Raw genomic sequence first — 57,671 nt, 5'->3', positions numbered from 1 at the left:
CGACATCAATCTTGTATTTCCCTCTGACCAGGGAAAACCTGAAATCTACGATCTCTTCAATCGTTTTTCCAACCCATAACTCAGGAGTATCCATAATCGATGTATCACCAGATAACGGAGGCACGAGGGGACCGATGTCTACCTTTGGATATCCATACCGACCAACAAATACCCCTGGTGGTGAATCGCCAAATAGATCGATGCCGTCGATGAGTCTCTTAGTCTTTGCGTGGGAGTAGAATTTGAGCATTAATGGACATCGGTCTTTCCCACAGAGCAATTTTGATCCCTTACACAAAACACAGAGAGATCCAGATGTTTTTTTCCCGATGAAAAAGGCTGGATCTTTAAACATATTTATCATGGCTTCTCTCTGCCCAATCATGAATACTCGCTATTTAACTCACGTCCCGCTTATTTTATTCTTGCGACGAGGTCTGCGAAAATCGCTCAATTATTAACTCAGCCAGCTAGGGAAAGTATGGTATAATCGCCTCTCTGATTGAAGGAGGAGCCCTTGAACATCCTGATATTCGCCCCTTTGATTACATAACCGTTCATTGCCATTTTCTTATAAATTAGGTCATTGATTACGGGAAATCTTGCAAAAATCCTCTTTTTCCCATTCATGAGTGATTCATTTTCACAAGTTCTAACAAGCGCGTCGAAGCCAATTTCGGATCCAATATAGTCAGGATCAACAAGAATAACTCTTATGGATGCGTAATCCCCCTCTTCATCTTTCAAGTAGGTGTGGAGCAAACCGAAGCCTATGATCTGTCGTTTCATACGCCATACAAAGACCGAGCCTAACTTCCTTTCCACGATCATTTCGATGTCTTTGAATGGGTCGAGACCATCAGAAATCTTCGATCCGATCCTTCTGACCGCTTCTCTAATACTTATTGGGTCATGTTTAATCTCTTCAATCTCATTGTATTCCTGCAGTCTCACCTGTTGCTTTTGAGTAAGCGGTTTTTCAGCGATTACGGTCAAGGCATCTGGACGGTATCCGTTGGACAAATAGAAATGTAGATTTTTCGGAAGATGCGACATCGTTTCAATGCCAATAGTCTCACAGCCAGATCTTCTCAAAAAGTCCTCACATTCCGAGAGCAATGCGCGACCTATCCCACGATTTTGAAATTCCGGCAAAACTTCAATCGGACCTATCCATCCTAATTTACCCCACACATGTGAATAAGCTGCACCAACGATTGATTCGCATTTCTCAGCAACAAAGCAACCTTTCGGTTCTTTCCAGATGTAAGCTTCGATAATCTTCTTGGATCTCATTGGATAGCTGATCCTTCGTCCCGCATCTCGAGTCGCCATGTCGGACCATGCTTTCTGTGCCATTTCTCGAGCTTTTTCGATGTCCTGCAATTTCATCTCCCGAATTATGAGTTCCTCCTTTCCCAAGGACCTGCTAAACATTCTGAACCATATCTCCTCTTTCGTGCGGTTGCATGTGACTTTATTCGATCAGTGGATCACAGATATTCCGTTTTTGGCTCATATTGCGCCTCACTTTTCGCTCTTCGAACGTCTTGAGCGGAGGCTAATCAGGGCGGCAGTCGCACCGGCTCCAACTCCGTTATCGATATTGACAACTACAAGCCCAGGAGAACACGTCTGAAGCATTGAAAGGAGTGCGGCCTCGCCTTTTCCTCCCATCCCATAACCCACTGATGTAGGAACGCCAATAACAGGTACATCGCTGAGACTTGAAACAACGGAAGCGAGCGCCCCTTCCATTCCCGCGACGACAACAATTGCATCACAGCCATTTTTTAGCATCGACTCCAATGGATCAACAAAACGATGAAAAGCGGCGATCCCTACATCGTATGCAGTCATGACATGGCATCCCATCGTCTCAGCCACGATCCGAGCTTCCTCAGCTACAGAAATGTCGGAAGTTCCTGCCGCAAGTATTCCTATTATCCCCTCTTTTGCGCAGAGCCCACCCCGATTTATAACGATCATTTTTGCTCTTTCTTCCCATTTGACTCCCTCAGATCCTATTGCATCGACGACCGCGTCAAAATGGGCCCTTGATGCCCTCGAGACGATGATGACTCTCTTGTTTTCCATCACCCTGCGGATAATCTCCGACACGACCTCTGGAGGTTTACTCTCTCCCAGTATGATCTCTGGAATGCCACGACGGGCTTCCCGGGCATGATCAAAGATCGTGTGGTCGCCAATCCGCTCAAGGAAGTCCAATTTGAGTAGTCTCTCTGCTTCTTCAATACTGATTTCCCCTCTTTTGAACTGCGCCAGTATTTCACGAATCTTCATCGGTTGTCATATCCACGATCGTCTTCTTTTTCTTTTCCATCGAAAATGTGCGCGTTAATCAATTCGAAGAAAATCACTTCAAATTCAATCTGATGGTTGAAAAATCAACAACGTTCATATCTGATAAATGTTTTTTAACTATCGTGACAACCAAAGAAACAAAACTGAGATTGTTAAGAGAAACGCTAGAGAAAACTGGGAGTGTCGTGATCGCTTTCTCAGGTGGAGTCGATAGCACACTCCTCTTGAGAGTGGCATCGGAGGTGCTAGGAGATCGTGTATTAGCAATCACGAATATCTCATCAATCACACCTTCTTGCGATAGAAACAATGTCGTCGAAATAGCTGAGAAATTTGGAGTGAGATTGAAACAAATTAATGTTGATCCACTCAATGACCCTCAATATGTTTCAAACCCCGTTGATCGCTGCTATATCTGCAAGCGCCATCTTTTCCAAGCAATTAAAACAATAGCCCAGGAAGAGGGGTTTTCAACAGTCATCGATGGGAACAATGCGGATGATATTATATCTCACAAATGGGGTTCAAAGGCAGCGAGAGAAATGGGGGTCAGGAGCCCACTAGCGGAGGTCGGATTGACTAAAGAGGAAATAAGGGCGATCTCACGAGAAATGGGATTGCCAACTGCTTACAAACCGTCAAATGCCTGCCTTGCGACAAGAATCCCATTCAATGAGAGAATCACTCTTGAGAAACTTGTTATGATCGATAAGGCGGAAACTGTTATCAGAGATATGGGGGTCAGACAAGTGCGCGTGAGACATCATGGTGTTACGGCACGTATAGAAGTTGAGCCAGATGATATGGAGATCATCGTCAAAAAAAGGCGCGAAATCGTAAGTAGCTTCAAAGAACTTGGATTCATTTATGTAACCATGGACTTAGAGGGGTTCAGGAGCGGCAGTCTGTCAATCATGCTTGACCATCAGAATGATTCTTAATGATTGACCCAAAGAATCTGAGAAGCAACTATCTTTGGCTTTAGGCGCATTAAGGAGATCCAAACATATGAATTTCATCTCGTGCGGTCACCACGAGCCATTATTTAATTATATTTCAATTTAATATTTATTCTACTTCATCTTGCTCACATAGAATCGGAAAGGTTGTATTTCCTCGATTCCCGCGAAGTTGTTCAATTTGAAATCGGAGCTCATGCTGTGAATTGCCTCGTCCTGTTTCTCAACATAGGTAGGATGCTCAATTTGTCGATTTTGTAAAATTAACCTGTTCGACGAGCACTGCCGGCGTAAGAGTTGGGACGTCGACCTCCCACCACTTGACCCATTTTCTTTCTCGCGACAGTTCTTTCACGTTTTTGAGAATCCGCAGAATATTGTCGCTGATTCTCAATTCTCTTACAGCCCTCTCGATCTCCCCTTTTCTTATTAGAAACATGGCGTCTCTGGGAATCGTCGAGAAATCTCCAGTTTTGTAGTTTTGATATCTCAGGTACCAATTATTCGTCAAGTAGAGGCCATCATCGATCGAGTTGATCATTTTCTCAACGCTTGAATTACATGGTTCAACAATCAGGTTGAAAGGATGAGGTACGATTAGACCTGCATTGGCCGTGCTCTCTGTATTGAATTTCTTCGCTGTTGTGCTATTATGTAAGTAGTTCTTGAGGACACCTTTTTCCAGGATTGGTGTTCGTTTCGTTGGCAACCCTTCTGCATCAAATGGAAATGCGCCATAGGTTCCAGCAGCTGACGGGTCATCAGAGATGCTGACAACTTCTGACGCGATCTTCTCACCAATCTTATCGCCGAGAAACGATATGCCCGCATCCACATAGAACGCCGATGCGAATCTCCCAATTTGGTTTGCGAGATCTGCAAAGACCATGGGACCGAGGATCGCGGTGAATTTGCCAGGGGTTCCTTGCACGGGGTTCGACGAGAGCTTGGCCAATGTCCCTGCTTCAGCACCTGCGGATTTCGGGTCGAAATCCTCTGGTTTTGAAGCGATTGAAAGTGAATGTCCAGAGGCATGCTCATTTACAAAGGCCCTAACGGAGAGTTCAAGTGTTGATTTTTTTGTTCTCGCGAACACGTCACCGCTGGTCATGATAGTGACTTGCACGTTCCTCCCGATTAGAGAGCCAGCAATTCTCTTGCCACCTTCTTTAAGTGCAGCATCTACCGCTTCTTGCACACTGCCCACGAGCTCTTCTGAATCTAGTAAAATCTCCCTCTGGTTCATTAATCGGTCGTCGTACTTGAACGGACCCTTGGGAAGCGGTGCATAAATATCACCAGGCTGGCTCTTTGCAGCGGTCTCAACAGCCCTTTTTACTGCCGCCTTTAGTTTCCTCCTCGAAAGATCATAGACATTTATTCCTACCTTTCTTTCTTTTATCTGGACAAAAATGCTTGCAGATGTCTCATCTAGATCCTTAATAACTGTAATCTGGTTATTCGAGAAGCGGATCATCTTTTCTTCATTTTCCATCACCATAACGGAAGCATCTGTAGCCCCTTCGTTTCTGCAAAGGTCAAGTACGAATTGGCAGATGTCTTCATCTCTCATGCTGATCCCCCCACGAAAATGCCTCGCAGTCTGAGATGAGGTCCACCTGTCCAGACGGGAATCCCTTGCATCGGATCACCTTTCCCGCAGGTCGCGGCAGAAAATTCAAGATCTTTCCCGACTGCATCAACTGCCGACCACAGACTGGGCGTCGTGATTTCGATCACTGGGTTTCTGATCCTCTTTGCCAGTGTACCGTTCTCGATCTTGTAAGCTTCCAGGCCAACATATTTCTGATTATAACGGCGGTCGTCTATATTCCATTCCATGAAATTCTTGATGTATATTCCATTGGAGATTCCTTCAATCAGTTCTTCGAATGAGTACTCGCCGGGTTCAACAAATGTGTTTGACATACGCACGATCGGTTCTCTGTCGTATGAGACGGAGCGTGAGGAAGCATTACTTTCCGTTCCAAATTCATGAGCGGTCTCCCTATTATGCAAGAATTCGTGAATCCTGCCATTTTTTATCAGATACCTTCTCCGTGCTCTGACACCTTCGTCATCATATAGGTAATATCCAAATGAGTGCGGTATTGTCGGATCGTCGACGACGTTGATGACCTCTGAGCCAACCTTAATACCAACCGACTCCTTCGTGAGGTAGGTCTCACCTGCCTGCGCCGATTCTCTTCCCAAAATTCTATCAGCTTCCGCTGGATGACCTGCAGACTCATGGCTGACGATTCCAACAACCTCTGGACCAAGAACGACATCATATCTTCCGCTTTCAAAAGACTCCGCGTTCAAAAGCGTCTGCCCGAGACTAGTCGATTCATTTCTGAGTCTAACTGGCAAATCCCAGCGTTCGACGGCTTCCCATCCAGATGATTCACCAAGAGAAATGGTTCTTTGTGCATAACCCTTTTGCGGGTCAAAAGCTGTCAGTATAGAATCGATTGAGACCCGGGGAATGCTGCTGCGAACATCCGCTCCGTCCGATGTGATTATGATCTTTGTAGTAATTGCCGTGTCTAATGAGATGTACCTGCCAGGTAAATTTATTCCGATACTTCGTGCGGCTTCAATTGCGGCAGTATCCGCCTCCCTTAGGAGCTCTATTCTCGATTCTGTCGAAACTGACTCAAATTTGATCCTCGGTTTGATCTCGAATCTTTCCTTTCCTGTAGCCCCCTCTTCAAATCGAATCTTTGATTCTCGCATCCTCGATGCTTCTTTGGCGGATGAGACCACTTTTGCGACGAGATTTCTGATATCGTTTTTGTTCATCCTGTTCGTCGCACCAAAGCCCAGGGCACCATCAACGATAACGCGGATAGAAATTCCTCTCTTCGTGTCGAAGGAGGTCACTTCTGGAATACCGTTTTTGAGAAGAGTTGATTCGAAAGCATCTTCTTGGAACCGTGCTTCTGCGTATGATGCGCCTTTCTCGGACGCAAGGTCAATGATCATTTTTAGATAATCTTCAAAGTCTATCATATCCTTCGCTGACTCCTCTGTACTGTATTAATCATCTAAATTAATAAATCGGTCGATGCACATAGCCTAATACCTGGACGGCGCGAATCTGCTGGCCGGATGCACTAGATCAAATGGGCGCATTATCAAAAATAGATCGTATAATGTTGGTGAAAGTGGGATCCGGTCATGTATTTGTGTAGACCACATGATTCTAATCGGTATGAGCCCCACATTGTGGATGTTGGACGCAAGAACTTTCTTTCCCAGTTCACCCTCTGTGGATAGGAGAGTACGTCAAGTATGAATCAACTTCTGGTGGCATACCAAAAATGTAGAAGCCTCATACATTTGAAATATTCCCCAGAGCACAACACTAGGGGGCTTTATTGAGGGTCAGATTATATTTCCGAAATTGACCATTCCTGCTCTGACCAAGATGGCGAGCTTGAAATCTGATGCGTCTTTTCCCTCAATAAAAAACGACCCATAATAGGCCAAAAATGCACCGGCCAATTGCTTGAGGAAAATAAGTATTGTTTCATACACATTCTCGAGTTAGGGGTAGACCGTTGAGTTTTTCCCCAGGATTTCCACCATGTGGGTCGTGAATTTGAGATTGATAGTATACGGTGCCAGCTCAAGTAAGGTGCTGCAGGTATTGAACTAATCCTTCTCTGGTACATTGGAGCCTTTTGGCTGTCGGAGATATTACTGGCTTTTTGCGAGCTGGAGACACAGTGGCCCGCTTGATCAGCTAGTGAGTACCTATTCCTTCTTTAACATGGTTATAAATGACTGGCTACTTGATCTCTTTAATAGCCTTCACAAACGGAAGGTCGAAGGCATTCATGGTCCATCAGATCATTAAACGAAAAAAGCATACTTTTCTTGTTTTCGGGCCTCTGAAACGTGGGATTTGATAAAATTGGCAATTCCGGAAATCTGAGAATGGAAGTCTCTTGGAATTTTGGTTGGGCAAAATTCATCAATTTGAAGCGCCGAGGAGGAGATTTGAACTCCCGAGGCGGTGACCGCCAGTAGCTTACCCGGCGATCCGAATACACTCGAGGCTACCGCCTTTCCGGACTAGGCTACCTCGGCGTTGTTAAGCGCCAATACGCTTCTCTTATTTTTACCTTTACTCAGTTTAACGGGGGATGACTCCAGCAGCGGCACGGACCCCCGTCAAAAACAAATAAGATTTATATGAATCCAATCAATTTTTGCTTCGGATTGAATGTATCAGAGGATATCAATTACGGTCGAGCTAGGAAGAAACGAGCAGAAGGACACACAAGTAGTTGAGATCGACGAATATTCGACTGTTGAGCAATTGCTTAGATTTCTTGGATTTGTTCCTGATGAATGCATCGTTCTCAAATCGCGGACTCCGATCCCAATCACGGAGACTCTGAAAGATGGAGATAGGGTCAAGATTATACGAGTTGCCTCGGGCGGTTGAGAGTTCAGTTGACTTCTTCTTCTCGAGAAACGCGATTGTTGTGGTCGATCAGAAATAATTCAACTTTTGAGATTTGCATCAAGGATGTTTGGTTTTCGAAATCAAGTTGTCGTTTAAGTATGAAAAAATTCGAAAAATATTTAAGCTATTATAGTCTGTAGAGGGCTGGAAAAACGGGCAGGGCCTGTTGAATGTAATGATCACTATCATCCATTCATCATATCCTCTAATAGGATACTTCAAAGAATGGTTAATGTGGGTTATTAAAACCCTATGGGTGTTAAAACCCGATCGAGGAAGCTCAACTACTCTTAGAGGGTAGTGGATGCTGAGAGTGGTTTGAGTAATTGTGCCCCCTGTTTTTCCAGATTGGTCAAGAGGTGAATGAAATGAACATCGATCCCAGCACCACCAAGTATCTCATAAAAGCTAAATTACAGGCTGATGGCATCGTCGAGAAACCTGATGTGGTGGGGGCTATTTTTGGTCAAACAGAGGGATTGCTTGGTGATGAACTAGATCTACGCGATCTCCAAAAAAGCGGCCGGATCGGTCGCATCGAAGTTGAAGTGAGTTCTAGGCAGGGGAAATCAGAAGGAGAGATTCTTATCCCATCGAGTTTAGATCAAGTCGAAACGGTTATTCTCGCTGCGGCTTTGGAGACGATTGACCGGGTAGGACCATGCAAAGCTAGAATTAATGTAGAGTCAATCGAGGATGTACGGATCACGAAAAGAGCAAAGATCATTGAGAGGGCGAAAGAGTTATTATCAGATCTTATTAGGCAGTCAAAGAGTACTGGAATCGATCTTACAGAAAGTGTTCGTCAGTCTGTGCAGACTGAGGAAGTCATATACTACGGCAAAGAACGATTGACTGCCGGTCCAAACGTACCAGATTCTGATGCAATTATAGTTGTAGAAGGCCGGTCAGACGTTCTCAATCTTTTGAGAGCTGGCATAAAAAACGCAATTGCTGTAGAGGGGACAAACATTCCCAAAACGATAAGCGATTTGTCAAAGGAACGTATTGTTACAGCATTCGTTGATGGCGACCGCGGCGGAGAACTGATATTGCGTGAACTTTTCCAGGTGGCTGAGGTCGACTTTGTCGCAAGAGCTCCACGAGGTCAGGAAGTAGAAGAATTGACTCAAAAACAGATCATGAAGTGTTTAAGAAACAAAATCCCGGCGGAGCAGTACATTGAGATGTATGGTCTCGGTGGTGAAGTTGCCCAGTCAAACAGCACTTATCACCCTCAGGGGAGGACCGAGCGGTTTGAGAAAATCGAGAGGGTCGAGAAACCAGAAATTCTTATTGAGCGCGATGATATCGATGATAGAAAGACACAAAATGCTAAGAAACTCTCTCCAATTCAGCAAAAGTATAAGGAAATGCTAGCAGAACTTTCATCGACTTTGAACGCTCGTCTTCTCGATGAAAAGGGGAACGTAATCAAAGAAGTCCCAAGCAAGGATCTCGTCAACGTTTTGAAGGAAGATATAAAAGACGTCGCTGCGATTGTTTTTGATGGAGTTGTCACACAAAGAATCCTCGATCTTGCTGCTGAAAAGAAGATTCAAACAGTAGTTGGCACAAAGATGGCCAACGTAACGAAACAGCCAGTATCGATAGAAGTATGGACGAAGGAAGATTTGAGCGGATGATAGAGGAAAAAATCGATCTGAGGCGCGAGCCTGATCTCAATTCGATACAGTCAACGAATGACATCGCGATTCCTAATGATCCATTAATGAGAGTGATAGGCCAAGAAGAAGCAGTTAAACTTTCGAGGATAGCGGCCAAGCAGCGGAGACATTTGCTACTTGTCGGTCCGCCAGGTACTGGAAAATCGATGATCGCTCAAGCAATTGCACTACATCTGCCGCGGCCGACTGAGGAAATTCGAATCGTTCACAATCCAGAAAATCCGGAGAGACCATTTGTCGAAATAAAAAAAGCAGAGGATGTCCGACGCGAATTGGCGTCGAGAGAGTTTGCAGAAGGCGAACTCATTGATCCCAAGGACGCACCGATCAATGTTGCTGAGAAACTCGGCTATCGCTGCAAGAATTGCGGTACCTATTCATCACCAAGAGATCGTTATTGTCCCAAGTGCCAGCGACTAAAGATCGGTGAAATCTCGACAACGAATCCGTTTGGGGATCTCATTGGCGGGCTTTTCGAGGTGACAATTGGCGCAGCAGGAATGTCTGGTCTTCCAGGAATGAATGACAGGGTCACAACGACGAGGAAACGCCTCGGGAAGGAGGAAGTGATTGTCTTCGAGAGATGCGGTGAAATGATCCGGGTTCTTGACCAAGAGGCGTTAGAAAAAAGGCGAGAATTCGAAAAAATAAGTCCGCGGAAGGTCCTCGTCCCGTTGGAAAGAAATCCGTTCGTCCTTGCGACAGGTGCAAGTGAAACCGAGCTCCTTGGTGATGTAAGGCACGATCCGTACGGCGGACATCCATCCCTGGGAACACCGCCCTATGAGAGGGTCGTCCCGGGCGCGATCCATGAAGCACATGAGGGTGTTCTCTTCTTGGATGAATTGCCGCATCTTGGACATCTGCAGAGATTCATCCTCACAGCCATGCAAGAGAAACGATTCCCGATTTCTGGTCGGAATCCTCAGAGCGCAGGGGCAAGTGTTAGGGTCGACAATGTACCATGCGACTTTATTTTCGTCGGTGCTTGCAATATTCAGGATCTGGAACAGATACTATCACCACTCCGATCGAGGATCAGCGGAAATGGATATGAGATTCTCATGGAAACGACCATGGAGGACAATGAGTGTAACAGGGCGCTCCTCGCGCAATTTGTTGCACAAGAAATCTCGATCGACGGTAGGATCCCCCATGCATCGCGTTCAGCTATCGATGCAATTATCAACGAGGCACGAAGACGTGCAAAGATCATTGATGGAAAGACCAACGCACTCACATTGAGGTTGAGAGAACTGGGAGGCCTGATTCGTTCCGCAGGTGATCTTGCAATTATCAACGGCGATGAATTCATTGAGGAAAAGCATATCGTAGCGGCATTGAAGCACTGTCGGCCCGTTGAAGAGCAAATCAAAGACCGATACGGTTCGTATCAGAGGGGTTTATCTGCTGATATCACGACTTCTCAAAAGGAACGTTCACCGTACTATTTCTGGAATGAACACCATGATCGAGATCAAATGTTCTACTAGAGGAATAAATGCATCCGATACGCACTTTCACCGTCTGAATAATAATGATCGATTTCGCCTGCGATTTCGAACCCCAGTTTTCTGTAAAAACTAATCGCTGGGTAATTACTTTTTCTCACTTCTAGTGTAATATATCGAATCCCTCTCAACGCGCATTTTGAACAAAATTCCCGAAAAAGGATAGTACCAAGTCCTCTTCTTTTCACATCGTGTCTAACAGCCAGCATCAAAATTCTTGCTTCTCTTTTTGAAATCGTTATTCCCAGAATGAATCCCTGAATTTGTTTGTTTTCCTCGATTACGATAAAACCATCAGCCCAGCAAGAAAAGACATTGAGAAAGAGCTCTGGTGTGTATCTTTCCTTTAGCTCGGCACACGCAAGGTCATAAACCTGGGGAAGATCGGTAATGTTGAAGCGTCTTAATATCAACTTTTTATTGATCTCATCTGGTTGACTTAATCTTTTTGTATACGAAATATAAGATAGTTCCACAACCTCCAGTTAGCATTGCACCTACTGCTACGTTTGAACTTCTCTCCTGATCGGCTGGCTTTACATTTAGGTATATTTTAGTGCTAGCGGTATTGTTATACGCATCAGCCAATGTGAGAATGACAACCTTTCTTCCTGGCTCCAGCGTCGTTAGCCACCTCGTTCCATTCCACTCAACGATTCCGTCACCCCCTAAATCCCATAGATACCTTAAGATTCTGGAATTGTCATACGAAGCCGACGCATCAAAAACAATGAGGGTTCCAGCTGTAACATTGATCAATTTCCACGGGACTACTATTACTGGGGGATATGGGTCAATACTCCAGTCTTTCCAGAACAAGGTGGCAAAGTATTCAGCAACCTCTCGTGATTTGATTTCCAAACCGACTTCTCTATTGTCCCAGAACGAAGTATTTACCCAGTTCATGCTCGAAACAACAACGGTATCGTCTATAATGATCCCTTTATTGTGAAGGAGTCTGAATGGTTGATACTGAGAGACAAGTCTCGTCTCAAAGTCGGCTGATAATGATTCTCCGATTTCATTCAACTTCTGGCAGACTGCAACATTATCTTTCCCATTCTGTGCGTTGAACCACGAAGAATCGAGCAAGAACCGCACGGTAATCCCTCGATTTGCAGCGATAAGAATTGAAGATAAGATCTCACTATCATTTAGCCAGCAAGGATCGCAGTAGAATTGTTCGATGAGGATTCTTGATTTGGCGTTATTGATGAGTTCAATCAAACGGCCATAAGAGAAATCGGGAGAAACGATCGGTCTTACGATCCCCCTGAACACCGAGATATCGCTCAATGTCCCCTGGGAACTCATATATAAAGCGCTTTCTGCTGTCATTTGAGCTCCAGTATTTCCGGAAAGTGAAAGATATTCTTGAGCGGTGCAAATATCTGCCATTGAGAGACGAAAATCTTCTTCAAACATCTGAGAAAAATATGATGCAAGTGTTTGATCCTCAACTGTGACCCCCCAGCCCCGATTATTGTCAAGCCCTTCTGTAACCCAGTTTTCTGACATGACGATTATCCGCCGCTCGTCTAAGATGGCATACTTGTTATGGAGATATTTGTATCTTTTAAACCCATTGTTTGAAACTAAGAAGTGGACTTGAGCCCCACAATCGATTAATTTCATGACGCTTTCTGCTGTATTCCTAGACAGGCCACCAACCGGTTGTCCCTCAAGTAAAACACGAACGTCCAAGCCTCTCATTGAACAGTTGCAAAGTTCTTCTACAATCAGTTTATCGTTTAATTCATAAAGGGACACCTTCACTGATCGGGCGGCGTGTTTCAATTCTCGGATGATCCTTGTCCTTGCCTCTTCAGGCGCCACAAATGGTTCGATTACTCCGGACCTCTCTATTCCAGAAAGATGTGATCGCCCTGGCGGCTCAATTCGCCAATCAGTAGATGTGTTCGTATCTGGCCAGGGCTGGCGCCTGATCGCGGCTTCTTTGTTTCCTATTTTTGAGACTGGATCGCCATCCCAGCCACTTCCCGTATACGCGGAATTTCCATAGGTGATAACGTCAACGACATGCCCTTCTCGATCGATGAGAAGGACCTCGTCGCCAATATCAGCTAGTTGAAATCTACCGGACTTCAAAAAATTAGCTTCATTGATTTCGATAACTCTTTTTTGAGGGTAGATGTTTTCAACTGAGGATCTATTCCAGGTCAGGATAATTTCTTCATTTCCTTTGATCATAAAATCGATTGCGAATTTCAATTGACCCTCTCGATCTGAGATCGACCAGTCCAGGAGAGAAATATCCATATCGAGTGGATTACCAATGACGACGTATTCAGAGAAAAAGGAAGGAGCAATTTCCGTAATAAGTAAACAAAAGGGGTTTCTTGAAACGACTGATGTATCATCTGTTTCTCCTTTGATTTCGCAAGTTTCTGCCATCAGTTGAGAAAATTCTGAGCAAGACTGATCATCGTCATCCATTTCGGAATTTTGAATATCGTATGAAATCAGTAATTGAGAAGACGAGAGGCCAAGAATTAGGAGGGGGAGGAGGACTGAGGTGAATGAGGTTTTTCGGCCTCTCATCATTGATTCAAATCGAGAATCCAGATTTTAATTAAGCCGTATACAGTTAATCTTAATCTTCTCTAGATCTGATTTAGATGTCACTCATTGGACCGTTTTTGAACAATAGGAGGAGGGCGCTGAAAATGATCTCCGTGTAAATGGAAATTGCATTCAAAGATACCTGATTAGATTTTCAAGAGAGCCCCTTACATCAGAGGATTTGACTACACCAGAGGCTAATAACACCCCGTCTGCTCCAAGTTCAATAGCCTTTTTGACGTCTTCTCCTGTCTTAACCCCTGCACCACAAAATACTGGTATTTTTTCGTTAACTCTTTTCACTGAGGCGATCGCGTTAGTGACGATATCGGGCTTAGCAGTCGTGACCGACACATCCCCGCCAATCAACTCCGGAGGTTCCACCGCAATAAAGTCTGGTCTGAAGAATGCAATTGCACCCGCCGCTTCAGCTGTGTCTGCGCAGGCGATGGTTTGGAGACCAGCTTCCCTGCACATAGAAATTGCCTTTGCGATGTCGGAGAAGATCATCTTCCTTTCTGAATGGTTCAGTAAGGAACCAGCCGCTCCGGCCGCTTTAACGCTCGATGGGGTAACCCATCCCGTTTGCGCTCCAGCATCAATCGGATCCACATGTTGGGATAGGACAGGGATGTTTACCGAAGAGGCGATCAATGAGAGCTCGACGATAGGGGGGCACACCGGGATACAAACACCCATACTCTTTGAAACTTCTTGACAGGTCCTTGCAATCGAAAGAGCCCGATAGCCTTCCACCTCTTTGTACGTTTTGAAGTTAACGACGATCGCTGGAGTCGAGATCTTAGTCGGCATCGACCATCCTTTCCTTGAGCTTCTTCAGAACAGACGGCTTCGTTGTGTATTCCATTTCCTCAGGAGATAAAATACCCGGCATGAATGGTCCATGTCCTCTCATGTAGACGCTTACTCTGATGGCTCTTCTTCTTGCCTCATCCCAAACGCTTCCAGCAAAATAATCAATAGGCGTGTGGACGCCAGCCGGCGAACCTGGTTCTTCAACACCTTGAAATCTTCCATTACTTATTTGGAAGCCGAGGCAAACGATGCGTGGCGGGCCATCGAAGAATGAGGGATCAGAGTCCTCGACTGAACATGGATACCAAGCACCGTAATGGGAACCGCGCATCCATCCAGCTACGAGCTGCGGGAACATGAAGGGTTGTAGTACCTCTCCAACCGCTGGCAATCCGCTTTGACAGCGAACGATCATGACGGGATCATCCTTTCCGACATATTTTCCAGCGGCAAAATTGAGTTTCTCCGTGCTAACGACAGCCGCTATACCAATTTCATCGATCCTGCTGTAAACTCTCTTAATCGCGTATCTGGTTGTATCGCCCAGGAGGCTTAAAATGTCATAGCTCTCCTCGGGTGCACTCATGATTATCTTCTTTGATTCATATAGATCGACAATTTCAAATTTGAACCCGAGGTGTACACGAGGGTCGATTACGAGGCCTGTTGTAGTGAACGGGTCCATGAAGATTCTCGCCAGTGGGAGCGAAAACGAGGAAGGTTCAGTCTTATCAGCCATAAAAAACAGCACCGGCTCTGACGGTCTTTCTGTAAACTCCATTTCCGCAGCCCCAGGCCCCGCTCCCCTAATGTTGCCACTAAACGCCTCCTTTAGAATGTCCTGGCCAGCCGCATATAACCTCATATCCTTTGCAATTCGGGCAGCTTCTTGAAAAGCTTCCCAGGCTAGATGATGAACTTCGCTGTTGTTTTCACCCCTTCGGTGAGATATGAAGAGATTGATATCATCGCCAACTCTCGTGACATAAAAGTCCTCGATTACACCGCTCTTGACGCCATTCATCAATGTTTCCCTGCATTTCTCCATCATCTTTGGGTGGGGACGAGAGTGTCCAGCAACCGATCCGACATCCGCTTTTATAACAGAAACTGTGACTTTGTTCGTCATTTCCAATCCCAATCCTCTGCAATCCGAAAATACAACCGTCTGTATAAAACATTTACATTGTGTTGCTGTTTTAGACAGTAAAGATAGCAGTGCATGCTCATTCTATACTTCTAAATTTGGGTTTAACTCGCTAGACTTTATCGTCGAAAAAGGATTAAAAAAAGGTGATACATTCGAACGATTTAATCTTCCAGCACCACGATTGCGTTAACAGGACAAGCCTCTGCTGCTCTCTTTGCGCAGTCTTTTAATTCCTCTGGAATCTGCCCCTGTCCCGGCTCACCTGCACGATATTTTTCTTGGACATCTGAAAGGCCATCGTCACCCTCAACAAAAACTTCTGGGCACTCGTCATTATAGCAGAGGCCACAGCCAGTACATTCTTCCCTATCGATATCTACTTTTGGAGACATGAGATGTGTTATGGAACGAAAGGATATTATTGTTTTCGGTTTTTGTTTAAATTGAAATTCAAATCTGGCGTTGTGAAGTTCTCTATCAACTTGTATCCTTCAATCCAAAGTTCCTCGGATTTCTCGCAGACTTTACCATTTATATATTCCGGGAACACATTTCCGGCACGGTATTGAGATGAACGGACAATCGATGTTGAGGAGTTCGAGGTCGATAAGCGCTAGTGATCTGGGGAAGGAAGTCGTTGTCAGGGGATGGGTGCAGGAAATCAGGAATCTCGGTGGCATTTCGTTTGTTATTTTGAGGGATAGATATGGTACCCTTCAGATTGCCATGCGGAAAAAAGACACTCCTCAGGATTTGTATGAAACACTCACTGGAATCACCAGGGAATCCGTAGTGTCCATTTACGGCACTGTTAAAGAAAGTAAGCAGGCGAGAATGGGGTTTGAAATCGTTCCGAAAAGCTGCGAGATCCTCAGCAAAGCGATGGCGCCCCTGCCCATGGGGGTTGTCGATAAAGTGAACGTTGAGATGGAAACAAGATTCAACAACAGGTTCCTTGATTTAAGAAAACCGGAAATAAGGGCCATTTTTCAGATCAAATCGATCGTGGCGCAGCTTATCGATAAATATCTTGTAGATAATGACTTTGTTGAAGTTTTCACGCCGAAGATTGTTGCATCCGGAGCAGAAGGGGGTGCAACTCTATTCCCCATCCAGTACTTCGATAAGATTGCCTATCTTGCGCAGAGTCCGCAACTCTATAAACAAATGCTCATGTCAACCGGCCTTGATCGTGTGTATGAAATTGCGCCAGCATTTCGTGCTGAGCCTTCCGACACGGTAAGGCATGTCTCTGAATTCATCAGCTTTGATGGAGAAATGGCATTTATCGACTCTCAACGAGACGTTTTAAATGTAATCGAGGGCTGTATGCAATACGTGATCAAAAATATCGCTGATTCTTGCAAGGATCTCATCGAGCTGATCGGGACAACCGTCACTATCCCCAGGTCCCCCTATCCTGTACTTACGTATACTGAAGTTCTAGATATTCTATCATCAGAGGGTAGAGATATTGAGGAAGGGGAGGATATCGGTACAGAAGAGGAGAAGCTACTTGGCGAGGTGATGATGTCCAAGGGTTATGAGATGTATTGGATAATCGAGTATCCAGAGAAACTGAAACCTTTCTATATTATGGAAAAGGACGGCACGCCCTTTTCCCATTCATTTGACCTTGATTATAAGGGCCAGGAAATTGCGTCGGGAGGTCAACGAGAGCATCGTTATGACCGACTTGTTGAGAGAATGACGAAAAAGGGACTTAATGTTGCGTCGTTTGAATTTTACTTGAATGCATTTGCATATGGGATGCCACCTCATGGAGGGTGGGGGATAGGGCTAGAGCGCCTCATCCAGAAGATGTTGAACCTCCCGAATATCAGGGAGACGATTCTCTTCCCGAGGGACAGAAATCGTCTTTCCCCATGACAAACAGGACTGGGATTGAAAGGCCGCGGTGATTGCCAAAGAGGATACAGCACATCAAACAAGCAGTCGTGTCCTAATAAATGGGAGAGGTGAGGAGTCGTGTCATATAATCAGGTATTGAACAAAAAACTAGACGCCCTTCAGGAAAAATTGCGCTCGGTTGAACCCGATAGAAGAGCATATGTGATTCTTTTAGTCGGTATCGTCTATCTCGGCGCCCTCATCACGGTCGATCAACTGATTGTAAGGGAGCCATTAACAGAGATTGTCGGACCCACGCCAGATGTTCCTTATTACAGGGAACGGACTCAGACCGTGCTCGACGGAGGATGGCTTTATCGCGACATCAGATGCGAGTCTCCACCCCTCATCGTTTATTTTATGCTACCCGCCCAGTTACTCGGCGGTGAAGACTGGATCTACGAAATCTATTTTTCTTCATATCAGATTTTAACTGCACTTTTGTTTTACTATGGGTTGAGAAAATGGGATGATTACAAGGCTTTTGCGTGTGCACTCCTCATTTATGCAGTACCATTTGAAACGGTTGAATCGACTTTTGGTATACAAGATGAATCGATCGTCGTTTTTCTTTTCTTCCTTTCAGCGATTTTGGCTCTTCACAGGCGTTTCAAACTATCAGCAGCGCTGGTTGCAATTGGCATTTGGACCAAGGTGTTTTCGGTGATGCTTTATCCAAGTTTGTTTCTCGCTGTAAAAAAGCGGCGGGAGCGCTTGGCCCATCTTTTGATTATCGTCATTGTTTCTATTGTGATTTCCATACCTTTTTTGATCGTTACACCTGGCGAGTTTCTGTCCTTCCCCAGTTATTATTTTCTAGAAGGGGGTACTGGCCCTGCGGGCGGGGATAGTTTATGGGGGTTTCTTGCGATGGGCGGCCTCTCCATCCCTCGTAGCGTTCTCCTGATCACACTCGCTATTGCGCTGTCAATCTCGATTTATTACGTAGCAAAGAAAAAACTCGGCTTTTGGAGCGGGACTCTTGTTATTGTTGTGGCATTTCTTCTGTTTTATCCGAGGACTGCAATGGGATACTACATCTTTCCGATTCTAATGCTGATCGTGTGGGCGGTCGAGAACAAAAAAGTGGCGTTCCGTTGTTTTACCACCTACGTCCCATTTTTTGCGGCTTTAGCATTCAGCAAGAATAATGTCAATGGGGTTCCGTTGTTTGATTACCCTTGGAGCTGGATTGCAGGGTTTATTCTCGTGTTCATCGGGACAGTCATGCTCCTTGATACCGTTAGGCTCGCTCTCAGGACAACGCCCTTTATTGAAAGAAACACGGAATATGAAAAGTCTCAAATATCTACCAATAGAAAGTTTAATGGTTCGTCAAACTGAGTGTCCCTCATAATGGCTGGCCGTGAAAACAAGGATGGGCAGATGGATCAGGCATATGAAGCGAGTCCAGCTGACGACATCGATCATTATCTGCCTCCAGATGAGAATGAGGACTTTATCGAATTTTTTGTTTGCGGAGACCCGAAGCCCCAGGGAAGTACCCGCTCTTATTACGTGAAGAAAATTGACAGGGTTGTAACGATACATGGCAACAAGGACACGAAAAAATGGCAGCTGAGGATCGCAACGGAAGCGCAACACGCGAATGAAAAGAGAGCGGTATCCTTTTATTCCCCTGATCCGCGATTTGGATATGAGGTCGAAGCTGAGTTTGTTTTTCAGAGGCCAAAGAGTCTCCCGAAAAAGATAATTCTCAATACAAGAAGGCCTGATGTCGACAAACTCGTCAGGACAGTTTTGGATGGATTGGCTAAAGTATTAATTCCAGATGATTCCCAGGTCGTGTCGATCATTACAAAGAAACGTTACGCGGTTGACAGAGAGTCGCCAGGTGTACGCATTGCTGTAAGACGACTCCGACAATAGTTGGAGAAAATGGATGAGAGGCCCAGAAATCTGCACTCATAGGGTTCATCATGTCCCAAGCGGGATCAGCTGACCCTCTTCTCTTCATCCTGGAATATCGGGCCCCTCTTGTATTGTTTTATATACGTGGCCATATATAGAAATATCGCACCTATTAATCATATCGGTTCCCGCAGTTGTTTACCCCTCTATTTAGTCCATATTCTCAATTGCATTTGGTCCACTAATCTAGGAGTCTCTTTTCACCCTCTATTTTCTTTATAGGTGCGATATCTTGTGTCACTTCGAGGCAACCAAGGTATCTATTGTCTTTGCCCCTCACAGCGAAGTACTGTATGAGGACGTACCTGTCCCCCAAATGAATCCAGAATTTCGCTGAGTCCCTTGCTCCCGCTCTGAAGTCATTGAGGATTCTTTCAACAATTTCAACACTCTTCTGTGGATGGCACTTCTGCACTTTGCGGCCTATGATGGCCTTTGTTCTCGGAAATATCCTTTCACGGGTCTGATTGAAAAATCGCACCGAGTCTTTATCATCGACGAATGTGATGTCGATAGGTAAGTGAGCAAAGATAGCCTCCAGTTGTTCAAGTGTAAGAGTCCCGGTTTCGAGTGTAATCTCGGCACCTTTGACTTCTCTGACAGCTACTGCCCCTTCAACAGTGCCAATAGCTTGGCTCGGTGTGAAGTAGCAGTACCCTAGATCGTCCATCGATTCTTTGATCTGTTTCCATTCGGTTTCATTGATGAGTTTCAAAGCGGTCGGAAATAGTATATTTTCCTCTTTATAGAAATGAGCCATGACCATTTCCGAGATTGAGCGTAGCGCCGACGCAAGTTTCTGCGTGTCCAATGAGGACACATCATTTTGGTTGAGCAGTGCAGCAATCTCTTTTATAAGTGCTCTCTGCTGATCGTGTTCAGACCACATTACAGCAGGCGGCTGGGTCACACCGTGTTTTTCAATCATAGGGAAAAGTGCATTCTCTTCTCTGACCTTATGCTTGTTATATTCTTTAAGGTGCTCTACTATTTCTCTGAGACGCCTGACTGTTTCCTCTACCTCATTCTCTTTTAATAATGAAGGAAGCAATCTGGAAATCTCGTCTGCGACATCTTTCACATATTTGTGTTCTTCCAATAGAATGAAAATCGGATGGCCTGGTCCAACCATGGGCCTCTCATCCGATATTTCACGCGAGACTGCCACGTGCACTTCGCACAATCTCTTAACGTCCTCGATCGGTACGCCTTCTTTAACGAGTGCATCTTCAATGATTGTAATATCGCCTCTATCAACTTTGGATAGGACTTGCTTGAACCGTTCCTTAACTTCCGCTACTTTCTTTCCGCGCTTCAAATCTTCGATGATCTCTTTGACTATCTTTTTCGCCTCATTGCTCTGTCCACTCATTTCGCAAACCTCCAATCATGACCGCTTATTCACAACAAGCGAACGAAACATCGAACGCTTTTCGATGCTATGCGTGAACCAAAATTTATGCCCCTCCCAGTATTTCAATATTCTGCAATTCTCCGAGAAAATATGATTGTCAATTATGGTTGAATTAGTTGATTGTTCAAATTATTAACGAGTCAGCCCAGTTCTTATCTATTGCGAATCTAGAGCAATATAAATATTGCGAGGAGAGTAATATGTTACCGATAAAATGCTAAGTGCAATTGTGTTGATAAATACAGAAATTGGAAAAGAGGGCGAAGTTATTGATTCGCTTTCGAAACTCCCTGAGGTCAAAGAAATTTACCTGGTGTACGGTGTATATGATGTCGTCGCAAAACTAGATTCTGAAACAATGGAAAGTCTTGAAGGCCTCATTACTCAAAAGATAAGACAGATTGGTGCGATTCGATCAACTCTCACGCTGATTGTTAGCAGACGAGGAAAATGAAAGATATTAGAATAAAGATTACAGGCCTGTATCCATGGCCCCATCATGTTTCACAGAATTATCCAATCGATCGACGGTGATTCCCTGAACGAGTTTGAGAAGGACCTCGAAGTTCTTTTTGGTCGTCTTGTGGCTAACACACCAGTCGAAGCGAGGGACAAACTTCTCAGTCTTGTTACTCGACTAATCGAGCTCAGAAATCAAAATATGTTGAAGATTAATCATTCTGTCCTTGAACTCGTCGTTGCAAAAAACCTTATCTTGAATGGATATGAGGTCAAGCTCGAATACGACATTAGGGAAAATCTAGCTTGTGATATTTGGGCAGTCAAAGGACTGGGAACTCTCATCGTCGAGATAGAGACGGGATATGTACCACCATCACATGCTCTCGATCCTACCGATTACATCAAAGCAAGAATTGCTAGTAAAATTGCAAGGTATAGTAACTATTGCAACAAGTTCTCGCTTGGCACCCCTCCCCACTATATTCTCCCGATACCAGAGTGTTTCATAAGGCCTCCGCGGTTTAGGACAGAAGAAGAGGTTCTCGAGATCAAACGATATTGCGATATGTATTATTCAAACCCGCCAGTCAGTATCGAAGAGATATATAACTCGAGAATCCACAGCGTCTTTATAATCGATGTAGAGAGGGGCGCAGTCAAGGAAACTGATCCAGTTGATTACTTTAACCGGTGCAGGCAATGGTATCTGTAAACGTTCCATATCCTAATTTCCTCAACAAGATTGTCCCCACATGTTTTCATTGACTTCGTGCTCTTTAGGTCTTCTTTGATTCAAAAATGCGAACAGCAGAGAATAGAACTGGGATTCCACAATCAATCTGTATTTGTTTTTGCGACACAAGTTGATTCATCCTTTCCCCGCTAGCATCGAAAAAATTTATACGATCATTCGATTGCTTGCTTCGTATATGATACAAACAGACTCGCCTATTGTCTTTTTGGCGACAGTCGTCCTCATAAGCTTGTCTGGTGTCATCATGCCAGGTCCCGTATTTGCAATAACAATTGCAAAGGGTTACGAAGACTTTAAGGCCGGTATAAAAATTGCCAGCGGTCACGCGGCAGTGGAATTCCCTCTGATTGCTGCTATTTTCTTCGGTTTAGATACCATTTTCAAAGATGATCTGGTCTTTACAGCCATCGGTCTCCTTGGTGGTATCCTCCTCTTTTATATGAGCAAGGATCTATTGTTTCCACCAAAGACGGTCGCACTCGAAGATAGAAACACTCCCATTTACGGCTCATTTGTGTCAGGGATGATAACAACTGCAATCAATCCCTATTTTTTGCTATGGTGGGCAACAGTTGGTGCAGCGCTTATCATCGGTGCGATACAATTCGGTCTCATCATGCTACCGATTTTTGCAATCGTCCATATCAGTTGCGACTTTGCTTGGTACCAGTTCGTATCCACCTTTATTTACAAATCGAAAAAGCTATGGGATGAGAAGAAGCATCGATATTTGTTCATAACTTCAGGGCTAATAATGATATTTTTTGGCCTCTATTTCATACTCAGTTCGATCGCAAGAATCGTTTAAGAGAGAGCTCCGCAAGAGCTAAAGTAGAATTTTGGAGAACGATTTTTTTCAATGTTCAAAAATAGTGCCATCAGAAACGGTTTTCTTATAGAATATCCTCAGTCTCCCCGACCTATCTCCATCATCCTTTCGAGAGGAGATCTTGCTTTTCTTAATGTTTCTTCGTCGAGCTCGACGCGCGGTTCGAGATTCTCTAGCGCCCTCAAGACTGACGATAAAGTGATCATTTTCATTGTCGGGCAGACGGCCCCAGGAATACTGTAGAACGTCTTTTCAGGATTTTCTTTCTTCAGTCGATAAATGAGCTCTTTTTCTGTCACGATAATAAATTCTCTTGTGCTGGAGGCCTTCACGAACTTGACCATCCCCTCGGTCGATTTCACAGCATCTGCAAGATCGATGACCTCAGGGCGGCACTCAGGATGTACAATGACAACGGCATCAGGATGCATTTCTTTTGCTTTCTTGACCTGATCGGGTGTGATTGAATCATGAGTGGGGCAGAATCCTGGCCACAAAATGATATTCTTATCCTTCACGAACCGTTGAACATATTTTCCAAGGTTTTCATCTGGTACGAAGATGATCTCTTTTTCAGGCAATGCGCCAACGACTTTTACGGCATTCGATGATGTACAACAGATGTCCATTTCTGTCTTGCAAGCGGCCGTTGTATTTACGTAGCCCACGACTTTCGCAGATGGGTGCTTTCTCTTTAAATCGATCAACTCTTCTACTTCACACATCGCTGCCATCGGACATTTTGCCTTTGGCTCAGGATGCACAACGATCTTTTGTGGGTTAAGAATCTTAGCACTTTCCGCCATAAAGTCCACACCACAAAAGACGATCACATCGGCTTCGACTTTAGAAGCTTCCTTGGAGAGTCCGAGCGAATCTCCGACGAAGTCTGCGATATCTTGAACTTCTGGTCTCTGGTAGTTATGTGCGAGAATTACGGCATTCTTTTCCTTTTTCAATTCAAGGATACGTTCCCGCTCAGACATCTTTCCTCGGATAAGAGGCATCGTATAAAAAGTTGCTTGCCTCTGAAGTATTGAAACGGTCTATCCTGATGGTTTTTCGATGGACGCCTAATAAATATCCAGTTAGCCCCGCAAGCGGGCGTAGCGTTGATAAGCTCTTTCGATTGAAAATAACTCTTCATCGGTAAAGCTCCAGCCAACGGCTCCGCAATTTGATTCAATCTGCTCTGCATTTCTTGCACCAGGAATTGCAATGATATTCTTATCACGAATAACCCAGTTGAGCGCTCCCTGCGCGATTGATTTGGAATGAGCAGATGCCGCCTTTTCTAATGCCGCAATCAAGGGTTCCAACCTTCTTATATTTCTTCGAGAAAACGAAGGTTTGAGGCGCCTCAATCCAGTGATCTTTCCACTTGTGAGATATCTCCCTGAAAGAAGTCCCTGCTCGAGCGGACTGTAAGCGATAACGCCAATCCTATTTTTCTTACAATAATCAAGCAATCCATTTGTTTCTGGATATCTGTAGATCAAGCTGTAATGGATTTGATTCGATACGATATCGCTGAAAGAGAGCGCTTCTCGGGCCTTTTCAAGCCACTGTATTCCATAATTGCTCACACCAATGTACCGAATTTTCCCCCGCTTAATCAGGAGCTCCATATTTCTCATGAGTCTCGAAATGGACTGGAGTGGATTGGGAAAATGAATTTGATACAAGTCAATGGTATTAGTCCTCAACCTTCGCAAACTCTTTTCTACCGCCCGAAATACGGCATCTGAGGTGAGCCTGAAAGGAAAGTACTTTGTGGCGATAAACATCCCATCTTTTCTCGAAATGATTTCGCCGATAACCCTCTCTGAAGCCCCCCACCCGTAAACTTCCGCAGTGTCAATAAAGTTGACTCCCAATTCAACTGCCTTCTCTTTCGCAAGGAAGATATCATCTTTTCTGAGCATCTTTTTGTATCCCCAGTACAAGCCCATGCCCCATTGCCATGCCCCTAGACTGATCGCGGAAATCTTCAGATCGCTTTTCCCAAGCTGCCTATACTCCACGGGTGGGAATATCGTGATATCTCTTAAAAAAACGATTCTTACCTCCGTCGGCATGGTATAAGTTGGAAACCTCGAGTTACCACAAATCACAAGAAAATGTCTGGATAGCGGGTAGCCAGGGTCTTTGTATCACGTGTAAATGTATAAATCGCACGAGGATGATTGGTAGATTAGAGCGGAAACCATGCAAGTCCGAGTCAATCCTGAATATTGCAAGGGATGTGGGCTTTGTATATTGGTTTGCCCTCGGCGTGTTTTTAAACAAGGCTCTTCACTTAGCGAAAGAGGGTATTTTCTTCCAGTTGTTGATTCTCCTGAGAAGTGCGCGAACTGGGAGCGAAAAGATAAGAAAAAGGCGGTGTGCGAGATGTGCATTTTGACCTGCCCCGATCACGCGCTCGATTGGGACACACCAGGAGGAAAAGACCGATGAGGCTGCCTGAGGGTACATATTTTCTGCAGGGTAACGAGGCATGTGCAGAGGGCGCTATTGCCGCCGGTCTACGATTTTTTGCTGGGTATCCCATAACTCCTTCAACAGAAATCGCAGAAAGGTTGGCACTCAGACTCCCTGAGGAGGATGGGATTTTTATACAAATGGAGGACGAAATCGCCTCCATTTCCGCCGTCATCGGTGCTTCGTGGGTCGGCGCAAAAGCAATGACTGCAACTTCAGGTCCTGGGTTTAGCCTTATGCAGGAGAGTATCGGTTATGCGGCGATGACTGAAACGCCACTTGTTGTCGTGAACGTGATGCGAGGCGGGCCATCAACAGGATTGCCAACCCTCCCCTCACAAGGAGATGTCATGCAGGCGAAGTTTGGATCTCATGGCGACTACGAGATCATCGCCCTCGCTCCAGCTACGGTTCAGGATATGTTCGATATGACGGTTGAGGCATTCAACCTCTCAGAGGAATACCGCGTACCTGTTATCGTCCTCTCAGATGCGGAAGTCGGCCACATGCGTGGAAAAGTCAAGGTTCCTGAGAAACTCGAGGTCATCAATCGAAAAATCCGAACGGATAGGGTTTGGCATGATGGATTTGCTTATGACGATTCACTAGTTCCAAAATTCCCAGTTTTTGGCAGGGGATTCCGCGTACACGTCACAGGTCTTTCACACGATATCGCTGGATATCCCAGAAATGACCCCGAAGTTCACCAGGAACTCGTTATGAGACTCTCGGAAAAAATCCTTAAAAACAGAGACAAAATTTGCCGTACCCAAATTTTCAATGAGAACGCCGAAAAATTCATTGTGGCATATGGGTCTCCGGCCCTCGCAGCGAGAGAGGTGCTCAAATACAATGGGTCAATTGGACTACTCCAGCTCAAGACTATATGGCCGACCCCTGAAAAACAGATTATTGAGATTGCCGAGCACGCAACGGAAATCATAGTTCTCGAAATGAACATGGGGCAGCTCTATCGCGAAATTCAGAGGATCGCGTGCACGGCAGGGTGTACTAAGGTAAGGTTGTTTTCAAAATTGGGTGGGGAAGTCCACACTCCGGAGGAAATTGCGAAGTTTCTCAAGGGTGGTTGATTTGGAAGATTTTTTTGATTTGTATAGAAAGGATCGGTGGCCCACGATATTTTGTCCTGGATGTGGGATAGGCACAGTCATGAATTGTTTCTATAGGGCGTTTTCGGAATTGAATTTAAACCAGGATCGAGTTGTTTTTGTTTCGGGTGTTGGCTGTAGTTCGAGAGTCCCGGGATATATCCGCGCAGATTCAATACACACGACCCATGGCCGGGCTCTTGCCGTTGCGACAGGGATCAATTTGGCGAATCCAGATCTAAAAGTCATTGTTTTCACCGGGGACGGAGATCTCGGCGCGATAGGAGGGAATCATTTTATCAATGCGAGCAGAAGGAACGCAGAAATGACCGTCTTTTGTATCAACAACAATATATATGGCATGACTGGTGGCCAAGCGTCAACGACGACACCGTATAACGCATTCAGTACTACTACCCCATACGGCAACAAAGAATATCCATTCGATCTTGCGGAACTTGCCGTCACCGCGGGTGCGAATTTTGTCGCGAGGTGGACTGTCAGAAATGTAAAAGAAATCATTGGCTCTATGAAAAAAGCGCTTACGAAAAAGGGATTCTCGTTCGTTGAGATCGTCTCCCCTTGTCCCACTGGTTTCGGTAGACGGAACAAGATGGGAGATCCAAAACAGATGTACGAATGGTTGAGAGTCAAGACAGTCCGAAGAGAGAAAACGAGATTATGGGATCTCGACCCAGTCGATTTGAACATCAAAGGGCAAATCACTGTTGGAGAGTTCGTTGAACGGGACCGACCTTCTCTCGCTGAGGTTTTGAGATCAGTGAAATCGGATGCTGTTCAGGTATGAAATTGTTCGATAATCTTACTGGGTTATCGCGCTGCAAGCCTGCAATCAATATTACGAGTCTCTATACCCAATTATAGCACCATTCGATATCTGGTGAGCGATGGGAATAGACGGAGCATTGTTGTCTTGGTCCAGAATCGATCTATGCCATTGACGATGTGTTATGTCGAATAGTACTCGTGACCAGTCTTTGAAGTTGTGCGAGAAGACCGTCCTTGGATTTTTTCCATCTCTTTTATCTAGAGGGCCTCAGACAGTCTCTTCTCCACTTCATCCCAGTTGACGATGTTCCAAAATGCATCTACGAATTTAGCCCGGACATTCCTGTAATCTATGTAGTAAGCATGCTCCCAAAGGTCGAGTACCATTAGAATCCGAAATCCAGGATAAATGTTAACGTTGTGCTTCTCAATTTGCATAATGAGGGGACGTTTCGTCAATCTGCAAAAGACAAGTGCTGCCCATCCAGATCCTTCTACGCTGTTCGCCGCCTGTGAAAATTCCTTCTTGAAACGCTCAATGCTGCCAAATTCTTTCATAAGTACATCAGCCAAGCGCCCACCCGGCGATCCCCCTCCTTTTGGTGCCGGGGCCAAATTGTCCCAGAACAAAGAATGGAGGACGTGCCCGCCGATATGAAAAGATAATTCCTTTAGCGTTGATTTCATATCGATTTCAACATTCTCCCTTCTTGCTTTATCCAGCCTTTCAAGAATTGTATTTGCACCAGTGACATATGCCTGATGATGTTTGTCGTGGTGTATAGTCAGTTGTTCTTCCGAGATATTCGGTGCTAGCTCCTGATATCCATATTTCAATTTTGGAAGCGAGTAAAACCCGTTGCCTTCCATAAGATCCACACCAATAGTTTCAATGGAAGCTGCTCCTATTTCATCTTTTGGCCTATCATCGCGCCTATTTGATCTCAGTGACCTATATGAATCTGATTGAGAATTACATGTTGGGATGTTAATTTCTGTCCGATTTGGGGGTGTAGGGGGCCAAGGAATCATTTTCTCAGGTATTGCGCTTGCAAGAGCTGCCGCCCTTTATGAAAAGAAAGGAGGGAAAGAGCTATTTGCTGTGCAGACCCAGTCCTACGGGCCCGAGGCACGAGGTGGGACTGCAAAATGCGATGTCAGAATTTCAAACCGAGCCGAATTTTACCCCTTTGTCGAAAAACCTGATTTTCTAGTTTTGATGTCACAACCAGCGTATGAGCAGTTTATCCAGGATACAAAATCTGACACGATTGTAGTCCTCGACGCTGATGCAGTTGTGGCGAGGCCCGATCTTAGGTATTACGAGGTACCTGCTATCAGAAAAGCGAGAGAATTGCAAAAGCCAATTATTGCAAATATCATTATGCTCGGAGCGTTTGTCTATCTCTCCAAAATCATCAGCAAAAGATCGATGATTCAGTCATTGCGGGACATTTCACCGTCAGGAACGTTTGAATTGAACAGAGAGGCCTTTGACATCGGTTTCAAGCTTGGAAAGGCTTTAACAGCTCTACATTGAGAATCAGAATCATTTGAAATCAACACTACCATCCAATCTTCCATCAACCTAGCATTCAGATTTTCCACTTTTCCATAGGGATATTATCCTTATTCGAAGTTGCCAAAAAACACGCGGGTAAAAGATAATATCCATGAAGTTGTTGCCCGTGGCTGGGGAATAACATGGACATAGTAGAGCTGAGACAGCAAGGACGAAGAAACCTTTCAGAATATGAGGTAAAAACAATACTGAGGGATTACGGTATAAAGACGACGAACTTCACTATATTGAGTCGCGATCAAATCGAATCAGCTGAAATCAATTTTCCTGTGGCGGTCAAAGTCTGTTCTTCAGACATCATGCACAAGACCGATGTTGGCGGTGTTTTCTTAAATGTAAGAAACCGAGAGGAACTTCGTCGATATCACGATATCATTACGTCAAGATTTCCTGGTGCGTCCGTCCTCGTTGAACCGATGGAAAAGCCAGGAGTTGAAGTCATTGTAGGACTCGTCAAGGATAAGACATTTGGCATGAGTATCATGTTTGGAATTGGTGGGGTATTAACTGAACTATACAATGATGTTTCCTTCAGACTTGTCCCCATCACCAGATTTGATGCTGAAGAAATGATCGATGAAATCAAGGCACAGAAGCTTTTTCGCGGCTTCAGAAACGTGAAAACAGATAGAGAATCGCTCCTCAATCTTCTGGTGAAGGTTGCAAGATTTGGTGACGAGTATGAGGAGCATATTAATCAGCTCGATCTCAATCCAGTTTTTGTGAGAGAATACGATACGATCGTAATTGATGCGAAACTCGTATTGGAACCTCTTAATTGATATATTTGATTATGAGATCATTCATTGAAAATCGTGGGGCGATTGGTTGACAAGTAGGGATGAACTCGCATCGAAGTACTTCAAATGCACGAAGAGAGAACGGGCTGCTTTTGAGGCTGGGATCAAGTTGGGAACGATCTATCATCAATTCGTCGGAACACCGATCAGCTCGTCGAATGTTGAGAGCCTCGAAAGGGCTATTGAGGACGGTGTTCGTGTGCAACCATTCGTTGAAGAGGTGAGCGTGAGGATCGATCGCAAGGGTCTGAGAAAAAAGCGCAATGAGTATGATTATCAGACCCTCACTGGGCAAATGCTAGAAGTAAGTGTCGTGATCAGAATTGATGAGGTAAAAGTTATTGCCGAAATGAAATATATTGAAGAACTAAATTATCCGCTTATGTTTATCAAAGAAATCATTGAAACGTTATGAGACCGCGCTTATGCTGGCGTTTAGCTTTTTTAATTCAACAAAAAGATAATAAACATTGAATTGCCATACGGATTGGTACATTCACTACCTAGTTGTATGATATAATATTTGAAATTTCGGTGGAAATAATGAGCAAGGGAATAAAAATTGGTATTACTGGATTACCTGGCGCTGGTAAAACGCACGCCCTTCTCAAAGTTATCGAGATGCTTGAAGCCAGTGAGATGAAAGTAGGGGGAATGATCACTGAACCAATCATTGAAGATAACAAGCGGCTCGGCTTTTATGTAATCGACTGGCAAACAAAACGGAAAGCAATACTGGCGAGTACGGAGATTCGAAGCAAATTCATGGTTGGGAAATTTGGCGTCGATCTCAGCGCCTTGGAGGAAGTCGGTGTTGAAGCGATACTGAAAGCGTGTGAGACTGCAGATGTTGTTGTAATCGATGAGGTTGGAAAAATGGAGGTTGAAAGCGAAAAATTTGTCAATGCTGTTAAAGCGGCACTGGAAATTGAAAAACCTCTATTGTTGACCTTGCACAAGAAATCAAGGAATCCCCTTCTCCAAGACATACGGAGAAGGGATGATGTAAGGATTCTAGAAGTAACGCCAATCAATCGGAATCTGTTGCCATATAAGATCATGAAGTTGATGAAAGGAGAACTCCTGTGAGTGAGATATCACCTGCAGTTGAAATTATAGAAGGGAAAACAAGAGTTCTCGTTCCCAAAGAATACACGCTGAAAGGCCCTGGTAAGCGTGTCGGTGAGGTCTTCTATAATCAGCAGGCCGCTTTTAGCAGGGACATAAGCGTTATGTTCTTCGAAGCCTTGAGGTTCAAAGGAACGGCTCTGGACGGACTTGCAGGAACGGGGGTTAGAGCTATTAGAATAGCCAATGAGTCTCCAGGGAACTTCGAATTTATCATCAATGATAGGAGCAGGGAAGCTTTCGAATACATCAAGAGGAACATTGAACTCAATGGCTTGAAAAATTGTATTCCCTGCCAGTCAGACATAAGAATCCTCCTCTGTGAACGAACATACGACTACATCGACATTGATCCATTTGGCTCGCCAGTATTTTTCATTCAATCAGGGATCCAAGGGTGCAAACGAAGAGGCATTATTAGCATCACTGCGACGGACACGGCGCCACTCGCTGGTACCTACCCAGATAAATGCATCAGAAGGTATGGAGCGAAACCATTGCGCTGCGCGTTTGGGCATGAAATAGGCTTGCGGATTTTGATTGGACATCTTGTCAGAGAAGCCGCGAAATTTGATAGAGGGATCAAACCACTCCTTTGTTTCTACGCGGATCATTATTTCAGGATTCATGCGCAGTTTCTTGAAGGTGCTCGATATGCTGATCAATCGTTGCGCACATTAGGATTGATCGGCTATGATGAAAATTCAAAGGAGCGGAAATTTCCGGCAACTGATGATCTCAGGCAAATCGGCCCACTTTGGATCGGGAAGCTCTTTGACAAAGAGCTCCTCACTCGAATGGTTCCGCACGATTTTCTTCATTGCAGGAATCGATGTGCCAAGTATCTCGAGATCTGGAAGGAAGAGATCGATGAATTGCCCTATTTCTATGATATAGACGAGATCTCGTCGATCATGAAGATTTCACCGCCTCCTTTGAATGATGTTCTCGAAGAATTGCGAAAATCTGGAAAAGCGTCGAGAACGCACTTTTCTCCACGGGGCATCAAGACAGATCTTTCGCTTAAGGAAGTCATGGAGAGGATTGATGAAATTGCTAAGTGATGGAGACGTCGTCGTTCGTTGACGTACCTGCAAGTTTTTACAAATGTTTTTTATCAAGATCGTCATCCATAATATCGGTGAGAATCTGTCAACACTCGCAGTGATCGGGACTCAGTGGGGTGATGAGGGTAAAGGCAAGATCACGGATTATTTGGCCAGAAAAGCGGATTTTGTAGTAAGATTCCAAGGTGGCACCAATGCAGGGCACACTATAGCGTTGGATCACGAAGTTTTCAAACTCCATTTGCTTCCATCCGGGATTATTAGGGAGAATACGATTTCAGTTATTGGGAATGGTGTCGTCATAGATCCAGAAGAACTGATCGAAGAGATAAGAACCATTGAAAAAAGCGGTCGTAGCGTCAGAGGGTTAAGAATTTCTGATAGGGCGCATGTCATCATGCCATATCACAAATTACTTGACAAGGCTGAAGAGATACATCGAGGGTCGAAAGGTGTCGGCACCACAGGTCGCGGCATTGGTCCGTGTTATTCAGACAAGATCTCGCGTTATGGCATTAGGGTTTGTGATCTTCTAGATGAAGAATCGCTGAGAGAAAAATTGGAAGTCATATATCCAATTAAAGAGAGGACCCTTAACATTTATGGCGAAGCTAATCTACCATCGATCGAGGAAATGATGAAAAAGCTAATCGAGTTTGGGTCCGTTCTTGAGGAATATATTACAGATACTTCTGTACTTATCAATGAGGCGATCAAGAAAGGAAAGAAAGTTCTCTTTGAAGGTGCCCAGGGTACTATGCTTGATATTGATCACGGAACTTATCCATATGTCACGTCCTCAAATTGTGTCGCCGGCGGAGTATGCACTGGTGCTGGCGTACCGCCGACCTGTATTGATGAGGTTCTCGGCGTTGTAAAAGCATACACGACGCGCGTGGGCTCTGGGCCGTTTCCCACAGAGCTTAGAGATGAATTAGGTTCTCGCCTGCTTGAAAGGGGAGGCGAGTTTGGTACGACAACGGGAAGGCCGCGACGATGTGGATGGCTCGATCTTGTCATCGTCAAATACGCTATTAGACTGAACGGCATTACCTCCCTTGCGATAACGAAAATTGATGTGCTTGGCGGTATGAAGAAAATCAAAATAGCAATCGGCTATGAGATTGATGGCCATATTGTAAGTGAGTTTCCATCGAGCATATCTCGAATCAAGAGGGCAAGACCGGTCTACAGAGAGTTTGATGGTTGGGAAGAATGGCCGAAGGAAAGGACCATTGACATTTGTCGCAAGGGCTATGAAGCACTTCCTAAAGAAATGAAAGAGTATCTTGATTTCATTTCATCGTTCACTGGTGTACCGATCAGCATCATCAGCTTAGGCCCAAAGAGAGAGGAAACGATTGATACTGGACTGCTCAAATGGATGAAGGATTAGTCGACGGAAACCCTATCAAATCCTTCGGCACGGTACGGCTTGGTGGCATCGATTCCGATTTTTGAGGTAACACCGTCGGCACTTGGATCGAGCGTGGAGCCAGCTGCATTTCGAATGACCACGAGCCCGCGATCGGCCTGGAATCGCGTTGCAACGGCCCATTCAACCTGCCTATCGTCGAATATATCAATGTCGTCGTCAACAATGATGACTTTTTTCATTGATGGATGACCAGAAAATGCTGCTAAAATAGCATTAATTCCATCGCCCTCTCGATTCTTCGTTATAGAAACGACTCCGTGTAGCCAGCAGCAACCGCCTTCTGTGAGCCTAACTGCATGAACGCGGGGTACCACTTGGCTGACAGCTCTGTGGATCAATGGTTCTCTCGGAAGACCCATGAGCAAGTAGTGCTCAAGACCGCCTGGAAGAATGAGATGAAAGATCGGGTTTTCTGACATGTAAATTTTATCAATCTCAACCACTGGCTGAGTTCTCTTCCTGTCATAAGTCCCAGTGATGTCGACAAAAGGTCCTTCTTCAACAGTCTCCGCAGTGATTCTCCCTTCCAGAATGATTTCCGAATACGCGGGCACAACGATTCCACTATCGGTCTTTGCGACTTCGACTGGTTGACCAAGACATATTTTCCTCAGGGAGCTAGCGATCGTCATTTCGTCCTGAGCGTATTCTAGCGAGGTCGCAGCAGCGAGGAGTATAGAAGGGCAGACGCCTATGCAGAATGCAACGGGCAATTCTCTTCCACCTTTCAAACTCGACTCATACATTGTGAAAAGGTGTCTTGGAACGAGTCGTATCGCTAATCGTCTACGGTCTAGGAGCATCAAACGATGGAATGAAAGATTCCTTTTGCCATTATACTCCGAAGCGGCGATTGCTGATGTAATGTATCTCCCGCCGTCCCCTGGATACCATTTCGGAATTGGAAGGACTCGTAGATCCACGTCTTCGATGATTTTTTGTCTAAATGGAGGGTCTTTAATCTCCACCGGCGGGCACGGATTATTGATCGCTTCCAATAGTTTGATTGCGATTTCTTCCTCGTTGATATTGAAGTGCCTCGCTATTCTTTTTCTCGTGGTCCATAAATTGCCGATTGCCTCGAATCCATTAACATTCTTGAATCTAATGGGCACGTCTGGATATTTCAACAACCACCTAGTGATTTCATATTCAAGCGGTACCTCGTTATCGACGGAAACAATATTCTCAAGACTAGATAGGATGCTTCGTAGGGACATGAACCTGTAATTAATCTGGGCCGATATAATACTCATCCGATCGTTTCAGCATGACCAGCGCTCTTTTGGTGGACAGCTTCCTATTTCTATATTCAATCTGAAATTTCTGCAAAAACTCGGGATATTGTTAGAATACGAAAAATAAAATACACCGTCTGTCCATGCCAGGCCTCATGGATCTCGATCGAATCAGCGAACTCGTCCGGAAATACACGCTGCAGAACGCGATTATGTATGGCGGAAAGGCCGATGTTAAGGCGGTGATGGGGAAAGTTCTTGCGGAGCAACCGGATCTCAGGCCCAGAGCAAAAGAGATCTCAGCTATCGTAGCAGAACAGGTTCAAAAGATCAACCAAATGTCGATCGAGGCACAGCGAAAAGAGCTTGAGTTGATTGATTCCTCCCTTTTAAAGAAAAAAGCGAAAATCGAAAAAGAGCATCCTCTCCCAGAATTGCCGGGAGCGGAAAAAGGAAAGGTCGTCATGCGGTTTGCGCCCGGCCCATCTGGTCCTCTGCATATAGGCCATACGAGGGTTGCAATTCTTAACGATGAGTATGTGAAACGTTACGAAGGGACATTTATAAACAGAATTGAAGACACAAATCCCGAAAAAATCGATCCTGAGGCATATGATACGATCCCAGAAGATCTCGAATGGCTTGGCGTAAAGGTCCACCAGACCGTGATACAAAGTTCCCGTATGGAACTTTATTATGATATCGCGAGAAAACTCATCGATATGGGGAAGGCCTATGTCTGCACATGCCCGGTGGAGGAATGGAGAAAATTGAAGGAATATGGTAAGGCGTGCCCCCATCGGGAACTTCCGAAAGAGGTCCAACACGAAGAGTTCGATCGTATGCTTTCTGGTCATTATCCCGAGGAAGCCGCTGTTCTCGTCGTGAAAACGGACCTTAACCATCCAAATCCTGCGATTAGGGATTTCGTTGGCCTGCGCATTGTCGATTCAGTCCCTCATCCACGTACTGGTGACCGGTACAGAGTCTATCCAATGATGAATTTTAGTGTGGCGATTGACGATCATTTTCTAGGTATGACACATGTCCTCCGGGGGAAAGACCATTTGAATAACACGCAGCGGCAAGAGTACATTTTCAGGTATTTTGGATGGAAAATTCCATGGTATCACCACTATGGTCTTGTGTCAGTTCCAGAATCAATACTCAAGACATCGATTGTCGCACGGGGGATTAAGGCTGGTGAGTATTCAGGATGGGACGATGTGCGGCTAGGTACGGTAAAGGCGTTGAAGAGGCGAGGCATTACTCCCGAAGCGATTCGAGATTACTGGCTCGATTGCGGAATCAAGGACGTGGATATCCAGTTTTCTTGGGATACACTGTATGCGTTCAACAAGCAACGAATTGACCATCTGGCAAATAGGTATTTTTTCGTTTGGGATCCCGTGCTTATCAGCATCGAAGGCGCTGAAGAGCTGGAGTCGCATGCTCCACTTCATCCAAATTACCCAGAACGAGGCATGAGACGACTAAAACTGAAGGGCAGCCCCATCAGGGTATACCTGAATAGAAATGATCTCGAGTCTATTGGGTCGAGAGGAAGACTCCGGCTCAAAGATTTGTGCAATATTGAGGTCGAAGGAAATATTGCAATCTATGTTGGCAATGACCTTTCAGTGTTGAGGGAAGGAATCAGAATTGTCCACTGGGTTCCAGAATATGGTATCAAGACAGTCGTTGAAATGCCAGATGGATCAAAGAAGGAAGGTCTTTCAGAACCAATTCCGTCCAGTGAAGTCGGGAATGTGATTCAATTTGAGCGTTTCGCGTTTGTGAGAATCGAAGCAGTCACTCCTTTTATTAAGGCCGTTTTTACACATACCTAATGCAAGAATGTCATCAGACTAGGTTGAAAATGAGATTTGCAATAGTTCCAAGTGTTAATGAAAGTGTAAGCGAGCTGATGGTTATGGTGATTGCATCTTTCGCGCCAAATTCCCTCAGTAGCACGGCGAGCGCAGATAAACAGGGCATATATGTTGCCATCACAAGCCCAAATACGAAGAGTTGAGCTGGAGAAAAAACCGTTGCGAGGTTCGTTGTTCCAAATAGCACGACCAAGAGTTGAAAGGCCATTTCTTTTCGCAGTACGCCGAAAATCAATGCGATGATTGTTATTGCGGGTAATCCCAGAAGTCCGACGGTGAAAATTGAGAGAGGTTCGACAAGCTTGTTGAGAATACCGAATTCTATCAACAATTCCAAAATCAAGCTTCCGACAAACAAAATGGGAAATGCGACGATAAAAAAGTCTTTTACACGAATGTATGTTTTATATAGTACATTTCGAGGACTGGGAATCGTAAGGTCAGGTATCTCGATCGCAATTGTTGATGGCTCAAATCTGAGGAAAACGTGAAGCAATCGTCCGAGTAAGAGCAGGATGGAGAATAAAATAACGAATATCATCACAGCGTAAATAAGTCCTCCGAAATGTCCTACAACGCCGAAAATTATTGCCAACTGTGCGGAGCAAGGGATACACATAATCGTAAGAGTTGCGAGAATCAACCTTTCACGTCTTGATTCTAACACCCTTGTGGCAAGTATCGCAGGCACATTGCACCCGACGCCTACGATCATAGGGATAATTGCTCGCCCGTGAAGTCCGATCTTATGCATGACGCCATCGAGAAGAGTGACAGCTCTTGGCAGATACCCCGAGTCCTCAAGTATGCCTAGTATAAGGTAGAAAACGAGTATGTACGGTATCACGATCGAAAGGATCGCTTGCAGACTGAGATCAATACCCCTTGATATAGCTACGCCAGCGTTGCCACCAATTAACTCAGCAAGTCTGTCAAAAAAACCGCCTACGATGTACTGGTATGCATCTCCAAGGCCTGATTCAATTGCACCTCCTATGTAGACGATTGTGAAAAAGACGAGTGCGAGAATGGAGAGCAAAATTGCAATTCCTGACAAAGGGGTTAGCGTCAATCGTGAGATCCTGTCGCCAAGCGATTCGTGTGTTTCAAGTTTCCCCGTGACCTCAGATACAATTCTTCCAGCCTCGCCGTATCGATCGCGAGCAATATGGACATCAATGCTCTCGTGATGTTCCTCGTTGAATTTTTTTCTGAACTCCTCCGCATTTTCTCTAATTTGGCGTGTGAACAGCTGTGCAAATTGCTCGTTTCCTTCCAGTAGTTTCAACAACGCTCCTCGTAATGGGAAAGGTTGTTGCCATTCTACTACATCGCCGCTCAGTTTCTCAATGATGTTTTCAATATGAGCGTCGTATCTTACCACGAAACCCGACCTTGAAAACTCGCGTTCGGCGATAATTCCGATTAGCTCATCAACACCTTCACCCGTGATTGCAACCGTTGGCACCACTGGAATCTCGAGAATGTTAGCAAGTTTTTCGACGTCTATGCGATAACGTCTGCGTGCTATGTCCATGAAATTCAGCGCGACAACAACGCGATATCCAAGTTCAATTAGTTGAAAGATTAAGACGAGACTCTGTACCAGCCTAGTCGCATCCGCAACAGCAACGACAACATCTAATTTCTTTTCAGCGAGGAGCTTGGTTGCAACTAATTCATCCTCAGATGTTCCTGATAAAGAATAAGTCCCTGGAAGATCATAAAAAACGATAGTTTCGCCGCGATAGGTAATCCGTCCTTCTTCAAATTCAACCGTTGTTCCGGGATAATTTGAAGAGATGACACCGATCCCTGTGATCCGACTGAAAAGTACAGACTTTCCGACATTTGGGTTGCCTATCAACGCGACATGCATTAGTCGCACCTTTTGACATGCACAAGTGATGCATATTCCCGTCCGACGGCGATGCGGCTTTCGCCAAGCTTCACAATAAGCGGACCTCCAGCAGGAACCCCCTCTTCTAGAATTAGGGTCCTCCCAGGCACGAATCCCATGGATATGAGCCGTCTGATTTTTGATGGATTCTCGTCACAACTGAGATGGGAAATGATGCCCGTTTCTCCGATGTCTAGCTCTGTGAGCGGTAATGAAGGATCACTTGTGCAGAGCTTACATTCCTCCTCGCACCTAGGGATTGGCTCCCCATCCGGGCAGAATTGAGGATTATTCATCATCTGGCATATCCTCTTTTCTGATTCATCCGAGAGCATGTGTTCAAGCCTGCAAGCTTCTGCATGGCTCTCTTCCCTTTTCATGCCCAGAATCCTGACGAGGAACGATTCGAGGAGGCGGTGTTTTCTCTTGATTTTTAGGGCAACATTCATGCCCTTATCGGTGAGAGAAGCCCCCCGGTATTTTTCGTAGTCAATGTAACCCTCATCAGCAAGTCTTCGTAGCATCTCTGTGACGGATGCTGGCGAGACCTTCATACACTTTGCGATATGATTCGTCTTAGCTGGTTTCCCGCCTCTCGTAATCTCATAAATACACTCGAGATATTCCTCAATTTTTCTGCTCAGCATCGAGATTGATATCGTTTTAACTATATTGAAATTTTCGGATTCCCTAAAAATATTAGCTCCATTTGCTCGATGATTCGATACTGTATTGGTTCACCGTGCTTCAGAGGTCCCGAAATGGAACGATGTCGCAACACGTGCACGCGTGACACATCGTTTTGAAGCTCAAAGTCGAAAGCTGGTATAATTCAAGGATCATCTTCTGTTCACTTGCAAGTCGGACAAGCCTTTCTGGTGATACTGGTCTTAAAGGATAGCCAAGGGCCTCCTCCAATTCGTTCCTATTCAAATCGTTAATCTTTAGAGGTCTTATCGTTGCAACGCATCCGAGCTTTGCCAAATGTTCCACACCCTCGAGGACGTTTTCATCAGTCTCTCCCAATCCAACAATGATATTGGAGCAGACTTTACCGGTTCCGAAAATCCTAACCGCGTATCGTATCATACGAATTATCGTGTCAAATTCAAGCTTATTGCAGACCTTTTTGAATATATCCCTATCAAACGTTTCGATGTTGATCTTGATTTCGTCTGCGCCTGCGGCCTTGAGCATTTCGATTTGTTCATAGCTATCCACATATGGCTCCACTCCGATTGGAATTTCAGGATCGAGTTGCTCCCTTACTCGTGAAACAATGTAGGCCATCTTCTCTACGGTCTCGCTCGGTGATCCGACGACAGCACTTGTCAATGCAACCGCCTTGAAATCGTGGCGCCTTGAGGCGTTAATAATCATTTCTACGATTTTTTCTGGGTCAAGGCATTTCACAATACGGGGGTCGAGTTTCTTCGATACACAGAATTTGCAGTCGTAGATGCAAGAAGTTTCAATATTAAAGAATGCCTGCTCAGGTGAATGATATAGTGTTGGTTGGATCTCGACAGAGTCGAGGAAAGGTTCCCCATTTCTTGTGAGTGCGAACTTGCCATCCTTCCGAGTGAGCTCAAATTCGCCCTGATCTCTTGAGATTGCTTTTTTAACTCTTAACCCCTGAAATGACAAGACGAGCGCAAGTGTGCCTGCACCCGGTCCAGCAGTCGACCTGCTCAAGCGAAACGGAAGCTCGAGATCGTGTGGAACCTTCACAGCCCCGCCGGTGATCAGTATCGCTTTTTTCATCGCGAGTTCATTCAAACGCGTTTCCACTTAACCCCCTCACCTGTATCCTCTAACTTGATCCCTTTTTCTGTCAATCTCTCTCTTATCATGTCTGCCAAGTCGAAGATCTTTCTCTTTCTAAGTTCCTGGCGCACATCAATGAGGATCTGGATCAGATCATCGGTTGATTCCTTAGCAACTGGAATTCTTGGCAAGATTCCAAGAACCTCATCAACTTCTTCCAGAAAAGAAATCGCATTACTTGCCCCTTCATTGCTTAACGAGCCATCCGAAAGTAGTTTGTTGACCTCTCTAATGAAATCAAATAGGACCGCGATTGCGCCACGAGTATTGAAATCATCATCCATTTGCCTTATGAAATTCTCCTTTGCGCTAGAGATCAGTTCCCGAGCGTCATTATCTCCCTTCAAAGTCCCGACTACCGATTTCAGCTCAGCATATGCATTGTGTAATCTTTTCAAACTCGCAGCAGCCTCTTTTAGAGCCGAATCGCTATAAGATAAGGGACCTCTGTAATGCGTATTTAGGATGAAGAAGCGGATCTCTTCTTTCGTATGATTTTCAAGTACTTGCTTTACAGTAAAAAAATTCTTGAGCGACTTTGACATCTTTTCCTCTTGAACCTGTAACATTCCATTATGCAACCAGTACTTTGCTGGGATTTTCCCCGTTACGACCTTTGATTGGAGAATCTCATTTTCGTGGTGTGGAAAAATCAGGTCGTTGCCACCACCATGAATGTCGATCATTTCCCCAAGCAGATTCAGACACATGGCTGAGCACTCGATGTGCCAACCAGGTCTGCCGTGGCCCCATGGACTCGGCCATGAGATTTCACCGGGCTTAGCCCCCTTCCACAAGGCGAAGTCAGCGGGGTTGCGCTTCATCTCATCGATAGTGATCCGTGCACCAGCCAAAAGTTCCTCTGGTTTTGCGCCCGAAAGGATTCCGTACTCCTTAATTCTGTCCATGCTGAAGTAAACGCTACCATCATCTGTCCTATATGCATAACCAGCGTTCTCGATTCTCTGTATCATATCAATTATTTGTGGTATGAACTCACTTGCACGTGGATAGAAATCGGCCTTCTTTACGCCGAGCATTTCGATCTCCTTGAAATACCGTTCGATATACATATTAGACAGCTGGAGCGGCTGGATTCCGAGCTCCTTAGCTCGGTTGATGATTTTGTCATCGACATCAGTAAAATTAGTCACATGGGTCACCTGGTAGCCGCGATATCTCAGATATCTTACAATCATATCGAACACGATGATATGCCTTGCGTGGCCCATATGGAGATCATCATATACAGTCACGCCGCAGACGTACATTTTGACCTTATTGTCTTCGATCGGAACGAATTCCTCCTTCCTCTTTGTCAGTGTATTAAAAACCTTTAAAGCCATGATTCTCTGCCTCGAATCGCGATGGGATTCGCCATTATTTTTCTTTTCTTACCAATCTCTCCAATTCGGCAACTCTATGCTCCAACTCTGCGATGCTGTTTGAAATGTTCATAAATGCATCGACAACAGGATCTGGTAACAAATCATGTCTCAAATCGATTTTTGTCATACCGTCCTTCTTGACCACTTTGCCAGGCACGCCAACAACCGTTGAATTCGGCGGTACATCCTTAACAACAACAGACCCAGCGCCTATCTTGACATTATCACCGATCTTTATATTACCAAGGATGGTAGCGTTCGCACCGATTACGACGTTGTTGCCGATTGTAGGATGCCTTTTTCCCTTTTCAGTGCTCACCCCGCCAAGCGTTACACCTTGAAAGATGCACACATTATCGCCGATCTCAGCAGTCTCGCCGATCACTACTCCAGTCGCATGATCGATAAAGAAGCCTTTACCGATCTTCGCGCCTGGATGGATATCAGCACCCGTTAAAATCCGCGCGAAATAGTTGATAGCTCTAGCCAGAAGATACTGGCCTTTGAGGTACAATCTGTGCGAGATTCGATGAAGGAGGATTGCATGAAGCCCTGGACTAAATAAAAGGGCTTCCTTGAACGACTTCGGTGCGGGATCGCGCTCAAGGACTGTATAAACGTCGTCTTTCCAGCTCATGTATACGCGCTCACTCGGAAAACATATCAGTACTCAAATATCTTTCTCCCGTGTCTGGAAGGATGACCACTACTTTTTTTCTCGGACCTAATTCCCTGCCGATCTTCAATGCAGCATGTAGTGCTGCTCCAGATGAAATACCCGCAAATATCCCCTCCTTTCGAACAAGCTCTCTCACCATTGATTTTGCTTCTTCGTCTTTCACGGTTATGATGCGATCTATGACAGACAAATCCAATACTTTCGGTATAAATCCAGCACCTATTCCCTGTATTTGATGCGGCCCCGGTTTACTACCTGACAGTACTGCAGACCTAAAGGGTTCGACTGCGACGATTTTCACATTCGGTTTAGTTGATTTGAGCACTTTCCCAACGCCGGTAATAGTCCCACCAGTTCCGACTCCAGCAACAAATGCGTCAAGATCTGGGACATCGTTCAATATTTCCCTGGCTGTTGTCTTCATATGAACCTCTGGGTTTGACGGGTTTTCGAACTGTTGGGGCATGAAGCAATTGTCGTTTTCCTTGAGAATTTCCTTGGCGCGAATTACCGCCCCGTTCATTCCTTCTTCTGCTGGTGTGAGAATCAATTCTGCACCAAACGCTTTCAGTAACTTTCTCCTTTCAATGCTCATCGACTCTGGCATCGTGAGGATGAGCCTGTAGCCCTTGACCGCGCAGACCATCGCGAGGCCGATGCCGGTATTGCCGGATGTCGGCTCAACAACCGTCATCCCTTTCTTCAGGCGTCCTGACTTCTCAGCGTCTTCAATCATTGCCAAGGCAATTCTGTCCTTAACAGAAGACATCGGGTTGAACGATTCGAGTTTACAGTAAATTTCCGCAGAATCCTCTCCGATAAGATTCTGTAATTTAACGATCGGTGTTCGACCGATTGTGCCGAGAATGTTGTCATATATCATTTGGTTTCACCATCGTTAATATATGATCGATAGATAGCATTGTCGTAAAGATGAACATTACGGTTTTCATTGAATAAAAACCAAAATCTTTCGAACTTCCAAGGTTGCTAACTTTCATGGCGATGTTCGGTGAAGATTGAGGTACTGGAGCCGGGATCGAGATTTGAACTCGAGTCTGCGGATCTCTGCAGCAAAATGACTGCAGTCCGCCACATGGCCGCTCTGTCATCCCGGCGTTTTCAAAGTAATTCAGTTAATCCATATTTCTATTTTATGGCCAATAATGGAATTGAAAAGAAATCTCTGAACCGATCGTCCAAGACAGGGATGAATTTGTTCGATTGCAGCGGAACCTAAGACAAACTTGTTCATAATAGATGGCGCAAAGCTATCTTGTTTAGACGAACTGTTAGTAAGAGGTTTGTTAAGAGAGCTATGGTCAAATTTCTTCCATAATGAGTTCCACCAATGGAGTTCGCTCGGTTCTGCGATTTGAATGGCAAAATATCTGAACAATGAGCATATTCCTAGGAATGATGATGCCCGAGCATTGCAAAGAAGTTTCCGTTCGTGATGTGGATTTCCCGTTGACACCTAGTAAAATCGCAGAAGTCGTCAAGGGAAAAAAGGCATACACGAGAACAAAGTATTATATCTTGAAAAATCAAGACCAGTACGCCGTTATTTCCATAAAAAAGGAAAACGGAAATGGGCTTTTTCGCAACATAGAATCGTTTGAAATTCTATCATTGCCTGATGAAACGGTTTTTATTGAAGACCACACAATCGATGTCATCAATCGCACCCAAATGGCAAAACTCTCCCAACAATACAAAGGAAAGCTTGTGGTTGTTAAGGGAATGTTCAATCACATTTCTTTCGTAAGAGATGAACAGTTTATCAGGATCAATGTTATTGATACGGTGCCGCCTAGACCATCGAAATTATCGGTGATGGTTGAGAGAATCATTTCGATGGGTCTGATCAACGCGCCAATAATAGCTAATCACATTGAGATTGATCTGGAATCAATTGCCTCCTCGTTGAAAACAAAGGGCGTAATCTTCCCATGTAAAGCATCGGGGGTCTCTTGCGATAAAGTCGTATATTTCCTCGATCAAGCGCCAGAAATAAGTGTTGAATCAACGCTCATTGGCTGCGATCTTTCGAGAAGGATCTTCAAATCTTTGTACAAGGGGGAAGTGGAATTTATTGATATATGCCCTCGGAGTCATGTGCACCCCGACGGGACACCGACAATTGTAAAATGTTGCAAGGTAAAATCAGGTTATGAACTGAAGAATCATGTGGTGGCTGTCCCTTGGGGCACTACAATTGAGGAGGTTAAAAGCGCACTCATGGCGCTTCTTGCGGCTCAGGAAAACAAAGAAATAGATCGTGATACCAAATAATCTTCTGAATAGTTATTAGATATGAACAGTCTTGAGACCTATCCCAAATTCATTTGAGAGGAACCGCAGTCCGCCCTCAGTATTTTCAAAAACTACATATTGCCTTCTAGGAATGTACCAGGTATGCCCTCGCAAACAGAATTCATTGCACTCAGTCCATACAATGTCAAGCAAAGGTTTAACAACATTATTGTTTATGATTCGACCCTGCGCGATGGAGAACAAATGCCTGGCGTCGCGTTCAACGCCGAACAGAAAATTACAATTGCAAGGTTACTCGATGATGCACGTGTTCCGCAGATTGAGGCAGGATTCCCAGCAGTATCTGAGTCTGAGCAGCAAATTATCAAGGAGATTACCTCACTTGGTCTGAGAGCAAAGATTCTAGCACTCTCTCGAGTCCTGAAAAGCGATATCGACGCAGCGGTCGATGCAGGTGTCGATCTTGTTTTGCTTTTTATCGCAACTTCAGATCTTCATCTCAAGTATAAATTAAAGATGAATAAAGAACAAGTTCTGAGCAGGGTGGTGGATGCACTAGATTACTGCAGAGAACGGGGTGTTCCGGCTAGCGTTAGCTCCGAAGATAGTATGAGAACAGATCTCGATTTTTTGATCAAATTCATGAAGACTGCTGAGGAAGCGGGTGCTTCAAGATTGGGTATTACGGACACCGTTGGATGCGCTTCGCCAGAGGCTGTTTCCTTCGTCGTGTCTTCCGTTGCTTCTAACGTTAAGAAACCTATCTCGATTCATCTCCACAACGATTTCGGCCTCGCGCTTGCAAATGCGATCGCTGCTGTTAAAGCTGGGGCGTCGGCTGTGACAACGACTGTGAATGGAATTGGTGAAAGATCGGGTAATGTTCCGCTCGAACAGTTCGTATCAGTCATGAAATTCATTTACGGTTGTGATCTCGGTATCGACTGCACACGGCTGAAGGAACTATCAGATACCGTCGCGAGGTTTTCAAAATGCCAGCTTTCTCCACACCATCCCCTCGTCGGCGAAAATGCCTTTGCACATGAATCTGGGATTCACGTCGCTGCGATTCTCAATTGCCCTATGACTTATGAGTGTATCCCTCCAGAAGCCGTCGGAAATCGAAGACGCCTTCTCATGGGCAAGCATACCGGGATGACGTTTGTGAAAAAGCGCCTAGAAGAAATGAATATCAATGCTACTAATGAACAGATTCAAAGAATCCTTCAGCTCGTCAAAATGATTGGGGAACAGAAAGGTCGCGTCACGGATGCTGAGTTTGCTCAATTAGTCGAAAAGGTCTTAAATGAAGTCAAAATGTGATTCGCATTCCTGATGCATCCCTTCTGAACTTGCCAAATTCAATGAGTGATTCGAGTTCTCTTCTGGAAAAAACTGGGCCTTCCTTGCATACTCTCTTGCCGTCAATCGCGCACGATCCGCATATCCCAATGCCACATTTCATGAACCTTTCTAGTGAAAACTGGCAATCAATGTCGTGTTTCTTGCAGAGATCGAATAATTGAGAGAGCATCGGCTCAGGACCGCATGCCAGCATCATATCATACTTCTCTTTATTCAGCATCTTTGCGGCCAGTTCGACAACCGTTCCCCTAAGTCCCTTCGTCCCATCATCTGTTGAAATAGCAACATAATTGGAGCATTTCTTCGCTCTTTCCACAAAGACCAGTTCTGTTTCAGTTTTTGCACCGATTGCGAAATCCACCGAGTCTCTTCTCAACGCCTCCGCGGCAGGCATTAGCGGCGCAATTCCATTTCCCCCACCGACGCATAGAACTCGTCCTTTGCTGAGTGAAAAACCTCTGCCATAAGGGCCTCGTACGCCTAGCAGATCACCAGGGCGAAGCGAGCATAGCGCCCTCGTCGCCTCGCCCACCTCCCTAACAGTAATACCTTTAAGGTTGTCTATATAAGAAAGCGACATGGGAATCTCGTCAATACCTGGAATCCAGATCATGAGGAACTGGCCAGGTAGACATTTTCTTTTTAGAGAGAACCTCAATGTCTTAACGCCATCAGCTTCCGTCACGACTTCTTTTATAGTGACCGCTTCAGGGAAGCTCATGCGCGACCCCCACGATTTCGTTAACCGCACTGTATCCCTCTCTTTCTAAGAATTTTCTCAGACCATTGTTTATGTCCTTGAAAACCCTCAAACCCTTTTTTTGAACAGCACTACCAATCTGCAATGCGGTCGCCCCTGCCATAAGATATTCCACCGCATCCTTCCAAGTCACTATCCCTCCGACCCCTATGATAGGAATATTGAGTGCCTCGTAAAGCTCGTAGACACATCTAATGCCAATTGGCCTAATAGCCGGTCCAGACAACCCTCCATATCTGTTTGCAAGGACAGGTCGCTTAAGATCGATTGAAATCGACATAGCTTTGACAGTGTTGATAGCGACGACGCCGTCACCACCAGCTTCCTCCACAGCCTTTGCAACATCAATCAATCGATGTGTATTGGGTGTCAATTTTGCGAAAACGGGGATCCGAATTTCATCTTTGATTTTCGAGACGATTTTTCTTACGATTTCTGGGTCGATCCCAATCTCCATCCCATAGCCCTTTGCATGAGGACAACTTAGATTGAGCTCAAGCGCTGCAACACCTATTTTTTCCATTCTTTTGCCCAGATAAGTGAATTCCGTTTCGTCCGATGCAAAAATGCTACCAATAATCGGGACGCCACAACTGATTGAATCTATTATCTCCTTTTCGAATTCATCGATGCCTGGATTTGGCAAGCCCATTGCGTTAATATAACCGAACTCGAGCTCGACTACAGTTGGATTTGGATAACCCTCTTTTGGTACACTACCAATCGACTTCGTTACAATGGCACCAACACCAGATTTTGCCACAGCATTGATGCAACCAGCCGTCTCACCAAGAATACCAGATGCGAGTATTGTAGGGTTTGAGAGTACAAGGTTACTCAGTTTCGTCTGCAATGAGATCATTCAATTGGGTTATGTTAATATTGAGATATTAAAATTGATCAGCGAGTTGTATCTCATTTATCGCTATCGACAATCATGAAATAGAGCGAAGACGATTGAGGACAGAAATATGGATGTTTACAAAATACGCAAGGACTTTCCTGTTTATACGGGAGAAAATAACGATCCAGTGTATTTTGATAATGCGTGCCAAACTCTTCGTCCGAGGCAAGTGATTGATGCTTTGAACGAGTATTATTTGAAGTACCCCGCATGTGCTGGTCGCAGTGTACATCGCTTTGCGACGGAAGTCTCGATCAAGATCGACGAAGCTCGTGAGAAAATCGCTAGGTTCATCAATTCATCTTCTCCAATGGAAATCATCTTTACGAAGAATTGCACAGAGGCTCTTAACCTCGTTGCAAAGGGTCTTGATTTGAAAAAGGGAGACGTGGTATTAACAACTGACATCGAGCACAACAGTAATCACATTCCATGGATGCAGGTTGCCAAATTCAGAGGGATTAAACGAAAATTCATTGAGACTTCAAATGATGGGATTTTTGATCTCGAGAAATTCAAAACAGTGATGTCAAAGGATATCAAGGTCGTCAGTTTTGCTCATGCGAATAATGTTGTAGGGACGAGTATTCCTGCCAAAGATGTGACTGAGATCGCGCATGATTACGGGGCAATTGTTGTGCTGGACGGAGCGCAGGCAGCGCCTCATATGCGAGTAGATGTTAAAGAATTGGATGCAGACTTTTATGCGTTCTCGATGCACAAAATGTTGGGACCATCGGGCGTTGGAGTACTTTACGGTAAGGAAGGTCTTCTAAAGAAGCTCGATCCGCTGATCACTGGGGGCGGAGCGGTGAGTGTAGCTTCTCTGGATGATGTCGAGTTTTTGCCATTGCCAGACAGATTTGAATCTGGTCTCTTAAATTACTCTGGCATAATAGGATCGTCTGCCGCAATCGATTATATAAATGAAATCGGCCTAGAATCAATCTCAAAACACGTGTGCAGACTTAATGGCGAAGTAACTGCGGGCCTGCGCGATAATCGGGCAATTGAGATCCTCGGGCCTCTTGATCACAAGCTTAGAGGCAATATTTTTTCATTCAACATAAAGGGCCTGGGCTCACACGATGTCGCAATGATGCTCGATCAAATGAAAAGAATCATGATCAGGTCCGGCATGCATTGTGCCCATCCTTTTTTCTTGAAGAGGGGATGTAATGGTTGTGCTCGTGCCTCTTTTTATATTTACAATACTGTAGAGGAGTGTCAGACTTTTGTACAGGCCGTTCAAGAAATTGTTCAGATCTTTTCCAGCTGAACGACTAATATATTCCCGTCTTCAACCACCAAATTCTTTAGAATGAGAGTATCTCCGTAACCGAAACAAAGCATGTCAACAAGACAATCATTTGAGCTTTCACTTTGATCAGTCTTCAAAATGATATTGTCTGGTATGGATGAAGTGAACTCCCTCTCATCAGTAATCAGTTTGACATATCCTTTTTTAATAACGAGAACACAATCTGGAGACGGCAATATATCCTTCATATAGATCTTCTGCACCGCATATGGATAATTCTGGACAGTACGGAAGAGATCGCATATTTCTTCCAAGGAGTTCTTGATGCTCATCGACTCGACCTCAGAATTCATCAAATTGAACATAGATAAAAAGGTACAAATGATAAGGAAGCCGCACAATCCAACCGCAAATCGTGAAAGCAAGAATTCAATCAAATGATATCACCTCCGCTTGAACAAACCTCAGGCGACCGATCTCAGCGCAAGAAAGGGATAGCTTAGTTCCTCCGTTTTCAATTGTTATTGGTTGACCAGAATCTGAAACAATGACAATTTTCGGGTTGTCGAGAACTATTGTACCGCAGAGGACGCCGTTGATAAAACATTTGATCGTCAATGAAGCACTGTCATTAAGACTGCCACCAAATTCCAGTCTGCTAACCTGGCCAAAAGTTCCTTTAGGGACTTCGACCTCGATCGTCCTCGTATTTCCAGGGCCGGAAAGATATGCTGAATATGCAGTCCTGCGGATCTTTTCCGCTTCAACAAGCAGTTGTTTTTCGATAACTAGCGTGTCGTAATATTCCGCATTTTCAAAAAGAATAGGCGCAGTCAGGGAAAGGATAAGAAAAATGATCATAAGTTTAAGGGGCAACCCCTCTAGTCCATTCCTGTCAAAAGCTCTCATGTCGATTCACTCAGATATGACTGGTATCGTGAGGCTCGAATCTGTCCCATATCCGCTTTTTGCAACAGTCACAGTGACGAACCCGACCGCCGTACCGCTCTGTGAGACTGAGAGTTGACTGAGTTTGACCTTTCCTGATGCATCCGTTATGCCGTGGGCTGTCCTTCCATCCTCAAAGGCGATATTCGCTCCCTGGAGGACTACCGAGGCACCTGGAATCGGATCTCCGTTCTGATCGACGACAGTGATCGTGAGCGTCAAATCGCTCCTTTCGTACAATCCATCGGAATTTTCGTCAGAAACGACGATCTCGCTAGGTGACGCATAAACAGCACCAATGCTTTTTGGTGCTTCGAGTCCGGTCATCCAACCAAGGATCATTGTCATCCCGATGCCAGCAATGACCACCATCAGGATCAGCTGCAATGGGAGACCCTCAATGCCCCCTTCTGCATCTTTTTTGATTTTCTTGCCCCTTAATTTCATATCGTATCACGGAGATTGGATGGGGCAAAAAAAGATAATAATGATATCAGTACTTCTAATATAACTCCGATAAAGTCTCAGGGCAGTTTTGCTTGAAAACCCCCCAATAAATCAAACTGCATCGTTCAAGCCAAATTTACTTCATCAATGGTGCTATAAATAGGTCCTTTTGGCGTCAATACAGACTTCTTCAATCTGATCGACCGTACTACCTCTTCCCCAAATTCTTCCTTACTGTATTTGTCTATAAGCTTCTCTATTTTCGTGGATGAGGTAACCTCTTTTGTCCTTGCAAGAGTCAGATGAGGACTAAATTCCCTCTTCTCCTTTTCAAATTCAAGCGAATGTAATTCTTCATCGATTTTTTTTGCGATAACAGCAAGCTGTCCAGCATCCTTAATTCCAATCCAGATCACACGAATTTTCGATTTCGATGGAAAAGCGCCAGTCCCTACCAGTGAGATTGTAAATGGCCTCATTCCTTCGGTCGCCTTTTGAATAATTTCCATGATACTCGGAATTTGTGAGTCATCAGTATCTCCGAGGAATTTCAAGGTGATATGCATGTTTGTTTGATCAACTATTTTGAGCGATGGCAGAGTTGTCTTAAGCTCTCTGAGGATTTTCGTTATTTTCTCATTAGTCTCTAGGTCAACCGCGATGAAACCCCTAAATCTCGCCATTTCAATCCTCTACTCTCGAAAGAACTTTTTCGAAGGCTTTCTTCGCATCCTCATCAAATAATACAAATTGAATCAACTGCAAGCCTGTACCTTTCTTTATGTAGTCAATTACCGTGTTAATCATCACTTCGGCAGCCTCATCAATAGAAAAACCTCCTACACCGGTTCCTATTGCGGGGAAAGATATGCTCTCGATCCCGAGTTCATCTGCTCTTTTTAGGCTCGCTAAAGTGCATGAAGCGATCTTCATGGCGTCTGTTTTCAAGTCCTGGCCCATGCCGGCAGCATGTATTACATACCTCGCTTTCAGCCGGCCAGCTCCAGTGACTATTGCTTCGCCAACTGGAATCGGACCTTTTGACACCGCCTCCTCCTCAATTTCTTTTCCACCTTTTCTCTTAATTGCACCAGCTACGCCAGCACCCATCCATAGTCTATTGTTTGCAGCATTAACGATCGCTTCTGTGTCCATCTCGGTGATATCGCCTCTAACTACTCTCAGGGTAGTTCCCTTGATCGTCTTTTGCATAAAAACCTCTATTTCTGCGAATATATGTAAGAATATCTCCCTTTAAGCACCAAGAGAGAATAGATCCCCTCCCTTGAAGAAAGAAATGCTTATGTTGAGAAAGTCATTCACAATCAGAGATGACCTACGACTTAATCATCATTGGTGCAGGACCTGCTGGATTGACGGCTGGAATTTACGCGCGTTCTCGCAAGTTAAAGACACTGATCCTGGAAGCTGGCAGCGCCGGTGGACAATTGGTCTCGCTTTATCCGGATAAAGGAATTGAGAATTATCCAGGTTGCGTCCTAACACAGGCCGAAAAGCTCGCGAAGAGAATGGTTACACATGCATTGAGTATGGGTTGTGAGCTTCATGAGAACGAAATGGCCCATGATATCCTTGAGAAGGACGGACGACTGCTCGTTGTCACGGACAAACAGCAGTACGAGACTAAGGCGGTCATTATTGCCGCTGGTATCGGGCTTTTCAAACCAAAGACGCTTGGTATTCCAGGGGAGGATCAATTCGAGAATAAAGGGGTTTTCTATAAAATTCCCGATAAGGAAAGCCTCGTCGATAAGCGTGTTCTTTTCGTTGGTGGTGGTAATAGCGCCCTAGAAATGGCTCTCATCGCATCTGAAGTGGCGGAGACATATATCGTGCATCGACGAAACGAATTCAGAGCTGATGAGTCTGTTATTGAAAAAGTGAAGCGATCAAGTATAAAGACAATACTCAACGCTGAACTCGAGGAAATTAAAGGAGATCAAACTGTGAACAGCGTTACGATCAAGGTTGGGGGCGACCGAAAGGTGAGCCTCGACGTCGACGTGGTTGTTATCAATATTGGTTATACCCCGGATCTAAAAGATATTCAGAGATGGAATGTGGAACTGGAAGACAACTTGATCAAGGTGGACACGGCCATGCGTACCTCGCGTCCAGGCGTATTCGCATGCGGGGATGTCGTGACCTACAGGGGAAAATACAAGCAGATAGTTACGGCTTGTGGGGAGGCGGCAACAGCTGCGAATAGTGCTTACAAGTATATCATGAAGCCCTATTGGTCATAGCTCGCGTCTCAGATCTTTTTATTTAATTTTGAATTAATGAATTTAATCGCGAGTAGAACAAGGACAAAAGAAAGAAACAGACCAAAACCACTAACGATAATCGAACGATTGTCATCAAAAAGTCCACCGAGAGAGACGAGTAGGTTAAAAGCCCCATGCATCATCACGGCAAACAAGTAATATGGAGTTATCGATTTTCCTTCAAATCTCTTCTTTGCAACACCATAGCCAACAATCGACGTTGCAGACCCATGCAAAAGTGCTGAAGAGTAGCTGCGCAATAGGGCGACTGTTAGGAACATTAAAACGCCCCCCTCAGCCATCGCGACGCTCTCGTAAAGGAGATTTTCTGTCGCGGCAAACCCCAATCCCGTCGCTGCGCCAAATACGAATCCGCTTTTCGTTTGTCGTAATTTCGTCGACGACTTGAGTAAACCTAGCATTTTTGCAAATTCCTCAGCGAAAGGAGCAATGACCACTACAATAATGAGTGACAAGAGTGAAGGATTCCTAGAAAGAATCTCGTATTCTCTAAAAACTGGGCTGAGGAGTAGAGTAATTGCGAGGAGTTCAATTAAGATGGCAATAACAACGGCGATAATTGCTCCATAAAGAAATAAAATCAATAGCTGCAACCAGGATTCCCTTTTGCCGGTACTTGCAGATCTGAACCATGAAAGGAAAATCAGGGAAGGAACAACTGCTGCGAAAATCAGTATGATCAATTGAAGTATCTGTGTTAATGCCACTGATATCTGAATTGCGATCAGATATTTATATGTTAATCGTTAAAAAATAGAAATGATGACGTCATGAAAGATTTTGAAGTTTGGATTTATTCCTAATGGAAAAAATGATTTTGATATAGGGTGATGGATGATCGTTTCATTTCTTTTCGATTGTGATACAGTTGTTCGGGCATTCATCGGCGCAGGAACCACAATCGAGGCACTTTGACTCGTCAACGATCGCCACATCCTCGACTTCAATGCATTCCTGCGGACAAACATCAGCGCAAGCTCCACATCCGACGCATTCATCTGCGTTCACTTTCGCGACCATAATGATACCTCTGCGGCTTGTAATTGAAAAGGTCTATAAATTCCTTTTTGTCTGGTCATACCATCACCATGCGATGAGGTTCAGGTTAGAAAATAATAAGATTTTATTTTTTAGAAAAGATTTAATCACAATCAGAGGTTATTATAGGTCTCAATCATCAATTTCAAGACACCCAAGGATCATGTATTAAAATATATAACGATTATTCACTGGAAAAACCAGAAGTACTCGATGGTTGTTCTGGGATTTATGTGGCAGCCCCTTGATTTAGATGCGTGGCTCAAGAAGAGAAGTGAGAAATTTGGGGTAGTTAAGACATCTGTGATGGAAATCCTCGATGCAGTGAAGAATGGGGGCAACAAGGCGCTTATCGAATTGACTGAGAGATTTGATGGGATAAAGATTGAGTCGATCGAAGTCAGTAAAGAAGAGCGAAGAAGAGCCCTCAGAAATATTCCTCCATCACTCATGCGAGCTCTAGAAATTGCAAAATTACGCATTGAACGATTTCATCAAATGCAGCTAGAAGGACAGTCCTGGTTCAAAGAAGTGGATAAGGGAATCTCTTTAGGTATGAAACTCACTCCGTTAAGACGCATTGGTGCATATATCCCTGGTGGAAAAGCGTCTTATCCCTCAACAGCGCTGATGTGCGTCGTTCCAGCGAGGGTTGCTGGCGTAAACGAAGTCTGTTGTTGCTCACCTCCTCCTGTAAGCGATACAACGCTCGCTGCGTTGGAAATTGCTGGCGTCGACGAGGTGTACAAGATCGGCGGGGCTCAGGCAATAGCTGCGATGGCGTTCGGGACTGAGAGTATTAGACCAGTACAGAAGATTGTTGGTCCAGGCAACATATTTGTGACGACCGCTAAACTCCTTGTTATGGATCGAGTCGGAATCGATTTTCCAGCTGGTCCATCCGATATCGTTGTGATCGCAGATGAAACCTCATGTCCGCAATTCGTTGCGGCTGATATCATAGCTCAAGCGGAACATGACCCAAATGCCATGTGTTTCCTTATCTCTTTGGATAAGGAATTGCTGGTGAATGTGGAGCGCTTGATAATTGAGATGGTTCAAAAAGCAGAAAGAAAGAAAATTATTCAGGACGCTTTGAAGAACATGGGAGCTATTCTTGTTAGGAACTTAGAGGAAGCTGTGGCCATTGTTGATAAAATTGCTCCCGAGCATCTATCAATCCAAACAAAGAACCCAGAATCGCTAGTCGATATGGTTCACAATGCAGGTTCCATCTTCGTCGGCTCTTATTCCGCAGTTGCTTGCGGAGACTATGCATCTGGACCGAATCACGTTCTCCCGACAGGTGGTTATGCAGCTATCTATTCTGGGCTTGATATCCGTCATTTTTGTAAGGCTTCATTCGTGCAATCGCTCTCAAGAGAAGGCCTAGGTTTGATCGCAGATACTGTTATAGAGATAGCGAGAGCAGAAGGTCTTTATGCGCATGCTGATTCGGTCAGGATACGGCTAGCTTATTGACGGGGAAGAAGAACCGAACAAAATATCACAAGGATGAGTGCAAAACTTTTCAATTTGCGATGGTTCGCACGCAATGTATTTGAGAGGAATTATCCATGTTGACTGGCGTTCATGAACGAAAACTCTAAACTCGAAATGTCCAAGATTTTGAATCGAGCACAAAGAACAGAAATCACTGAGTACTGTGTTTACAAGACACTGGCAAAAACCTGCAAAAGCGAAAATAATCGAAAAATATTGGAAGAGATTGCAAACGACGAATTGACACATTACAGATTCTTGAAAACCCTAATTGGGAAAGATACATTCCCTAATAAATACCAGGTTGCAAAATATTGCCTTTTATCAAAAATATTTGGTTTAACGTTTGCATTAAAACTGATGGAAAAAAATGAGCGCAGCGCTGAAGACGTTTATAAAAAAATATCAAATCTGATGCCAGAAGTCAAAGACATAATCGAAGATGAAGATCGTCACGAAAGTCTCTTGATATCATTAATCGATGAAGACCGATTGAAGTATACAGGCTCTATTGTCTTGGGGTTGAACGATGCTTTGGTTGAGCTGACTGGCACACTAGCTGGATTTACTCTCGCATTCGAAAAAACAAAGATTATTGCAATGGCCGGATTGATTGCTGGGATTGCTGCCTCCTTTTCAATGGGGATTTCTGAATATCTTTCAACAAAAGCGGATAATGATGGCAAGAATCCAATGAGGGCTTCAGGATATACGACGATTGCTTATATGCTGACGGTTTTTTTGCTTATCATTCCTTTTTTATTGTTCAGCAGTTCTCTCGTTGCGCTCTCAGTTACGATTCTTAATGCGATCATAGTGATTTTCATTTTTACATATTACATATCAATCGCAAAAGATCTCCCCTTCAAAAGGCGATTTGTGGAAATGGCCGGATTAAGTCTGGGCATCGCTGCATTGACATTTGCTATTGGATTCGTTGTGAGAGAACTATTTAATATTAATCTATAGTTGAAATGGTCTGAGTGATGTTTCTTCGATCCATTCATTGAAATACCACCATTCTTATTGTTCTAATGAAAGTAGATGACAGTCGGTTTAGTATCCTTCGGGACAAGAGTTGATCGTGGTTGGGGCGTTAGAGTTCGCTCTCTCGTGCAGATGATTTCAAGTTTCTCGCCTATAGAGATTTTTCATATCGAAAATGATGTTGATAAACCGGCTGCGAATCTGAGATTACCTTTGATTATTGACGGTATTAGAAATTCACATTCCACGCATATTGAGGTGGCAGAGGGTGTAAGAACGAAGATTTCGCGGTTGTTCAACTATTACAGAAATGATCGTGTGAAGATTTCAACAACATTATTGGATAGGATAGAGACAATTGGAGCTTTTCAGGTAGAGAGCCTAGATCTATTCTTTCTTGCCAATTCATTAAATAAGCACAAGAAACCAGTAATATTAGACGAGCATAATGTGTACTGGAATCTTTTGAAGTATGGGATGTTCGATTCCCCCTTTTTTAGAGGGGCGGTTGGTAGAAACCGTTTTATTCGAAAAACAGCAGCCATCTGGCTATTAGACAGAGCGAGGAGATTTGAACTCCGATGCTTAGATGCTGCAGACGCTGTCTTTGTGACTTCCGAGGTCGATAAGAGTCACATTGTCTGTGCATACCCCGAGCTTGAAAAGAAAATAACCGTGATACCTAACTGCATCGATGCTACCGAGTACCCGGTTGAGAGATTCAGAAAAACAAATGAGGAGACCCGTAATATTGTATTTGTCGGGAGATTGGATTATTCTCCAAATATCGATGCTGTCCAAACTATTATAAAGGAGATAGCACCACGATTCGATCAAAGAATTCGATTCCAAATTGTCGGCGGCCCAATTCCGAATGTTGAATGTGGCCGAGAAAATGTTGATTTTCTAGGGATTGTACCTGATATCAAGGAAGTCCTGAGAAATGCGGATGTCTGCATAGCACCGCTTCGCTTTGGGAGCGGAACGCGAATAAAGATTTTGGAATATCTCGCAATGTGCAAACCCGTTGTTTCAACATCGATTGGATGTGAGGGATTGATGGTCGAAAACCGCCGCAATATCATGATCGCAGATGATACTGGTGCTTTTGTCCGCGCGATCCGAGAATTGATCGAAAATCGTGATCTCGCGATTTCCATCGGTAAAGAAGGAAGGCGACTTGTAGAGGAAAAATACGACTGGCGAATATACGCTCCGATAGTTCGGTCTGTTTATCGTTCGCTTGGGGTTCTGGAACAATAGATTTAAGATTGCGAGTTTATTATAATTAACTATGAAGGTCTTTACGCGCGAGGAGCTGAAAGAATTTAACGGCAAAAATGGGAAACCAGCGTACATTGCCGTAAAGGGCAAAGTTTATGACGTGACGAAGAGCTCATTATGGGAAGACGGTGAGCATCAATTCGAACACTATGCTGGTATGGATCTCACAAACGAGATCGGCGATGCGCCTCATGATGAAGATGTTCTTGAGCGTTTTCCTATTGTAGGCACATTGAAGGAAGACTGATCGAGGTATTGGATTTTAGGAAAGAAGATATTGAACTAGCCATGCCTATTGGATAGCACAATTCCCCGTCGATTAGTCCAGATATGGTTTAGTTTGGGTAAGAGGGAGTCCTCTTGCCTCCATTCTAATCGATCTGGATGTTTCGATCCCTATCTTTTTTTGTGGCCTCAGCAATCGATTCGACTTCCTTCTTCTCCTTTTCCATTGCT

58 protein-coding genes and 2 tRNA genes (1 of these 60 running past the window's edge) are annotated in these 57,671 nt (G+C 44.6%); 28 read left to right on the top strand and 32 right to left on the bottom strand.

Annotated elements, in window-relative coordinates:
• From QHH00_01190 to larB, 3 genes are all read right to left on the bottom strand, one after another.
• Nucleotides 1-355, bottom strand: the start of a protein-coding gene (locus tag QHH00_01190) for an Nre family DNA repair protein (GenBank protein ID MDH7507999.1). It extends 905 nt beyond the left edge of the window; only the first 355 of its 1,260 coding nucleotides appear in the window; its start codon is at nt 353-355; its stop codon lies off the left edge, out of view.
• 107 nt (nt 356-462) lie between these two features.
• Nucleotides 463-1,386, bottom strand: coding sequence for a GNAT family N-acetyltransferase (locus QHH00_01185; GenBank protein MDH7507998.1), 924 nt, complete (start codon nt 1,384-1,386; stop codon nt 463-465).
• 141 nt (nt 1,387-1,527) lie between these two features.
• Nucleotides 1,528-2,304 (bottom strand): nickel pincer cofactor biosynthesis protein LarB, encoded by a 777-nt coding sequence (gene larB / locus QHH00_01180; protein ID MDH7507997.1) that lies wholly within the window; start codon nt 2,302-2,304, stop codon nt 1,528-1,530.
• Nucleotides 2,305-2,447: 143 nt separating this feature from the next.
• Between larB and larE the strand changes: the two genes are divergently transcribed.
• Nucleotides 2,448-3,266, top strand: a complete 819-nt coding sequence (gene larE, locus QHH00_01175) for an ATP-dependent sacrificial sulfur transferase LarE (protein ID MDH7507996.1) — start codon at nt 2,448-2,450, stop codon at nt 3,264-3,266.
• A 259-nt stretch (nt 3,267-3,525) separates the two neighbouring features.
• On the opposite strand, the gene QHH00_01170 is transcribed toward larE, so the two are convergent.
• From QHH00_01170 to QHH00_01160, 3 genes are all read right to left on the bottom strand, one after another.
• Nucleotides 3,526-4,857 (bottom strand): TldD/PmbA family protein, encoded by a 1,332-nt coding sequence (locus QHH00_01170; protein MDH7507995.1) that lies wholly within the window; start codon nt 4,855-4,857, stop codon nt 3,526-3,528.
• A complete protein-coding gene (locus QHH00_01165; protein MDH7507994.1) occupies nt 4,854-6,299 on the bottom strand; it encodes a TldD/PmbA family protein in 1,446 nt (481 codons plus the stop codon). Before QHH00_01165 ends, QHH00_01170 begins: the two co-directional genes overlap by 4 nt.
• A 978-nt stretch (nt 6,300-7,277) precedes the next feature.
• A tRNA-Ser gene (locus tag QHH00_01160) sits at nt 7,278-7,382 on the bottom strand.
• A 136-nt stretch (nt 7,383-7,518) separates the two neighbouring features.
• On the opposite strand from QHH00_01160, the gene QHH00_01155 reads away from it, so the two are divergent.
• From QHH00_01155 to QHH00_01145, 3 genes are all read left to right on the top strand, one after another.
• The gene (locus QHH00_01155) at nt 7,519-7,743 is read left to right on the top strand and encodes a MoaD/ThiS family protein (protein ID MDH7507993.1); all 225 of its coding nucleotides are present in this window, start codon (nt 7,519-7,521) and stop codon (nt 7,741-7,743) included.
• A 389-nt stretch (nt 7,744-8,132) separates the two neighbouring features.
• The gene (dnaG, locus tag QHH00_01150) at nt 8,133-9,410 is read left to right on the top strand and encodes a DNA primase DnaG (protein MDH7507992.1); all 1,278 of its coding nucleotides are present in this window, start codon (nt 8,133-8,135) and stop codon (nt 9,408-9,410) included.
• Complete coding sequence (locus tag QHH00_01145) at nt 9,407-10,945, top strand: ATP-binding protein (protein MDH7507991.1); 1,539 nt, start codon at nt 9,407-9,409, stop codon at nt 10,943-10,945. The genes dnaG and QHH00_01145 overlap by 4 nt, the downstream gene beginning before the upstream one ends.
• Here QHH00_01145 and rimI read toward each other — a convergent pair.
• The 5 genes from rimI to QHH00_01120 all read right to left on the bottom strand — a co-directional run bounded on the left by rimI (nt 10,942) and on the right by QHH00_01120 (nt 15,904).
• Nucleotides 10,942-11,376, bottom strand: coding sequence for a ribosomal protein S18-alanine N-acetyltransferase (rimI, locus tag QHH00_01140; GenBank protein MDH7507990.1), 435 nt, complete (start codon nt 11,374-11,376; stop codon nt 10,942-10,944). The two genes, QHH00_01145 and rimI, sit on opposite strands and share 4 nt — an antisense overlap.
• A gap of 13 nt (nt 11,377-11,389) precedes the next feature.
• Nucleotides 11,390-13,420, bottom strand: a complete 2,031-nt coding sequence (locus QHH00_01135) for a phospholipase D-like domain-containing protein (protein ID MDH7507989.1) — start codon at nt 13,418-13,420, stop codon at nt 11,390-11,392.
• A gap of 258 nt (nt 13,421-13,678) precedes the next feature.
• Complete coding sequence (gene tpiA / locus QHH00_01130) at nt 13,679-14,359, bottom strand: triose-phosphate isomerase (GenBank protein ID MDH7507988.1); 681 nt, start codon at nt 14,357-14,359, stop codon at nt 13,679-13,681.
• Nucleotides 14,349-15,491, bottom strand: coding sequence for a fructose-1,6-bisphosphatase (locus tag QHH00_01125; GenBank protein MDH7507987.1), 1,143 nt, complete (start codon nt 15,489-15,491; stop codon nt 14,349-14,351). The genes tpiA and QHH00_01125 overlap by 11 nt, the downstream gene beginning before the upstream one ends.
• Before the next feature lie 182 nt (nt 15,492-15,673).
• Nucleotides 15,674-15,904, bottom strand: a complete 231-nt coding sequence (locus QHH00_01120; GenBank protein MDH7507986.1) for a ferredoxin — start codon at nt 15,902-15,904, stop codon at nt 15,674-15,676.
• 193 nt (nt 15,905-16,097) lie between these two features.
• Here QHH00_01120 and aspS point away from each other — a divergent pair, with 193 nt between their 5' ends.
• From aspS to QHH00_01105, 3 genes are all read left to right on the top strand, one after another.
• A complete protein-coding gene (aspS, locus tag QHH00_01115) occupies nt 16,098-17,402 on the top strand; it encodes an aspartate--tRNA(Asn) ligase (protein MDH7507985.1) in 1,305 nt (434 codons plus the stop codon).
• A 99-nt stretch (nt 17,403-17,501) separates the two neighbouring features.
• Complete coding sequence (locus QHH00_01110; protein ID MDH7507984.1) at nt 17,502-18,767, top strand: hypothetical protein; 1,266 nt, start codon at nt 17,502-17,504, stop codon at nt 18,765-18,767.
• A gap of 12 nt (nt 18,768-18,779) precedes the next feature.
• Nucleotides 18,780-19,313 (top strand): RusA family crossover junction endodeoxyribonuclease, encoded by a 534-nt coding sequence (locus QHH00_01105; GenBank protein MDH7507983.1) that lies wholly within the window; start codon nt 18,780-18,782, stop codon nt 19,311-19,313.
• Nucleotides 19,314-19,536: 223 nt separating this feature from the next.
• Here QHH00_01105 and QHH00_01100 read toward each other — a convergent pair whose 3' ends face one another.
• Nucleotides 19,537-20,727, bottom strand: a complete 1,191-nt coding sequence (locus QHH00_01100) for a DUF438 domain-containing protein (protein MDH7507982.1) — start codon at nt 20,725-20,727, stop codon at nt 19,537-19,539.
• A 256-nt stretch (nt 20,728-20,983) separates the two neighbouring features.
• Between QHH00_01100 and QHH00_01095 the strand changes: the two genes are divergently transcribed.
• The 3 genes from QHH00_01095 to QHH00_01085 all read left to right on the top strand — a co-directional run bounded on the left by QHH00_01095 (nt 20,984) and on the right by QHH00_01085 (nt 22,793).
• Nucleotides 20,984-21,223: an Lrp/AsnC ligand binding domain-containing protein gene (locus QHH00_01095; protein ID MDH7507981.1), complete on the top strand. Its 240-nt coding sequence runs from the start codon at nt 20,984-20,986 to the stop codon at nt 21,221-21,223.
• Between the two features lie 45 nt (nt 21,224-21,268).
• Nucleotides 21,269-21,943, top strand: coding sequence for a hypothetical protein (locus QHH00_01090; GenBank protein MDH7507980.1), 675 nt, complete (start codon nt 21,269-21,271; stop codon nt 21,941-21,943).
• A gap of 217 nt (nt 21,944-22,160) precedes the next feature.
• Nucleotides 22,161-22,793: a LysE family transporter gene (locus tag QHH00_01085; GenBank protein ID MDH7507979.1), complete on the top strand. Its 633-nt coding sequence runs from the start codon at nt 22,161-22,163 to the stop codon at nt 22,791-22,793.
• Nucleotides 22,794-22,891: 98 nt separating this feature from the next.
• On the opposite strand, the gene nadA is transcribed toward QHH00_01085, so the two are convergent.
• Both nadA and QHH00_01075 read right to left on the bottom strand, forming a co-directional pair.
• Nucleotides 22,892-23,821: a quinolinate synthase NadA gene (gene nadA / locus QHH00_01080; GenBank protein ID MDH7507978.1), complete on the bottom strand. Its 930-nt coding sequence runs from the start codon at nt 23,819-23,821 to the stop codon at nt 22,892-22,894.
• 81 nt (nt 23,822-23,902) lie between these two features.
• Nucleotides 23,903-24,838: an aldo/keto reductase gene (locus QHH00_01075; protein ID MDH7507977.1), complete on the bottom strand. Its 936-nt coding sequence runs from the start codon at nt 24,836-24,838 to the stop codon at nt 23,903-23,905.
• A 184-nt stretch (nt 24,839-25,022) separates the two neighbouring features.
• Between QHH00_01075 and QHH00_01070 the strand changes: the two genes are divergently transcribed.
• From QHH00_01070 to QHH00_01060, 3 genes are read left to right on the top strand one after another with little or no spacing between them, the layout of a single operon-like run.
• Entirely contained in the window at nt 25,023-25,271 is a 249-nt protein-coding gene (locus tag QHH00_01070) for a ferredoxin family protein (protein MDH7507976.1), read from the top strand.
• Nucleotides 25,268-26,386, top strand: a complete 1,119-nt coding sequence (locus tag QHH00_01065) for a 2-oxoacid:acceptor oxidoreductase subunit alpha (protein MDH7507975.1) — start codon at nt 25,268-25,270, stop codon at nt 26,384-26,386. The genes QHH00_01070 and QHH00_01065 overlap by 4 nt, the downstream gene beginning before the upstream one ends.
• Before the next feature lies 1 nt (nt 26,387).
• Nucleotides 26,388-27,212 carry a 2-oxoacid:ferredoxin oxidoreductase subunit beta gene (locus tag QHH00_01060; protein MDH7507974.1) on the top strand — a complete coding sequence of 275 codons (825 nt, stop codon included), beginning with the start codon at nt 26,388-26,390 and terminating at the stop codon, nt 27,210-27,212.
• Nucleotides 27,213-27,451: 239 nt separating this feature from the next.
• Here the strand turns inward: QHH00_01060 and QHH00_01055 are convergent, their stop codons facing one another.
• Nucleotides 27,452-28,063 carry a superoxide dismutase gene (locus QHH00_01055; protein MDH7507973.1) on the bottom strand — a complete coding sequence of 204 codons (612 nt, stop codon included), beginning with the start codon at nt 28,061-28,063 and terminating at the stop codon, nt 27,452-27,454.
• 115 nt (nt 28,064-28,178) lie between these two features.
• On the opposite strand from QHH00_01055, the gene QHH00_01050 reads away from it, so the two are divergent.
• The 6 genes from QHH00_01050 to QHH00_01025 all read left to right on the top strand — a co-directional run bounded on the left by QHH00_01050 (nt 28,179) and on the right by QHH00_01025 (nt 33,166).
• Complete coding sequence (locus QHH00_01050) at nt 28,179-28,733, top strand: 2-oxoacid:acceptor oxidoreductase family protein (GenBank protein MDH7507972.1); 555 nt, start codon at nt 28,179-28,181, stop codon at nt 28,731-28,733.
• A gap of 164 nt (nt 28,734-28,897) precedes the next feature.
• Entirely contained in the window at nt 28,898-29,557 is a 660-nt protein-coding gene (locus QHH00_01045; GenBank protein ID MDH7507971.1) for an acetate--CoA ligase family protein, read from the top strand.
• A gap of 46 nt (nt 29,558-29,603) precedes the next feature.
• Nucleotides 29,604-29,990, top strand: coding sequence for a dihydroneopterin aldolase family protein (locus tag QHH00_01040; protein MDH7507970.1), 387 nt, complete (start codon nt 29,604-29,606; stop codon nt 29,988-29,990).
• 128 nt (nt 29,991-30,118) lie between these two features.
• Nucleotides 30,119-30,664, top strand: a complete 546-nt coding sequence (locus tag QHH00_01035) for an NTPase (GenBank protein ID MDH7507969.1) — start codon at nt 30,119-30,121, stop codon at nt 30,662-30,664.
• Nucleotides 30,661-31,767, top strand: a complete 1,107-nt coding sequence (locus QHH00_01030; GenBank protein MDH7507968.1) for a tRNA (guanine(10)-N(2))-dimethyltransferase — start codon at nt 30,661-30,663, stop codon at nt 31,765-31,767. Before QHH00_01035 ends, QHH00_01030 begins: the two co-directional genes overlap by 4 nt.
• Before the next feature lie 43 nt (nt 31,768-31,810).
• Nucleotides 31,811-33,166, top strand: coding sequence for an adenylosuccinate synthase (locus tag QHH00_01025; protein ID MDH7507967.1), 1,356 nt, complete (start codon nt 31,811-31,813; stop codon nt 33,164-33,166).
• On the opposite strand, the gene QHH00_01020 is transcribed toward QHH00_01025, so the two are convergent.
• Nucleotides 33,163-34,428 carry a UbiD family decarboxylase gene (locus QHH00_01020; GenBank protein ID MDH7507966.1) on the bottom strand — a complete coding sequence of 422 codons (1,266 nt, stop codon included), beginning with the start codon at nt 34,426-34,428 and terminating at the stop codon, nt 33,163-33,165. The genes QHH00_01025 and QHH00_01020 overlap by 4 nt on opposite strands.
• 173 nt (nt 34,429-34,601) lie before the next feature.
• Between QHH00_01020 and QHH00_01015 the strand changes: the two genes are divergently transcribed.
• The gene (locus QHH00_01015; protein MDH7507965.1) at nt 34,602-36,296 is read left to right on the top strand and encodes a glutamate--tRNA ligase; all 1,695 of its coding nucleotides are present in this window, start codon (nt 34,602-34,604) and stop codon (nt 36,294-36,296) included.
• Nucleotides 36,297-36,309: 13 nt separating this feature from the next.
• On the opposite strand, the gene feoB is transcribed toward QHH00_01015, so the two are convergent.
• The 7 genes from feoB to QHH00_00980 form a co-directional block, all read right to left on the bottom strand.
• Nucleotides 36,310-38,217, bottom strand: a complete 1,908-nt coding sequence (feoB, locus tag QHH00_01010) for a ferrous iron transport protein B (GenBank protein ID MDH7507964.1) — start codon at nt 38,215-38,217, stop codon at nt 36,310-36,312.
• Nucleotides 38,217-38,885, bottom strand: coding sequence for a metal-dependent transcriptional regulator (locus QHH00_01005; GenBank protein ID MDH7507963.1), 669 nt, complete (start codon nt 38,883-38,885; stop codon nt 38,217-38,219). The genes feoB and QHH00_01005 overlap by 1 nt, the downstream gene beginning before the upstream one ends.
• Before the next feature lie 100 nt (nt 38,886-38,985).
• Entirely contained in the window at nt 38,986-40,029 is a 1,044-nt protein-coding gene (locus tag QHH00_01000) for a radical SAM protein (protein ID MDH7507962.1), read from the bottom strand.
• Complete coding sequence (gene cysS, locus QHH00_00995) at nt 40,014-41,411, bottom strand: cysteine--tRNA ligase (GenBank protein MDH7507961.1); 1,398 nt, start codon at nt 41,409-41,411, stop codon at nt 40,014-40,016. Before cysS ends, QHH00_01000 begins: the two co-directional genes overlap by 16 nt.
• Before the next feature lie 34 nt (nt 41,412-41,445).
• Nucleotides 41,446-42,090 carry a serine O-acetyltransferase gene (cysE, locus tag QHH00_00990; protein ID MDH7507960.1) on the bottom strand — a complete coding sequence of 215 codons (645 nt, stop codon included), beginning with the start codon at nt 42,088-42,090 and terminating at the stop codon, nt 41,446-41,448.
• Nucleotides 42,091-42,100: 10 nt separating this feature from the next.
• Nucleotides 42,101-43,015 carry a cysteine synthase A gene (gene cysK, locus QHH00_00985; GenBank protein ID MDH7507959.1) on the bottom strand — a complete coding sequence of 305 codons (915 nt, stop codon included), beginning with the start codon at nt 43,013-43,015 and terminating at the stop codon, nt 42,101-42,103.
• A 145-nt stretch (nt 43,016-43,160) separates the two neighbouring features.
• Nucleotides 43,161-43,250, bottom strand: a tRNA-Cys gene (locus QHH00_00980).
• 352 nt (nt 43,251-43,602) lie between these two features.
• Between QHH00_00980 and QHH00_00975 the strand changes: the two genes are divergently transcribed.
• Nucleotides 43,603-44,427, top strand: coding sequence for a hypothetical protein (locus QHH00_00975; protein MDH7507958.1), 825 nt, complete (start codon nt 43,603-43,605; stop codon nt 44,425-44,427).
• 123 nt (nt 44,428-44,550) lie between these two features.
• The gene (locus tag QHH00_00970; GenBank protein MDH7507957.1) at nt 44,551-45,732 is read left to right on the top strand and encodes a homocitrate synthase family protein; all 1,182 of its coding nucleotides are present in this window, start codon (nt 44,551-44,553) and stop codon (nt 45,730-45,732) included.
• On the opposite strand, the gene QHH00_00965 is transcribed toward QHH00_00970, so the two are convergent.
• Nucleotides 45,722-46,495, bottom strand: a complete 774-nt coding sequence (locus QHH00_00965) for a dihydroorotate dehydrogenase electron transfer subunit (GenBank protein ID MDH7507956.1) — start codon at nt 46,493-46,495, stop codon at nt 45,722-45,724. The two genes, QHH00_00970 and QHH00_00965, sit on opposite strands and share 11 nt — an antisense overlap.
• Entirely contained in the window at nt 46,482-47,396 is a 915-nt protein-coding gene (locus tag QHH00_00960) for a dihydroorotate dehydrogenase (protein MDH7507955.1), read from the bottom strand. The genes QHH00_00965 and QHH00_00960 overlap by 14 nt, the downstream gene beginning before the upstream one ends.
• A gap of 109 nt (nt 47,397-47,505) precedes the next feature.
• Between QHH00_00960 and QHH00_00955 the strand changes: the two genes are divergently transcribed.
• The gene (locus QHH00_00955; protein ID MDH7507954.1) at nt 47,506-48,717 is read left to right on the top strand and encodes a cysteine desulfurase; all 1,212 of its coding nucleotides are present in this window, start codon (nt 47,506-47,508) and stop codon (nt 48,715-48,717) included.
• Here QHH00_00955 and QHH00_00950 read toward each other — a convergent pair.
• The 5 genes from QHH00_00950 to QHH00_00930 form a co-directional block, all read right to left on the bottom strand.
• Nucleotides 48,699-49,031 (bottom strand): hypothetical protein, encoded by a 333-nt coding sequence (locus tag QHH00_00950; protein ID MDH7507953.1) that lies wholly within the window; start codon nt 49,029-49,031, stop codon nt 48,699-48,701. The two genes, QHH00_00955 and QHH00_00950, sit on opposite strands and share 19 nt — an antisense overlap.
• A 97-nt stretch (nt 49,032-49,128) precedes the next feature.
• Nucleotides 49,129-49,608, bottom strand: a complete 480-nt coding sequence (locus QHH00_00945; protein ID MDH7507952.1) for a hypothetical protein — start codon at nt 49,606-49,608, stop codon at nt 49,129-49,131.
• A 6-nt stretch (nt 49,609-49,614) separates the two neighbouring features.
• A complete protein-coding gene (locus QHH00_00940; protein ID MDH7507951.1) occupies nt 49,615-50,094 on the bottom strand; it encodes a carboxypeptidase-like regulatory domain-containing protein in 480 nt (159 codons plus the stop codon).
• 125 nt (nt 50,095-50,219) lie between these two features.
• Entirely contained in the window at nt 50,220-50,777 is a 558-nt protein-coding gene (gene thpR, locus QHH00_00935; protein MDH7507950.1) for an RNA 2',3'-cyclic phosphodiesterase, read from the bottom strand.
• Between the two features lies 1 nt (nt 50,778).
• The gene (locus QHH00_00930; GenBank protein MDH7507949.1) at nt 50,779-51,306 is read right to left on the bottom strand and encodes a macro domain-containing protein; all 528 of its coding nucleotides are present in this window, start codon (nt 51,304-51,306) and stop codon (nt 50,779-50,781) included.
• Between the two features lie 119 nt (nt 51,307-51,425).
• On the opposite strand from QHH00_00930, the gene QHH00_00925 reads away from it, so the two are divergent.
• Complete coding sequence (locus QHH00_00925; protein MDH7507948.1) at nt 51,426-52,361, top strand: NAD(P)/FAD-dependent oxidoreductase; 936 nt, start codon at nt 51,426-51,428, stop codon at nt 52,359-52,361.
• A gap of 8 nt (nt 52,362-52,369) precedes the next feature.
• Here the strand turns inward: QHH00_00925 and QHH00_00920 are convergent, their stop codons facing one another.
• Both QHH00_00920 and QHH00_00915 read right to left on the bottom strand, forming a co-directional pair.
• Nucleotides 52,370-53,110, bottom strand: a complete 741-nt coding sequence (locus tag QHH00_00920) for a PrsW family glutamic-type intramembrane protease (protein ID MDH7507947.1) — start codon at nt 53,108-53,110, stop codon at nt 52,370-52,372.
• A gap of 136 nt (nt 53,111-53,246) precedes the next feature.
• Nucleotides 53,247-53,423: a 4Fe-4S binding protein gene (locus QHH00_00915; protein ID MDH7507946.1), complete on the bottom strand. Its 177-nt coding sequence runs from the start codon at nt 53,421-53,423 to the stop codon at nt 53,247-53,249.
• Between the two features lie 231 nt (nt 53,424-53,654).
• On the opposite strand from QHH00_00915, the gene hisD reads away from it, so the two are divergent.
• The 4 genes from hisD to QHH00_00895 all read left to right on the top strand — a co-directional run bounded on the left by hisD (nt 53,655) and on the right by QHH00_00895 (nt 57,462).
• Nucleotides 53,655-54,923: a histidinol dehydrogenase gene (gene hisD / locus QHH00_00910; protein MDH7507945.1), complete on the top strand. Its 1,269-nt coding sequence runs from the start codon at nt 53,655-53,657 to the stop codon at nt 54,921-54,923.
• Between the two features lie 135 nt (nt 54,924-55,058).
• On the top strand, nt 55,059-55,913 hold the full coding sequence (locus QHH00_00905; GenBank protein ID MDH7507944.1) for a VIT1/CCC1 transporter family protein: 855 nt from the start codon (nt 55,059-55,061) through the stop codon (nt 55,911-55,913).
• 75 nt (nt 55,914-55,988) lie between these two features.
• A complete protein-coding gene (locus QHH00_00900; protein MDH7507943.1) occupies nt 55,989-57,194 on the top strand; it encodes a glycosyltransferase family 4 protein in 1,206 nt (401 codons plus the stop codon).
• 31 nt (nt 57,195-57,225) lie between these two features.
• Nucleotides 57,226-57,462: a cytochrome b5 domain-containing protein gene (locus QHH00_00895; GenBank protein MDH7507942.1), complete on the top strand. Its 237-nt coding sequence runs from the start codon at nt 57,226-57,228 to the stop codon at nt 57,460-57,462.
• Nucleotides 57,463-57,671 lie beyond the last annotated feature (209 nt).

Source organism: Methanomassiliicoccales archaeon, from assembly GCA_029907465.1.
Lineage (GTDB): Archaea > Thermoplasmatota > Thermoplasmata > Methanomassiliicoccales > JACIVX01 > JACIVX01.
The sequence above is the reverse complement of the archived record's forward strand: the minus strand, read 5'-3'. Positions and strand labels throughout refer to the sequence as shown.

Bases quoted from the DNA above. Each gene is read 5' to 3' on its own strand.
- larB (MDH7507997.1), bottom strand. From the start codon at position 2,304: ATGAAGATTCGTGAAATACTGGCGCAGTTCAAAAGAGGGGAAATCAGT.
- QHH00_01170 (MDH7507995.1), bottom strand. From the start codon at position 4,857: ATGAGAGATGAAGACATCTGCCAATTCGTACTTGACCTTTGCAGAAAC.
- QHH00_01165 (MDH7507994.1), bottom strand. From the start codon at position 6,299: ATGATAGACTTTGAAGATTATCTAAAAATGATCATTGACCTTGCGTCC.
- QHH00_01155 (MDH7507993.1), top strand. From the start codon at position 7,519: ATGTATCAGAGGATATCAATTACGGTCGAGCTAGGAAGAAACGAGCAG.
- dnaG (MDH7507992.1), top strand. From the start codon at position 8,133: ATGAACATCGATCCCAGCACCACCAAGTATCTCATAAAAGCTAAATTA.
- QHH00_01145 (MDH7507991.1), top strand. From the start codon at position 9,407: ATGATAGAGGAAAAAATCGATCTGAGGCGCGAGCCTGATCTCAATTCG.
- QHH00_01135 (MDH7507989.1), bottom strand. From the start codon at position 13,420: ATGGATGACGATGATCAGTCTTGCTCAGAATTTTCTCAACTGATGGCA.
- tpiA (MDH7507988.1), bottom strand. From the start codon at position 14,359: ATGCCGACTAAGATCTCGACTCCAGCGATCGTCGTTAACTTCAAAACG.
- QHH00_01125 (MDH7507987.1), bottom strand. From the start codon at position 15,491: ATGACGAACAAAGTCACAGTTTCTGTTATAAAAGCGGATGTCGGATCG.
- QHH00_01120 (MDH7507986.1), bottom strand. From the start codon at position 15,904: ATGTCTCCAAAAGTAGATATCGATAGGGAAGAATGTACTGGCTGTGGC.
- aspS (MDH7507985.1), top strand. From the start codon at position 16,098: ATGTTGAGGAGTTCGAGGTCGATAAGCGCTAGTGATCTGGGGAAGGAA.
- QHH00_01105 (MDH7507983.1), top strand. From the start codon at position 18,780: ATGGCTGGCCGTGAAAACAAGGATGGGCAGATGGATCAGGCATATGAA.
- QHH00_01100 (MDH7507982.1), bottom strand. From the start codon at position 20,727: ATGAGTGGACAGAGCAATGAGGCGAAAAAGATAGTCAAAGAGATCATC.
- QHH00_01095 (MDH7507981.1), top strand. From the start codon at position 20,984: ATGCTAAGTGCAATTGTGTTGATAAATACAGAAATTGGAAAAGAGGGC.
- QHH00_01090 (MDH7507980.1), top strand. From the start codon at position 21,269: ATGTTTCACAGAATTATCCAATCGATCGACGGTGATTCCCTGAACGAG.
- QHH00_01085 (MDH7507979.1), top strand. From the start codon at position 22,161: ATGATACAAACAGACTCGCCTATTGTCTTTTTGGCGACAGTCGTCCTC.
- nadA (MDH7507978.1), bottom strand. From the start codon at position 23,821: ATGCCTCTTATCCGAGGAAAGATGTCTGAGCGGGAACGTATCCTTGAA.
- QHH00_01070 (MDH7507976.1), top strand. From the start codon at position 25,023: ATGCAAGTCCGAGTCAATCCTGAATATTGCAAGGGATGTGGGCTTTGT.
- QHH00_01065 (MDH7507975.1), top strand. From the start codon at position 25,268: ATGAGGCTGCCTGAGGGTACATATTTTCTGCAGGGTAACGAGGCATGT.
- QHH00_01055 (MDH7507973.1), bottom strand. From the start codon at position 28,063: ATGGAAGGCAACGGGTTTTACTCGCTTCCAAAATTGAAATATGGATAT.
- QHH00_01050 (MDH7507972.1), top strand. From the start codon at position 28,179: ATGTTAATTTCTGTCCGATTTGGGGGTGTAGGGGGCCAAGGAATCATT.
- QHH00_01045 (MDH7507971.1), top strand. From the start codon at position 28,898: ATGGACATAGTAGAGCTGAGACAGCAAGGACGAAGAAACCTTTCAGAA.
- QHH00_01035 (MDH7507969.1), top strand. From the start codon at position 30,119: ATGAGCAAGGGAATAAAAATTGGTATTACTGGATTACCTGGCGCTGGT.
- QHH00_01025 (MDH7507967.1), top strand. From the start codon at position 31,811: ATGTTTTTTATCAAGATCGTCATCCATAATATCGGTGAGAATCTGTCA.
- QHH00_01020 (MDH7507966.1), bottom strand. From the start codon at position 34,428: ATGTCCCTACGAAGCATCCTATCTAGTCTTGAGAATATTGTTTCCGTC.
- QHH00_01015 (MDH7507965.1), top strand. From the start codon at position 34,602: ATGGATCTCGATCGAATCAGCGAACTCGTCCGGAAATACACGCTGCAG.
- feoB (MDH7507964.1), bottom strand. From the start codon at position 38,217: ATGCATGTCGCGTTGATAGGCAACCCAAATGTCGGAAAGTCTGTACTT.
- QHH00_01005 (MDH7507963.1), bottom strand. From the start codon at position 38,885: ATGCTGAGCAGAAAAATTGAGGAATATCTCGAGTGTATTTATGAGATT.
- cysS (MDH7507961.1), bottom strand. From the start codon at position 41,411: ATGGCTTTAAAGGTTTTTAATACACTGACAAAGAGGAAGGAGGAATTC.
- cysE (MDH7507960.1), bottom strand. From the start codon at position 42,090: ATGAGCTGGAAAGACGACGTTTATACAGTCCTTGAGCGCGATCCCGCA.
- cysK (MDH7507959.1), bottom strand. From the start codon at position 43,015: ATGATATATGACAACATTCTCGGCACAATCGGTCGAACACCGATCGTT.
- QHH00_00970 (MDH7507957.1), top strand. From the start codon at position 44,551: ATGCCCTCGCAAACAGAATTCATTGCACTCAGTCCATACAATGTCAAG.
- QHH00_00965 (MDH7507956.1), bottom strand. From the start codon at position 46,495: ATGAGCTTCCCTGAAGCGGTCACTATAAAAGAAGTCGTGACGGAAGCT.
- QHH00_00960 (MDH7507955.1), bottom strand. From the start codon at position 47,396: ATGATCTCATTGCAGACGAAACTGAGTAACCTTGTACTCTCAAACCCT.
- QHH00_00955 (MDH7507954.1), top strand. From the start codon at position 47,506: ATGGATGTTTACAAAATACGCAAGGACTTTCCTGTTTATACGGGAGAA.
- QHH00_00950 (MDH7507953.1), bottom strand. From the start codon at position 49,031: ATGAGCATCAAGAACTCCTTGGAAGAAATATGCGATCTCTTCCGTACT.
- QHH00_00945 (MDH7507952.1), bottom strand. From the start codon at position 49,608: ATGAGAGCTTTTGACAGGAATGGACTAGAGGGGTTGCCCCTTAAACTT.
- QHH00_00940 (MDH7507951.1), bottom strand. From the start codon at position 50,094: ATGAAATTAAGGGGCAAGAAAATCAAAAAAGATGCAGAAGGGGGCATT.
- thpR (MDH7507950.1), bottom strand. From the start codon at position 50,777: ATGGCGAGATTTAGGGGTTTCATCGCGGTTGACCTAGAGACTAATGAG.
- QHH00_00930 (MDH7507949.1), bottom strand. From the start codon at position 51,306: ATGCAAAAGACGATCAAGGGAACTACCCTGAGAGTAGTTAGAGGCGAT.
- QHH00_00925 (MDH7507948.1), top strand. From the start codon at position 51,426: ATGACCTACGACTTAATCATCATTGGTGCAGGACCTGCTGGATTGACG.
- QHH00_00915 (MDH7507946.1), bottom strand. From the start codon at position 53,423: ATGGTCGCGAAAGTGAACGCAGATGAATGCGTCGGATGTGGAGCTTGC.
- hisD (MDH7507945.1), top strand. From the start codon at position 53,655: ATGGTTGTTCTGGGATTTATGTGGCAGCCCCTTGATTTAGATGCGTGG.
- QHH00_00905 (MDH7507944.1), top strand. From the start codon at position 55,059: ATGTCCAAGATTTTGAATCGAGCACAAAGAACAGAAATCACTGAGTAC.
- QHH00_00900 (MDH7507943.1), top strand. From the start codon at position 55,989: ATGACAGTCGGTTTAGTATCCTTCGGGACAAGAGTTGATCGTGGTTGG.
- QHH00_00895 (MDH7507942.1), top strand. From the start codon at position 57,226: ATGAAGGTCTTTACGCGCGAGGAGCTGAAAGAATTTAACGGCAAAAAT.